63 protein-coding genes and 1 tRNA gene (2 of these 64 only partly in view) are annotated in these 55,132 nt (G+C 54.9%); 55 read left to right on the top strand and 9 right to left on the bottom strand.

Features of this window, described 5'->3' with window-relative positions; genetic code table 11:
• From HYT31_00605 to HYT31_00550, 12 genes are all read left to right on the top strand, one after another.
• Positions 1-540: the 3' portion of a hypothetical protein gene (locus HYT31_00605; protein MBI2050288.1), read on the top strand. Its footprint begins 132 nt before the window's first position; 540 of the gene's 672 nt are visible here — the last part of the coding sequence; the start codon falls outside the window, past its left edge; it ends in the stop codon at positions 538-540.
• A gap of 2 nt (positions 541-542) precedes the next feature.
• Positions 543-2,621 carry a S8 family serine peptidase gene (locus tag HYT31_00600; GenBank protein MBI2050287.1) on the top strand — a complete coding sequence of 693 codons (2,079 nt, stop codon included), beginning with the start codon at positions 543-545 and terminating at the stop codon, positions 2,619-2,621.
• A 113-nt stretch (positions 2,622-2,734) separates the two neighbouring features.
• On the top strand, positions 2,735-3,796 hold the full coding sequence (locus tag HYT31_00595) for an NAD-dependent epimerase/dehydratase family protein (GenBank protein MBI2050286.1): 1,062 nt from the start codon (positions 2,735-2,737) through the stop codon (positions 3,794-3,796).
• Between the two features lies 1 nt (position 3,797).
• Positions 3,798-4,709 (top strand): NAD-dependent epimerase/dehydratase family protein, encoded by a 912-nt coding sequence (locus tag HYT31_00590; protein MBI2050285.1) that lies wholly within the window; start codon positions 3,798-3,800, stop codon positions 4,707-4,709.
• On the top strand, positions 4,706-5,998 hold the full coding sequence (locus tag HYT31_00585) for a UDP-glucose/GDP-mannose dehydrogenase family protein (GenBank protein MBI2050284.1): 1,293 nt from the start codon (positions 4,706-4,708) through the stop codon (positions 5,996-5,998). The genes HYT31_00590 and HYT31_00585 overlap by 4 nt, the downstream gene beginning before the upstream one ends.
• A 46-nt stretch (positions 5,999-6,044) precedes the next feature.
• The gene (locus HYT31_00580) at positions 6,045-6,716 is read left to right on the top strand and encodes a glycosyltransferase family 2 protein (protein MBI2050283.1); all 672 of its coding nucleotides are present in this window, start codon (positions 6,045-6,047) and stop codon (positions 6,714-6,716) included.
• Between the two features lie 105 nt (positions 6,717-6,821).
• Positions 6,822-7,196, top strand: coding sequence for a DUF2304 family protein (locus tag HYT31_00575; GenBank protein MBI2050282.1), 375 nt, complete (start codon positions 6,822-6,824; stop codon positions 7,194-7,196).
• Complete coding sequence (locus HYT31_00570) at positions 7,186-8,220, top strand: glycosyltransferase family 2 protein (protein MBI2050281.1); 1,035 nt, start codon at positions 7,186-7,188, stop codon at positions 8,218-8,220. The genes HYT31_00575 and HYT31_00570 overlap by 11 nt, the downstream gene beginning before the upstream one ends.
• Positions 8,217-9,368: a glycosyltransferase family 4 protein gene (locus tag HYT31_00565; protein MBI2050280.1), complete on the top strand. Its 1,152-nt coding sequence runs from the start codon at positions 8,217-8,219 to the stop codon at positions 9,366-9,368. The genes HYT31_00570 and HYT31_00565 overlap by 4 nt, the downstream gene beginning before the upstream one ends.
• Positions 9,353-11,473 carry a hypothetical protein gene (locus HYT31_00560; GenBank protein ID MBI2050279.1) on the top strand — a complete coding sequence of 707 codons (2,121 nt, stop codon included), beginning with the start codon at positions 9,353-9,355 and terminating at the stop codon, positions 11,471-11,473. The genes HYT31_00565 and HYT31_00560 overlap by 16 nt, the downstream gene beginning before the upstream one ends.
• The gene (locus HYT31_00555; GenBank protein MBI2050278.1) at positions 11,443-11,625 is read left to right on the top strand and encodes a hypothetical protein; all 183 of its coding nucleotides are present in this window, start codon (positions 11,443-11,445) and stop codon (positions 11,623-11,625) included. The genes HYT31_00560 and HYT31_00555 overlap by 31 nt, the downstream gene beginning before the upstream one ends.
• A gap of 155 nt (positions 11,626-11,780) precedes the next feature.
• A complete protein-coding gene (locus HYT31_00550; protein MBI2050277.1) occupies positions 11,781-12,146 on the top strand; it encodes a hypothetical protein in 366 nt (121 codons plus the stop codon).
• A 56-nt stretch (positions 12,147-12,202) separates the two neighbouring features.
• Here the strand turns inward: HYT31_00550 and HYT31_00545 are convergent, their stop codons facing one another.
• Positions 12,203-13,075, bottom strand: a complete 873-nt coding sequence (locus HYT31_00545; GenBank protein MBI2050276.1) for a glycosyltransferase family 2 protein — start codon at positions 13,073-13,075, stop codon at positions 12,203-12,205.
• 98 nt (positions 13,076-13,173) lie between these two features.
• Here HYT31_00545 and HYT31_00540 point away from each other — a divergent pair, with 98 nt between their 5' ends.
• From HYT31_00540 to HYT31_00475, 14 genes are all read left to right on the top strand, one after another.
• The gene (locus HYT31_00540) at positions 13,174-13,548 is read left to right on the top strand and encodes a hypothetical protein (protein ID MBI2050275.1); all 375 of its coding nucleotides are present in this window, start codon (positions 13,174-13,176) and stop codon (positions 13,546-13,548) included.
• 113 nt (positions 13,549-13,661) lie between these two features.
• Positions 13,662-13,946, top strand: coding sequence for a hypothetical protein (locus HYT31_00535; GenBank protein ID MBI2050274.1), 285 nt, complete (start codon positions 13,662-13,664; stop codon positions 13,944-13,946).
• On the top strand, positions 13,943-14,158 hold the full coding sequence (locus HYT31_00530; protein ID MBI2050273.1) for a DUF2283 domain-containing protein: 216 nt from the start codon (positions 13,943-13,945) through the stop codon (positions 14,156-14,158). Before HYT31_00535 ends, HYT31_00530 begins: the two co-directional genes overlap by 4 nt.
• Positions 14,159-14,267: 109 nt before the next feature.
• On the top strand, positions 14,268-15,080 hold the full coding sequence (locus tag HYT31_00525; GenBank protein MBI2050272.1) for a hypothetical protein: 813 nt from the start codon (positions 14,268-14,270) through the stop codon (positions 15,078-15,080).
• Positions 15,077-15,274: a hypothetical protein gene (locus HYT31_00520; protein MBI2050271.1), complete on the top strand. Its 198-nt coding sequence runs from the start codon at positions 15,077-15,079 to the stop codon at positions 15,272-15,274. Before HYT31_00525 ends, HYT31_00520 begins: the two co-directional genes overlap by 4 nt.
• Positions 15,271-15,735, top strand: coding sequence for a dTDP-4-dehydrorhamnose 3,5-epimerase family protein (locus tag HYT31_00515; protein ID MBI2050270.1), 465 nt, complete (start codon positions 15,271-15,273; stop codon positions 15,733-15,735). The genes HYT31_00520 and HYT31_00515 overlap by 4 nt, the downstream gene beginning before the upstream one ends.
• Positions 15,732-16,595, top strand: coding sequence for a hypothetical protein (locus HYT31_00510; GenBank protein MBI2050269.1), 864 nt, complete (start codon positions 15,732-15,734; stop codon positions 16,593-16,595). Before HYT31_00515 ends, HYT31_00510 begins: the two co-directional genes overlap by 4 nt.
• Complete coding sequence (locus tag HYT31_00505) at positions 16,592-17,776, top strand: DNA adenine methylase (protein ID MBI2050268.1); 1,185 nt, start codon at positions 16,592-16,594, stop codon at positions 17,774-17,776. The genes HYT31_00510 and HYT31_00505 overlap by 4 nt, the downstream gene beginning before the upstream one ends.
• Positions 17,777-17,811: 35 nt before the next feature.
• Positions 17,812-17,970 (top strand): type II toxin-antitoxin system HicB family antitoxin, encoded by a 159-nt coding sequence (locus tag HYT31_00500; GenBank protein ID MBI2050267.1) that lies wholly within the window; start codon positions 17,812-17,814, stop codon positions 17,968-17,970.
• 44 nt (positions 17,971-18,014) lie between these two features.
• Positions 18,015-18,422 (top strand): HIT family protein, encoded by a 408-nt coding sequence (locus HYT31_00495; GenBank protein MBI2050266.1) that lies wholly within the window; start codon positions 18,015-18,017, stop codon positions 18,420-18,422.
• A 49-nt stretch (positions 18,423-18,471) separates the two neighbouring features.
• Positions 18,472-19,422, top strand: a complete 951-nt coding sequence (locus HYT31_00490) for a carbohydrate kinase family protein (GenBank protein MBI2050265.1) — start codon at positions 18,472-18,474, stop codon at positions 19,420-19,422.
• Entirely contained in the window at positions 19,419-20,426 is a 1,008-nt protein-coding gene (rfbB, locus tag HYT31_00485; GenBank protein ID MBI2050264.1) for a dTDP-glucose 4,6-dehydratase, read from the top strand. Before HYT31_00490 ends, rfbB begins: the two co-directional genes overlap by 4 nt.
• Positions 20,423-21,283: a dTDP-4-dehydrorhamnose reductase gene (gene rfbD, locus HYT31_00480; GenBank protein MBI2050263.1), complete on the top strand. Its 861-nt coding sequence runs from the start codon at positions 20,423-20,425 to the stop codon at positions 21,281-21,283. Before rfbB ends, rfbD begins: the two co-directional genes overlap by 4 nt.
• 51 nt (positions 21,284-21,334) lie before the next feature.
• Positions 21,335-22,078: an NTP transferase domain-containing protein gene (locus tag HYT31_00475; protein ID MBI2050262.1), complete on the top strand. Its 744-nt coding sequence runs from the start codon at positions 21,335-21,337 to the stop codon at positions 22,076-22,078.
• On the opposite strand, the gene HYT31_00470 is transcribed toward HYT31_00475, so the two are convergent.
• A complete protein-coding gene (locus HYT31_00470) occupies positions 22,022-23,467 on the bottom strand; it encodes a PEGA domain-containing protein (protein ID MBI2050261.1) in 1,446 nt (481 codons plus the stop codon). The genes HYT31_00475 and HYT31_00470 overlap by 57 nt on opposite strands.
• Between HYT31_00470 and murA the strand changes: the two genes are divergently transcribed.
• The 4 genes from murA to HYT31_00450 all read left to right on the top strand — a co-directional run bounded on the left by murA (position 23,468) and on the right by HYT31_00450 (position 28,131).
• Entirely contained in the window at positions 23,468-24,730 is a 1,263-nt protein-coding gene (murA, locus tag HYT31_00465; GenBank protein MBI2050260.1) for a UDP-N-acetylglucosamine 1-carboxyvinyltransferase, read from the top strand.
• A 75-nt stretch (positions 24,731-24,805) separates the two neighbouring features.
• Positions 24,806-26,041 (top strand): S41 family peptidase, encoded by a 1,236-nt coding sequence (locus tag HYT31_00460; GenBank protein ID MBI2050259.1) that lies wholly within the window; start codon positions 24,806-24,808, stop codon positions 26,039-26,041.
• Between the two features lie 16 nt (positions 26,042-26,057).
• Positions 26,058-26,507 carry a 50S ribosomal protein L9 gene (rplI, locus tag HYT31_00455; GenBank protein ID MBI2050258.1) on the top strand — a complete coding sequence of 150 codons (450 nt, stop codon included), beginning with the start codon at positions 26,058-26,060 and terminating at the stop codon, positions 26,505-26,507.
• A complete protein-coding gene (locus tag HYT31_00450) occupies positions 26,500-28,131 on the top strand; it encodes a CTP synthase (protein MBI2050257.1) in 1,632 nt (543 codons plus the stop codon). Before rplI ends, HYT31_00450 begins: the two co-directional genes overlap by 8 nt.
• Positions 28,132-28,178: 47 nt before the next feature.
• Here the strand turns inward: HYT31_00450 and rpmA are convergent, their stop codons facing one another.
• Together rpmA and HYT31_00440 are read right to left on the bottom strand one after the other, a co-directional pair.
• Positions 28,179-28,457 carry a 50S ribosomal protein L27 gene (rpmA, locus tag HYT31_00445; GenBank protein ID MBI2050256.1) on the bottom strand — a complete coding sequence of 93 codons (279 nt, stop codon included), beginning with the start codon at positions 28,455-28,457 and terminating at the stop codon, positions 28,179-28,181.
• A gap of 5 nt (positions 28,458-28,462) precedes the next feature.
• Entirely contained in the window at positions 28,463-28,708 is a 246-nt protein-coding gene (locus HYT31_00440) for a hypothetical protein (GenBank protein MBI2050255.1), read from the bottom strand.
• An 84-nt stretch (positions 28,709-28,792) separates the two neighbouring features.
• On the opposite strand from HYT31_00440, the gene HYT31_00435 reads away from it, so the two are divergent.
• From HYT31_00435 to HYT31_00410, 6 genes are all read left to right on the top strand, one after another.
• The gene (locus HYT31_00435) at positions 28,793-29,332 is read left to right on the top strand and encodes a hypothetical protein (GenBank protein ID MBI2050254.1); all 540 of its coding nucleotides are present in this window, start codon (positions 28,793-28,795) and stop codon (positions 29,330-29,332) included.
• A complete protein-coding gene (locus HYT31_00430; protein ID MBI2050253.1) occupies positions 29,322-31,823 on the top strand; it encodes a type IV secretory system conjugative DNA transfer family protein in 2,502 nt (833 codons plus the stop codon). The genes HYT31_00435 and HYT31_00430 overlap by 11 nt, the downstream gene beginning before the upstream one ends.
• Before the next feature lie 76 nt (positions 31,824-31,899).
• Positions 31,900-32,544 carry a hypothetical protein gene (locus HYT31_00425; GenBank protein MBI2050252.1) on the top strand — a complete coding sequence of 215 codons (645 nt, stop codon included), beginning with the start codon at positions 31,900-31,902 and terminating at the stop codon, positions 32,542-32,544.
• Positions 32,545-32,688: 144 nt separating this feature from the next.
• Complete coding sequence (locus HYT31_00420) at positions 32,689-33,273, top strand: hypothetical protein (GenBank protein ID MBI2050251.1); 585 nt, start codon at positions 32,689-32,691, stop codon at positions 33,271-33,273.
• A gap of 141 nt (positions 33,274-33,414) precedes the next feature.
• Positions 33,415-34,968, top strand: a complete 1,554-nt coding sequence (gene dnaX / locus HYT31_00415) for a DNA polymerase III subunit gamma/tau (protein MBI2050250.1) — start codon at positions 33,415-33,417, stop codon at positions 34,966-34,968.
• A 13-nt stretch (positions 34,969-34,981) separates the two neighbouring features.
• A tRNA-Gln gene (locus tag HYT31_00410) sits at positions 34,982-35,055 on the top strand.
• A gap of 55 nt (positions 35,056-35,110) precedes the next feature.
• On the opposite strand, the gene HYT31_00405 is transcribed toward HYT31_00410, so the two are convergent.
• Positions 35,111-36,064, bottom strand: coding sequence for a carbohydrate kinase family protein (locus tag HYT31_00405; GenBank protein ID MBI2050249.1), 954 nt, complete (start codon positions 36,062-36,064; stop codon positions 35,111-35,113).
• Between the two features lie 392 nt (positions 36,065-36,456).
• Between HYT31_00405 and HYT31_00400 the strand changes: the two genes are divergently transcribed.
• The 6 genes from HYT31_00400 (at position 36,457) to HYT31_00375 (ending at position 43,392) form a co-directional block, all read left to right on the top strand.
• On the top strand, positions 36,457-40,086 hold the full coding sequence (locus tag HYT31_00400; protein ID MBI2050248.1) for a glycoside hydrolase family 9 protein: 3,630 nt from the start codon (positions 36,457-36,459) through the stop codon (positions 40,084-40,086).
• A gap of 100 nt (positions 40,087-40,186) precedes the next feature.
• Positions 40,187-40,993 carry a prohibitin family protein gene (locus HYT31_00395; GenBank protein ID MBI2050247.1) on the top strand — a complete coding sequence of 269 codons (807 nt, stop codon included), beginning with the start codon at positions 40,187-40,189 and terminating at the stop codon, positions 40,991-40,993.
• 83 nt (positions 40,994-41,076) lie between these two features.
• Entirely contained in the window at positions 41,077-41,274 is a 198-nt protein-coding gene (locus tag HYT31_00390) for a hypothetical protein (protein ID MBI2050246.1), read from the top strand.
• Between the two features lie 56 nt (positions 41,275-41,330).
• Positions 41,331-41,759, top strand: coding sequence for a hypothetical protein (locus HYT31_00385; GenBank protein MBI2050245.1), 429 nt, complete (start codon positions 41,331-41,333; stop codon positions 41,757-41,759).
• Positions 41,760-41,899: 140 nt separating this feature from the next.
• Positions 41,900-43,054: a replication-associated recombination protein A gene (locus HYT31_00380; GenBank protein MBI2050244.1), complete on the top strand. Its 1,155-nt coding sequence runs from the start codon at positions 41,900-41,902 to the stop codon at positions 43,052-43,054.
• Positions 43,051-43,392, top strand: coding sequence for a hypothetical protein (locus tag HYT31_00375; protein ID MBI2050243.1), 342 nt, complete (start codon positions 43,051-43,053; stop codon positions 43,390-43,392). Before HYT31_00380 ends, HYT31_00375 begins: the two co-directional genes overlap by 4 nt.
• Before the next feature lie 252 nt (positions 43,393-43,644).
• On the opposite strand, the gene HYT31_00370 is transcribed toward HYT31_00375, so the two are convergent.
• Together HYT31_00370 and HYT31_00365 are read right to left on the bottom strand one after the other, a co-directional pair.
• Positions 43,645-44,097: a hypothetical protein gene (locus tag HYT31_00370; GenBank protein ID MBI2050242.1), complete on the bottom strand. Its 453-nt coding sequence runs from the start codon at positions 44,095-44,097 to the stop codon at positions 43,645-43,647.
• 151 nt (positions 44,098-44,248) lie between these two features.
• On the bottom strand, positions 44,249-44,953 hold the full coding sequence (locus tag HYT31_00365) for a tetratricopeptide repeat protein (GenBank protein ID MBI2050241.1): 705 nt from the start codon (positions 44,951-44,953) through the stop codon (positions 44,249-44,251).
• Between the two features lie 339 nt (positions 44,954-45,292).
• On the opposite strand from HYT31_00365, the gene HYT31_00360 reads away from it, so the two are divergent.
• The 7 genes from HYT31_00360 to HYT31_00330 all read left to right on the top strand — a co-directional run bounded on the left by HYT31_00360 (position 45,293) and on the right by HYT31_00330 (position 49,171).
• Complete coding sequence (locus HYT31_00360) at positions 45,293-45,487, top strand: hypothetical protein (protein MBI2050240.1); 195 nt, start codon at positions 45,293-45,295, stop codon at positions 45,485-45,487.
• On the top strand, positions 45,484-45,768 hold the full coding sequence (locus HYT31_00355; protein ID MBI2050239.1) for a hypothetical protein: 285 nt from the start codon (positions 45,484-45,486) through the stop codon (positions 45,766-45,768). Before HYT31_00360 ends, HYT31_00355 begins: the two co-directional genes overlap by 4 nt.
• Positions 45,737-46,387, top strand: coding sequence for a hypothetical protein (locus tag HYT31_00350; protein MBI2050238.1), 651 nt, complete (start codon positions 45,737-45,739; stop codon positions 46,385-46,387). The genes HYT31_00355 and HYT31_00350 overlap by 32 nt, the downstream gene beginning before the upstream one ends.
• Positions 46,388-46,619: 232 nt before the next feature.
• Positions 46,620-47,081, top strand: a complete 462-nt coding sequence (locus HYT31_00345) for a hypothetical protein (GenBank protein MBI2050237.1) — start codon at positions 46,620-46,622, stop codon at positions 47,079-47,081.
• 230 nt (positions 47,082-47,311) lie between these two features.
• Complete coding sequence (locus HYT31_00340; protein MBI2050236.1) at positions 47,312-48,355, top strand: hypothetical protein; 1,044 nt, start codon at positions 47,312-47,314, stop codon at positions 48,353-48,355.
• 234 nt (positions 48,356-48,589) lie between these two features.
• Positions 48,590-48,868, top strand: a complete 279-nt coding sequence (locus tag HYT31_00335; GenBank protein ID MBI2050235.1) for a BrnT family toxin — start codon at positions 48,590-48,592, stop codon at positions 48,866-48,868.
• Between the two features lie 3 nt (positions 48,869-48,871).
• Positions 48,872-49,171, top strand: a complete 300-nt coding sequence (locus HYT31_00330) for an antitoxin (GenBank protein ID MBI2050234.1) — start codon at positions 48,872-48,874, stop codon at positions 49,169-49,171.
• Positions 49,172-49,430: 259 nt separating this feature from the next.
• Here HYT31_00330 and HYT31_00325 read toward each other — a convergent pair whose 3' ends face one another.
• Positions 49,431-49,655 carry a hypothetical protein gene (locus HYT31_00325; protein ID MBI2050233.1) on the bottom strand — a complete coding sequence of 75 codons (225 nt, stop codon included), beginning with the start codon at positions 49,653-49,655 and terminating at the stop codon, positions 49,431-49,433.
• Between the two features lie 197 nt (positions 49,656-49,852).
• On the opposite strand from HYT31_00325, the gene HYT31_00320 reads away from it, so the two are divergent.
• Genes HYT31_00320 through HYT31_00310 form a run of 3 tightly spaced genes read left to right on the top strand, consistent with a single transcriptional unit; the run spans position 49,853 to position 51,650 of the window.
• A complete protein-coding gene (locus tag HYT31_00320; protein MBI2050232.1) occupies positions 49,853-50,509 on the top strand; it encodes a sigma-70 family RNA polymerase sigma factor in 657 nt (218 codons plus the stop codon).
• A gap of 4 nt (positions 50,510-50,513) precedes the next feature.
• A complete protein-coding gene (locus HYT31_00315; GenBank protein MBI2050231.1) occupies positions 50,514-51,359 on the top strand; it encodes a hypothetical protein in 846 nt (281 codons plus the stop codon).
• Positions 51,360-51,407: 48 nt separating this feature from the next.
• The gene (locus HYT31_00310; GenBank protein MBI2050230.1) at positions 51,408-51,650 is read left to right on the top strand and encodes a hypothetical protein; all 243 of its coding nucleotides are present in this window, start codon (positions 51,408-51,410) and stop codon (positions 51,648-51,650) included.
• A 62-nt stretch (positions 51,651-51,712) separates the two neighbouring features.
• Here the strand turns inward: HYT31_00310 and HYT31_00305 are convergent, their stop codons facing one another.
• Positions 51,713-52,369 carry an SdpI family protein gene (locus HYT31_00305; protein ID MBI2050229.1) on the bottom strand — a complete coding sequence of 219 codons (657 nt, stop codon included), beginning with the start codon at positions 52,367-52,369 and terminating at the stop codon, positions 51,713-51,715.
• A 41-nt stretch (positions 52,370-52,410) separates the two neighbouring features.
• Between HYT31_00305 and HYT31_00300 the strand changes: the two genes are divergently transcribed.
• The 3 genes in view from HYT31_00300 to HYT31_00290 are tightly spaced (at most 1 nt apart) and all read left to right on the top strand, a layout consistent with a single transcriptional unit that may run on beyond the window.
• Positions 52,411-53,820 (top strand): MBL fold metallo-hydrolase, encoded by a 1,410-nt coding sequence (locus HYT31_00300; protein ID MBI2050228.1) that lies wholly within the window; start codon positions 52,411-52,413, stop codon positions 53,818-53,820.
• A gap of 1 nt (position 53,821) precedes the next feature.
• Positions 53,822-54,499 carry a glycerophosphodiester phosphodiesterase gene (locus tag HYT31_00295; protein ID MBI2050227.1) on the top strand — a complete coding sequence of 226 codons (678 nt, stop codon included), beginning with the start codon at positions 53,822-53,824 and terminating at the stop codon, positions 54,497-54,499.
• On the top strand, positions 54,472-55,132 hold the 5' portion of the coding sequence (locus HYT31_00290) for an NAD(P)H-dependent glycerol-3-phosphate dehydrogenase (GenBank protein MBI2050226.1). The gene runs 335 nt beyond the window's last position; only the first 661 of its 996 coding nucleotides appear in the window; the start codon lies at positions 54,472-54,474; the stop codon falls past the right edge of the window. The genes HYT31_00295 and HYT31_00290 overlap by 28 nt, the downstream gene beginning before the upstream one ends.

The following is a 55,132-nucleotide window of genomic DNA, read 5'->3' as shown; positions in this document are numbered from 1 at the left end:
GACGAATACCGCGAAGAGCTTGAGGCTGAACTTGCAAGCGTGCGCCAAAAATCACTTGAAAATTCCCAAGACGTTGATGCTCGCATTTCCATGGGCATCCTGGAACAAAAGCTCGGGCGGCTTTCGGCTGCGGAACGGGCATTCAAATCAGCGCTCAAAATCAACAGCCGCGATTATATCGTCTACATGCACCTCGGTATATTATACGGCGACATGGAGCGTTTTGAGGATGCGAACAGCGCGCTCCGCGCCGCAACCCAGCTTGAGCCGCGCGACCCCAAGCCGTTCCAAGCGCTGATTACGCTCTACAAGCGCCATTTCCCAGGGAGATCGGACGAGCTTGAGAACATTTTTCGGGCCGCGAGCGACTACACCGCAAGCCCTGAAATCTGGGCAGAGTACGCGCAATTTTTGGAAGACCGCGGCGACATTCGGCAGGCATGGGTGTACTGGAGCGAGGTGAGTGTTGCGGAGCCGGACAATAAAGATGCGGCCGCGCACGTTGAGCGGCTCGGGCGCGCGCTGGGCGTTGGAGAGTAACTATGCGGAAGCGAGCGCCACAACTGCTCCTTGCTTCTATTGCGGGCCTGCTCGCGCCGGTTTTTGCGTTCGCGGCTGTGGCGCCCAATGACCCGTTCTATGCCGAGGAACAGGCAGCGGATTTTAACCAGATACAGCTTCCCGGAGCCTGGGATTTGACTACTGGGTCGCGCGGCGTCATTATTGCGGTGATTGACGCGGGCACGGACACAGATCACCCTGACCTCATCGGAAACATGTGGTTCAACCGAGGGGAAAAACCCCTCAACGGCATTGATGACGACCAGAACGGCTATGTTGATGATTTGAACGGCTGGGATTTTTTGGATGAGGTTTCTGATCCGCACCCGAAGTTTGGGAATGGCTATACGTTCGGCGGGGCAAACCATGGCACCACCGTGGCTGGGGTCGCGGCTGCTGCCACCAACAACGGGATCGGCTTGGCCGGGGTGTGCTGGACCTGCAAGATCATGGCTTTGCGCGCCCTGGACTCAAACGGCGAGGGCGACACCGCGCACATTGCGAAAGCCATTGATTATGCCGTGGCAAACGGGGCTGACATCATCAACATGAGCTTTGTGGGAGCGCTCACGGACGCGGCCCTCTCCGATGCTGTGGCTCGGGCGTACGAGGCGGGCGTGATCCTGGTTGCGGCAGTGGGCAATGACGCGGACAGTGGGTTTATTGCAGGGGACCTGGATTTCAGGCCTTTGTACCCGGTGTGTTTGGACGGAGGCGCAAACCGCGTCCTGGGCGTGGGGTCTCTCGGCAGCAACAACGCTAAGTCCGATTTTTCCAATTACGGGTTTTCGTGCATTGACATCAACACGCCGGGGGACGGCATTGCCGGGCCCCAGCTCTATGACCCGGCTTTAGGCAAAGATTTTGAGAACCGGTACCGCGGAGGCTGGCAGGGCACGTCAGTCGCCGCACCTATTGCGTCTGGAGTTGCGGGCTTAATGAAGTCAATAAACCCAACGCTCTCCAACAGCCAAGTTATTTCCATTGTCCGCGAGACCGCGATAAACATAGATCGTGCCAACGGCATCTATGGCGGCCAGCTCGGCGCCGGGCTTTTGAACGCGGCTGCAGCAGTCAAGAAAGCCGCTGAAACAGCGGGGGACGGCTCAAAGCGGACCGCATCACCGGCGCGTTCAGCAATTTCGCAAGCGCCGAAGCGCATTCTTGCCTCATCCGGCCAGAACCGCACCGTTGACGTGCGTATGTCCGGGCCGGGCGGAGAAGGGGCATTTTCGTGGCGCGCCTACCCCGCGTTTTTCCGAGGCGGCGCTGAAGTTGTTTCCGGGGACGTGGACGGAGACGGGGAGCTGGAAATCATCACCGGAGCAGGGGGTGGAGGCGGGCCGCAAGTGCGCATATTCAATACTCGCGGGGAAGTGGAGGGCCAGTTCTTTGCGTATGATTCGCATTTCCGCGGGGGCGTGCACGTGGCAGTGGCTGATTTTGACAAAGACGGAATTGACGAGATTGTGGCATCAGCCGGCTCCGGGCTCTCAAGCGAGGTTAAAATCGTTGACAAAGGCGGCGCAATCAAATGGTCATTCAAAGTTACAGCAGACGGCTTGGTCGGCGGGGTTACGGTGCAAGCGGCTGATATTGACAAAGACGGCGAAGTTGAGGTTATTACAGGTACCGGAGGCGGCTCGTTGCCGCTGGTCCAGATTTTTGATAAGATGGGAGTGCAGGAGGCATCATGGCTCGCGTATCCCAAGTTCTTCCGCGGAGGCCTCAATGTTGCGGTGGGGGATGTGGATGGGGACGGGGCGCTTGAAGTGGTCACCGCGGCCGGGTTCGGGGGAGGGCCCCAGGTGCGCGTGTTCTCATCAAACGGAGACGTGGAAACCCAGTTCTTCGCATTTGAGCCTTCGTTCCGGGGCGGCACCAACCTCGCGGTCGGAAATGTGGATGCGGATGCTACGGCAGAGATTATCGCGGGGTCAGGCCGGGGCAGGGCTACCGAGGTACGGGTGTTCAGCAAGTTCGGCGTTGACTTTGCGCAGGATTCCGTGTTCAAAGTTTTTGAAGATGGTTATAAGGGGGGGGTGAATGTTGGAACATAGATTAGGCAATGAATTGTCAGGGGTACGAAATTTCTCCGCTCCGAAGGGAAGCTTCGCTTCATCATTCTCGCTACGAAATTTGTACCCCTGAAAATTCATTACTGCGTTACTATATGTCAAACACTCAAGGAGTATTCAAAAAAAAGAATGTGATTGTTGCGGGAGGGGCGGGGTTCATCGGTTCGCACATCTGCGAGGCGCTCGCGTCCGATGCGGGCGTGAACGTGATTTGCATTGATAACCTGGTTTCGGGCACCGTGATGAACATTGAGCGGCAGCTAGCACTGCCGAATTTCAAATTTCTGCGGCACGACATCACCGAGTCCATTAACTTGGTACGGTTCCCGGAGTTGAAAGTGTTTGAGGTTGAGTTCGCGGGCATCCAGGAGATCTACAACTGCGCGACCCCGACCTCGTACAAAGACCCCAAGCGCTTTGCCATGGAAACTGCGCTCGTGCACTCTCTGGGCGCCAAACACGTGCTTGACCTTGCCAAGCAGTATGGCGCGCGGGTTGTACACCTTTCGTCATCCGCGATCTACGGCGACCCGCCCCCCGAGGACGGGCACTTCAAGGAAGACTACTGGGGGTTCATTGACCCGGTTGGCTCGCGCGCCGCGTACAACGAGGGCAAGCGCTTCAGCGAGGCCCTGTGCACGGTGTACCGCGATCAGGCAGGAGTTGACGTTTCCATAGCCCGCATATTCAGCACGTACGGGCCGCGCATGATCATGGCCGAGGGGCGGCACATTCCGGATTTTATTGCCGCTGCCATTGACGGGAACGACATCACCATCTACGGGGAAAAAGAAAAAGCGAGCACGTTCTGCTACGTGCGGGACACGGTTGAGGGCATCCTGAAGCTCATGGAGTTCCCCAAAGAGCAGGGGCCGGTGAACATCGGGAGCGATGAGGAGCACCATCTTGCGGACATCGCCGAGCAGGTCATCACCCTGGTCGGTTCCGCATCCAAGGTCATTTTTGATAAGCCGTTGCCGGACATGCATGACCAGGGTCTTCCGGACATCAAACGCGCCAAAGATTCGCTCGGATGGTTTCCGGTGGTCAAGATGGAACAAGGGCTCAAAGAAACCATTGAGTACATGCGCAGCGTCAAATCCAGTTACGAGCAGCAGGGCTTGTGGGAGGAGAGCACGCTTGACAGGAAAGAGTAGCATGAACGTCCTGGTCACCGGCGGAGCGGGGTTCATCGGTTCGCACATTGTTGATGGTTTGATCAGCGAGGGTCACGAAATCGTGATCCTTGATGATTTTAGCGCGGGGAATCGCGAATTCATTAACCCCGCGGCAACGGTCATAAAAGCTGATATTCGTGATGCTGATAGCGTCAGTCGCGCGTTTGCAGAACACAAGCCAGAAGCAGTGTTCCATTTGGCTGCTATGATTGAGCTTCGGGAGAGTTTCAAGGATCCTAAAGCTGCGTACGGCGTGAATGTCACGGGATCAATGAACGTCATCAACGCGTCAAAAGCCGCGGGTGTCACAAAGTTCATCTTCGCGTCGTCAGCGGCAGTGTACGGGGACAACCAGAATCTGCCCATCAAAGAGTCAGAAGCAGTTGCGCCGACATCACCTTATGGAGAGCAGAAAGCAGAGATAGAAAGAGCGTTGAAAGAGTCCGGCATTCCGTCAATCATATTGCGATATTCAAACGTGTACGGCCCGCGCCAGGGAACCATGGGAGAGGGCGGAGTGGTGGCAGTTTTCTGCAAGAAATTGGCGGTTGGATCGTCATTAACTATTTTTGGAGACGGGGAGCAGACCAGGGATTTTGTGTTTGTGGATGACGTAGTACGCGCAAACATCAAGGCATTGTCATCAAACCAGAAATTTGGCATGTATAATGTTTCAACGGGCATAGAAACCAGCATTAACACGATTGCTTCCATACTCTTGCAGGAAGCGCAAAAAGATACTACTATTGAGCGTACCAAACCAGTTGCAGGAGAGGTAGTGCGGAATAGTTTGGATAATGGTCTCGCGGCCCGAGAACTCGGCTGGCAGCCGAGCGTTGGCATTCAGGAAGGGCTTGGGGTGACCTGGGAGTGGTTTAGGACAAACGTATGAAACTATCCATCATTGGAGCCGGGTACGTGGGTCTCGTTTCCGGGGCCGCATTCGCGGAGTTTGGGCATGAGGTCATCATCATGGATATTGACCGTGAGAAGATTGAGAAGCTTGAGCGCGGCATTATTCCCATCCACGAGCCCGGACTGGAGCGGCTCCTGAACAAGAACGCGGACCGCATCTCGTACACTACCAACATGGAAGAGGCGGTGCGCGAATCGTGGGTGCACTTCATCTGCGTGTGGACCCCGCCCCTTCTGGACGGGGGCGCTGATTTGTCCGCGGTGCGCGCGGTTGCCCGCGAGCTCGGGAAGCAATTTGCAAAACTGAAGGTGAAAACGCCGATTGTCGTGACCAAGAGCACGGTGCCTGTGGGTACGGGCAAGCTCGTGGCTCGCACCATCCGCCAGGCGTTTAAGGGCGAGTTCAGCGTGGTTTCAAATCCGGAATTTTTGCGCGAGTCGCAGGCAGTCGCGGACATGATGCGGCCCGACCGCATTGTGGTGGGTTCCAATGACGAGGAAGCGGCACAGACGGTTGCGGACATGTACCAGGGAGTGAAAGCTCCGGTTGTCATGACGGACCTTGCGACCGCTGAAATGATCAAGTACGCGGCAAACGCGTTTTTGGCGACCAAGATTTCGTTCATCAACGAAGTGGCGAACATCTGCGAGCTGACCGGCGCTGACGTGGACAAAGTCGCGGAAGGGATTGGAACCGACCCCCGCATCGGCAAGGCGTTCCTGAAAGCGGGCATGGGCTACGGCGGCTCCTGCTTCCCCAAAGACGTGCGCGCCCTGCACCAGTTTTCTGATGCCGAAGGGTACGCGTTCAAACTTTTGAAATCCGTGATAGAGGTGAACGAGCAGCAGCGGAGAATAGTGGTTGACAAGGTGAATAAGCGCCTGAAAATTTTGAACGGCAAGAATATCCTGGTGCTGGGTTTGGCGTTTAAGGCGCACACGGATGACGTGCGCGAATCCGGCGCCATTGACATCATCGGCCGGCTGCAGCAGCAGGGCGCCAACATCAGCGCCTATGACCCGCTCGCCTTATTGAACGCGAAAAAAGTTTTGAATGACCTGGTCATTTTGGTGCGTGATGCCCACGAGGGCGCGTTGGGAGCTGATGCCATTGTAATTGCGACCGAGTGGCCGGAATTCAGGGAGCTGGACTGGGCTAAAATCCGGACCATCATGCGCAAGCCTTTGGTGATTGACGCCCGGAATTTGCTTGACCCCCGCGAGATGAAAAAGCTTGGTTTTGAGTACGAGGGGATAGGCCGCTAATATATCACCCCAGAAATGCCTTCGGCAGTTTCTGGGGACCCCAATTATGCGCACGCTCGTCGTTGTTCCAGCATACCATGAGTCCCGAAAAATTTTTGGCGTTGTCCGCTCCGTGCGGGAGCTCGGGTACGGGGTGCTTGTGGTTGATGACGCGTCTTTAGATGCCACGGCGGATGAGGCTCGTCGCGCCGGTGCTGCGGTACTTCGCCATTTCGTCAACCGGGGGTATGGCGCTGCTTTGGAAACCGGAAATCAGTACGCCTTGGGGCATGGGTACGATATTGTGGTGCACTTTGACGGGGACGGCCAGCATGATGCGGGCGAGATTGCCCGGGTTATCGGGCCGATTCAGGCGGGCGAGGCTGATGTGGTGGTTGGGTCGCGATTTTTGCGTGGCAATGCGTCAACGCCGTTCGTACGTAAAGTTCTCATCAAGATTGCCATTATTTTTACGTGGGCGTTTTCCGGCATCAGGCTCACGGACAGCCACAACGGGTTCCGCGCGTTTTCGGCGCGCGCTCTGGAGGCTATTGACTGCAGGCAGGACGGCATGTCCTATGCGTCCGAGGTGATTGACCAGATCGCGGAGCATGGATTATCCGTCTGCGAAGTTCCGGTGACTATCGCGTACACGGACTACTCAAAAGCGAAAGGAGAGAGTAATATAAAGAAAGTGCTGCTCGGGGTCAGATTCTTATGGGGGAAAGTGATAAAATAATGTTTCCGTAATAGGTGTTCGGGTGTGTAAAATTTTTCGCTCCGAAGGGGGCTTTGCCCATGCATTCTCGCGAAAAATTTTACACACCCTGTACACCTTATTCCTATGCTTATACAAGTTGTTACCATCATTGTCGTTCTGTTCCTGATTACGCGCGTTGGCGCCAAGCTCAAGCGGCGCGAAATCACGTTTCGGGAAGCTGTGTTTTGGGCGCTCCTGTGGTTTGGCGTGGGCATGGTGGCGCTGTACCCCCAGCTTGCGGACCGCGTTGCATCATACATTGGGTTGCAGACGGCAACCGGAATTGATTTGGTCGTTTACATTGCCGTTGCATTGGCGTTTTACCTCATCTTCCGGTTATTCGTGCACATTGAGCGCGTGGAGCGCGACATTACGAAAATCGTGCGCCATGTGGCCATGAAATCGGGGCCCCCGGCGATTCCAGAGGAATCGTCCGGGGTGATTGGTGATGAAGAATAAAGTCGCAGTAATTATCGTTACCTACAACGGAAGCAGGTGGATACAGAAATGCCTAGCTTCCGTTTTTCGGAATGCGTACACGGGGGGCTTTGGCGTCATTGTCGTTGACAACGCTTCATCCGACGGGACTGCGGACATCGTGGAAAAAGAATTTCCTGATGTTGATGTAATCCGTTCCGTAAAGAATCTCGGGTTTGTGGGAGGCAGCAATCTCGGCATCAAGGAGGCGCTTCGCCACAAGTACGAATATATTTTGATGCTGAACCAGGATATGGAAGTTGCGCCTGATTTTTTGTCTGAAATCGTAAAAGCCGCGTCACCGGATGATGTCGGAATCGTGCAGGGGATGCTGGTTTTGGGCGATGAGCGGTCATTGGCGAATAACGCGGGCAATGCCTTGCACTACCTTGGATTCGGATTTGTTTCGCATTATCGCGAGCCTCTGGAGCGATGGAAGGATCGCGAGCCGCTTTCCATTGGGTATGCGTCCGGCGCCGCGCTTCTCGTCAAACGCAGCGCCTTAGAGCGCATTGGCGTGCTGGATGAGAAGTTTTTTATGTACCACGAGGATCTGGATTTGTGCTGGCGCGCGAAACTGGCCGGCTACCGCGTGATGCTCGCGCCACGCGCGGTTGCATACCACTACTACCAGTTCAACCGCAACAAGGAAATGTTTTACTGGACCGAGCGCAACCGGTGGGCCGTGCTTTTGCAGAACTACAGCGTCAAGTCGCTGGTATTGCTTAGCCCCATGCTTTTGGCGATTGAGGCGATGATGCTCTTGTACAGCATTGCGGGCGGCTGGCTCGGGAAGAAATTGAGAAGCTATGGTTGGATTTTGGTGAATATTCCCTCAATCGCGCGCCAACGCAGGCGCGTGCAGTCAATGCGCACGGTCAATGACCGAAAGATTTTTAGGACCATGGATGCGGGATTTTCGTTTTCCGAAATCAGGAATCCGGCGCTCACCTATGTCATGAGCCCGTTTTCGTCACTGTATTTCCATATCGTGCGACTCATATGAAGATAGCCGTTGTCACGCCGGTATTTCCTCCGTACCGCGGAGGCATGGGGACCATCGCGTACCATCATGCGCGGCTTTTGGCGGGCCAAGGGCAGAGTGTGTCCGTGTTTACGCCGAATTACGGATATAGCCCCGCACCTGACCACCCCCCGACCCCCTCCTTAATAAAGGAGGGGGAGGTGATTCTGCTTGAGCCTAAGCTCAAATACGGGAACGCGGCTTGGGTGCCGCAGTTGGAACGTCAACTGCGCGGTTTTGATGCAGTCATTTTGCAGTACCCGTTTTTCGGGGGCATGCGGGCCGTGTATCGCGCAAAAAAGAAATATGGGTTCAAGCTTATCCTCAACTACAACATGGATGTGGTAGGTTCGGGGTTGAAAGGCTTAGTATTTTGGTATGCCACGGCATTTTTTCTGCCGCGGATCATCAACGCCGCAGATGCGGTGCTCGCATCAAGTGAAGATTATGCGCGGCATTCGGATTTGCGGCGCTTTTGGTCAGATGACAAAAAATTCCGCGTCATTCCCATTGGCGTTGATTTTGAGCGGTTTACGTTCAATCCCGCGCCGCGGGAGAATATAGTTTTGTTCGTGGGGGGTTTGGATAGGGCGCACTATTTTAAGGGCGTGGAATACCTGATTAAGGCATTTTCGTTGGTTGCGAGACCCCCCCTTGGTCCCCTCCTGAATACAAGGGGGGAAGTAAGGCTTGTCATAGCCGGAAAAGGGGAGTTGGCGGAACAGTACAAAAAATTAGCCCAAGAGTTGGGTGTCAGTGGCCGCGTCAACTTTGCAGGCGGCGTATCAGATGAGGAATTGATGAAGCTGTATCAAACCGCGGCAGTCACGGTTTTGCCGTCCATTGACCAGTCAGAATCATTCGGGATTGTTTTGGCTGAATCCATGGCAGCTGGCACGCCGGTGATTACGTCAAATTTACCCGGGGTCCGGTCCGTGTACGAGGATGGCGTGTCCGGCATCACAGTGCCTATTAAGGACGAACAAGCGCTCGCTGCCGCAATCAGCACTGTGCTTGCTGATCCGTCAAAGCGCGCAGTCATGGGGAAAGCTGCTCGCGCACTTGCGGAAAAGAGGTATAATTGGGATAGTATTGGAAAACAATTGCTCGCACTATGTGGCGGATCATAACACGCACACTGCTCCTCATAGCGTCAGTTGCGCTCTTGTACGGAAACTGGACCGGGGGCCAGTCGTTTTTGGTCGGCGTTTTTGGCTTGATCCTGTACTATGGCGTGAACGCCATGGCCTGGGGCGCGGTTCTGGAACGCGTGCTTCCGTTTAGCGCCGCATGGGCGCGAGTGTTTGGATTTCTCACTGGATTCTATCTCTCCGCGTTTGCCATTGGCATTCCGGTGGTGGTGTGGAAGTACGATAGGATTGCGGTTGCCGCGGCGTTGCTTGTTGTCGGGCTGGTTGGAGTGCTCTTGTCATTGCGAGCCGAGCGACAGCGAGGCGAAGCAATCCTATCAACGCGACGATGGCTTGGTGTCAAAAGGACATTCTTAGGCGCGACGTTAAGATTGCTTCGCTCACGAGTACGTTCGCTCGCAATGACACGGGACTGGCAGGTCATTGGTTTTATAGCCCTCTCGGCGCTGTTCGCGTTTTTCATCTTCCACAGCCGCACCGGGGTGTACATCCTCTCCCCGTGGGCCGCGCTCTCATCATTCACATTGATGCTGTTTTTCGGGCTCGTGTTTCTGCTTGGGTATATGGTGTTTACCCGCGGCTCCGTCAAGCTCGTGCTCGGCCTCATTATCCTATTCTCGTACCTCTCGCACGCGTATCTGCCGGTGGTGTATGAAACCGGATTCGGAGGGGACAAGTGGCGGCACCTGGGCGCGGAAGAGTGGCTCCAGGAGGGGAACATCTACACCCCGAGCATCTGGGGCGAAGAACGGTCAAATATTTACTTTGGGCCCATTGCAGTGCCCGAGGCCCTGGTTGCGGGCAACAAAACATCATACGCATCACAGTGGGCATCAACAATTTTTTTGAGCGAATCCCTTGGGGTGAGCTTGTTCTGGGTTGATCTGCTGCTTGTTTTTGCGCTCTGGTCGCTGTTTCTGCCGCTCATTTTATACTGGTTCGGGCGGCTGGTTTTTGATGAAGGACCACCCCCCGGCCCCCTCCTTGGTAAGGAGGGGGAACGAATAGGTTTGCTGTTCGCGTTTTTGCCAACGCTTTTCTACACCTTCCAGTCAGAAGGGGCCATCACGATTCCGGTTTCGTTCGGGCACTTGTTTTTCTTTTTCGTGTTGCTCGTGTGGGCGCACTACGCAACAGAGGGCAGGCGCTCCACGCTTGTTGCGGCAAGCTTCTTCTCGTTCGCATTTTACTGGGGGTACATCCTGAATTTTTTTGCGCTTGCCCTGTTCGGCATTCTCGCTGTCGGCTGGCGGAAGCTCTTTATGGAGCGCAACCACTGGTACAAGCTCAAGCTCAAGTTCGGATTCAGCGACCGCAGGATAGCGCTGCGCGACAAAACCATTTTCGGTTTGCTCGTCATCGCGTCCGTGTTCGCGATTCCGTTTTTGGAGCTCTTCCAGGGCCTTTCCAGTTATGCGCCAGGCTCTCTCTCAATTCCAGGCGTCATTGACGCTCTGGCTGACGCGTTCGGCAGGCTGTCCGGGTTCATCGGAATCGTGGTGCCCCCGGATTTCATTGACCAGGGGAACTTTTTATATAACCAGAGTAAAGAATCACTGTCGCGGCTGCCCTTGTTCTCGTACCGCATCGTGCCGTTCATTGTCTCCATGGGCGCGTGGCTTGTGATTTGTTGGGCGCTGTATCGCCTTTTGAGGCGGAAGCGCGAGCGGCGCGTTATTGTCCTGCTTGCGGTCCTGTTCGGAGTAACGCTCGGCGCGTACTTCATTTCCTGGTCATTCACCGAGGGCGTGCACATCCTCGCGCGCAGGCTGAACGAGACCATTGTGTTTTTTATGATTCTGTTTTTGGGGTGGGGGATATGGCTCTTCCTCCACGAGAAGCGCATCAAGATTCCCATGCGTAAAAAAATACTTGCCATCACATTTCTGCTCGCATTCGGGGCAACATCAACCTATGCCTCGGGCCCCAAGCTTGAAGTCGTAACTACAGATGAACTGGAAGCGAGCCGCCTGGTATGGCAAGAGCATCAAAAAGACGGGGAACCTTATTGCGTCATCGCCAACACCTGGCCCTTGCTTGGCTTGGAAGCGGCATGTCAAAATCCCCGTCCCAAGCCTGGATGAGCGCCGCATTCCGCATTACCGGAGCAGATGTATGCTACTACATGACCGAGAACAAGTGGATCAATGATGTTGTTTTAGATAAGACAGTTGAGCTCCTGGGCGAGCCGCGGCGCGTGGGGGATGTGCACATATGGAGAGTCAGCCGCAATTAGGGTATAATGAAACCAGGCAATAGGGCCTAACAAAATGAGAGGAGGGCAGGGATGTTCCTTGACGTTTGGATATTGGGGTGAACGGCAGTCTAGCCGGTTTCATGGACCGGTGGAGGGGGGACCGCATTACTGTACACCACCGCTTTCCGAGCTGTTTGGGGGGCACACGCCGGTGGCCGAAAGGCAATGCGGAGCTGATCCCGGAAACGCCGCACCAGCTCTGGCACCACATGGTGTTTGCCTGGCGGGGGGACTGGATTGCGGATGACCTGACCCGCAAGTACCCGCTGGAAGGTTCCCGGATCAGGCCGGTCCTGCTCTGGGGACGACGCAGGGACCCCGAGCCGATCCGGCACAAGCGGTTCCGGCTCAAGCAGCCGCCGAACCTGGACGCGTGGTTTGAGCTGTTCCCTCCGGGGACGGATCCCCAAACAGCCGTTGATGCCATCAACGCGTGGTTCCTAGATCCGCGCTGGTCGTTTCTGCTCGTGAGGCAAGAGGCGCTTGTCCTTGCCGCATGATGAGTGAGCTTTCTTCTCCGGAGAGAGAGGGAAGCTCATTTTTTTATAGGAGATTTTTAGGGTCCGCGTATGCCGTCAAATACGGCTCTTATCATCACCAGGGGCCTGCCTTTGAACACATAGCCTAAGAAGATGAGTTTCCAGCCCAGGATGAGCCAGAATAGGTTTCGCAGGCATAACGTCAAGGGATAGTTTTTGTATTGCGTCCATATTAGATTCCGGTAGGTATGGTACACCGCAAGGTCGGAAAGTTTTGAGGTTGATGCGGAGCCTTTGTGGTATACTATTGCGCCTTTTGCATACCCAGGCTCAAAGCCTTGTAGCCGCGCCCGGAAGCCGAGATCCAGGTCTTCGGCGTACGCAAAGTAGAGCGGGTCAAAATACCACTTCCTCACCCCCTCCTTAGTAAAGGAGGGGACATACATTGCGACTGTTTCCAAAAGTTTCCGAGAGTAGAGTGCGCATCCGGCAGACGGGCAGAAGAGCTTCTGATGTTCATCACGCCGGTTGAAGGGCAGGCCGCTCTTCATCATGACCACGCCGAGATTATCCACTGTATCGCGTTTGTCATACTGCATCATGCAAGCGGCTATCATATCGCCCTTGGCATGTGCCATTTCAGACAAAAAATCCGATTCAACTTCGGTGTCATTGTTCAATATCAACACCGCGTCTGTTCGGCTGTCTGCAAGTGCGTGCCGAATACCGACATTATTGCCTTCGGCAAACCCCGCATTGCTCTGGTTTTGAATCAGTGTAATGTCCGAAAATTCGTTTTTCAGCGTTCGCCCGTGTTCAACCGCGTCATTATTCACCACAATCACTGAGTATTTCGGGTAGTCAATTTTTTCCAACGACTTTAAGCAGGCCTGGGTATCATCAAGGTTTTTGTAGTGGAGCACAATAATTGAGATATATGGTTGTTTCATGTGATTCCATATTAGCATTTACAAGAGGTATTTGACAAAAATATAATACTATGATATGGTAATAAATCGCAATCATGCGATAAATCAGGAGGAAAGGCATGAAGTATGCGTTCGTTCGTTTTATGGAGAGTCATGGTGAAGGGAGTTGGAACGATCCCCTCTCCATGCTGGTAAGCGGCGAGGCAGCTGAAAGCCGCGAGGCTTTCATCAGCTGGTGGAGTGAATGTTCCGGTGTTTCGGTGACGGTAACCGGGTGGTTCGAGGTTCCGGCAATCTGGAATAACGCCGTTTCGGAAGGTCACGTGCACGAGACTCTCGAAGCAGTCCTGGCTCTGGATGTTCTCGGCGAGACTCCTGTGGTCTCCGACTTGCTTGCCACGATTTTCGCGGCGGGTTTCGAGTGCGGCGAGCAGCACTCCCGGGATACGCAGGCGCCATCCAAGAGGGGGATGGGGGAGTGGCTCCCCGGCTGACCCATCGCGTCAGCATTTGATCGGTAGCCACGCCGCCCGACTGTTCCGCGCCCGGGTTCTCTTCGGAGGATCCGGGCGCTTTTCTTTTTAGGCAATTTTGATATACTGGTTGCATGAGGGAGGTGGTCTATTCAAAACACTTGGAGTTACGATTAAAACTGCGGTCAATCCACCATGAACTGCCTCGCATCATATACCAAACATCCAGCGAGCGATACACTGACGCCATAACCCAACTGTCGGTCGCCATCAACAAAACTGCATACCGGGGCAAGGTGCGGGAAGTGGCTCTGGTGTACCGCGAGACAGCCAAAGAGGCGCGGCTCATCACCATACATCCGCTCAAGCCGGGCCAAAAGAACAGCCGGATAAAATCCGGGAGATGGAAAAAATTATGAACCAATCCATTGCAAAGAAAAACGTATACTACGACAAGGAGAGCGACGTGCTCTACTTTGGGGTTAAGCGCGGCGCGGAAGAGGAGTTCGCGGAAGTCGCGCCCGGGGTGAGCGTTGAACTGGACAAATTTGGCCGCGCCATTGGCGTGGAGGTGCTGAACGCGTCACAAGTGCTGAAACCCGTTGCCAAGTCTTTGCGTTTGGCGGCTTAGTTGGGTGTTTCAAAAAGACACTGGGAATAATTCTTTTCTCAACGCGGCCCATTGTCTTGGGCAGTTGATTTTTTTGTGTTTTCTCCAGTATCTGGTACTGTAGTGGTATATGAATCACGAACAACGTATTGTCATTGCATGGCGGGCAGTCCTGTGGGGAGGGGCATGCTTGCTTTTAGGGTGGCTCTTTTTCCAGAACCTGGTGCCGAGCGGCGAGTTCGTTCTTGAGTACAAGAAGGGGAGCGCCATTTCCCCGATTTCGGACATCCATCCGGAGAAGCGGGTGATTGATTTGGATGATAATAACCAGAGTTTTTTCATAGACCCCGTGTACTTTGACGCAAAGGTGCCGCGCGAGTTTAATCATGTCACGGTCACCATGGCGTTCCAGAATCAGTCCCAGCCCATTTTGGAATTGGGGGCGCGCAAGCTGCGCGGATCTTGGGGATTTGTGATGAAGCCCTTGCAGAACAAAATCATTGATGGCGTCAATTGGCCGTGCCAGCGGTATGATGGGGTGGTGTTTTGCCAAAAACAAGAACGTTACGCAAATCTTTCAGCGCTCCTTGCCCAGCCGCCGAGCGAGCCGGTTCTTGCGTACAACTATGCGCTTCCCGCGAATGTCAAGCATGATGTGATGAATGTGAACACAGATATCAATCAATATAATTATCTGGTGGCAACATACACGCCCCCCGAGTCATTTGGAGATGGCTGGTACCAGGCTAGCGTTACCTATGATTGGAGCGACTTTGAGCTGTACATCAATGAGATCAGTTTTCTCATTTCCGCGCCCGAGCTTAACAAAGGGCACGGGCAAATTGTGCTCGCAGACATTTCCATCCGGCTCTTGCGCGACCCATTGGATTGGGATGGATTTGTTGAGTATGTCGCCAACCAACTCAAGCGCCTTAAAAAATGAAACCACTCATCCTACAACTCAACACAGAACTGTTCCGCGCATCAGGCAGCCTCACGCTCATCCTATACCTCTTGGAAACGCTGAAGGACGGATATGTGTCGTTTTTCATCAATCCGGCCATAGCGCTCGCGGTGTTTATCGCAACCGGCGCAATCTGGCTTTTTACGCCTGATTCTGGTAGAGTAGGGGTATGATAGAGGGCGTTGTCATCAAACCATTGGAGCGCTTTTCTGATGAGCGCGGATGGCTCTGCGAGGCGTGGCGGAATGATGAATCAGATTTCCAGCCGAGCATGGCATATATCTCAAAGACCGAGCCCGGAGCCGTGCGGGGGCCGCACGAGCACAAGGAGCAGTCAGACTGCTTTATTTTTACGGGTCCCGGGAACTTCCGCATGTACCTCTGGGAGAACCGCGAGGGAAGACTTGGGTACCGGGAACTTTCAACCATGGAAGTGGGCGAGGACAACCCGTGCATGATTATGGTGCCTCCTGGGGTGGTGCACGGGTATAAGTGCATTTCAAAAGAGCCGGGCTACTACGTCAATCTGCCGAATCAACTCTACAAAGGCGAGGGCAAGCAGGATGCGGTTGACGAGATACGCTGGGAGCAGGAACCTGGCGCGCCGTTTAAAATTAATAACAAGATATTATGAGTAATTACGAAGATTTTAAAAATCGGTTCAAACTACTGGCAAGCAAAAATCGTCATTTGGTGGTCAATACACTATCCAATATTTTTACAATGCGGCTGATAGGCAATAAAACACATGGCGATTTGGCGGAAATCGGCATGGCTGAATTTATTAATCAATTCATGTACGATTTTAAGAGTATTCATGTCGGCAAAGATCTTTTTCGGGCAAAAGAGCACGAAGAAGACATAATGATAATAAACGAAGTCAGTAAAACAAAATTTCCAGTCAGCTTAAAAGCTTATGGCGACGGGCCGCTCCAGCTATCCACCGACAGCAATCAAAAAATGTTCCCATTTCTCCAAAAACACGGATCAGAGATTAAGGGCGTTGCGCACATAGCCAACATTTTTGAATCAGCTGAATTTTCTGAATTTGGGGCTATAAACATTATGCCATTGATTTACGATGAAAAAAATCAACGTTGTAATATAATGATTTTTGACCACAAAAAAGCGATGGCCAAGACCAAAAGAATTATATTTGTGGGAAAAGGGCAGAGATTCGATTTTTTGACTGGCAATATTGTTCCAGGCAAGGGTCGTTCGCACCCAATTTACATGTTTGTTGACTCAAAAAACCGTTACCTATGCGAAGTGAGATACGGCGGAGCGTCTGCCAATGCGTTACAGCGGGGACTTTGGACCCACACAAAAAATGCCGTAGATTACTTTGATTCTCTGACAAACGGATGGATAGATTATTCGCATAATCACACGCTTGTTACGTTATTCAGCCTTGCATTAAACAGTTCCGAACAGGGCCATAAGGCAGTAAATGAAATTTTGCAAAAAGACATTGATAGGCTTAAAAAATTATGAGCGGCCAGCAAATAGATATTTTCGGCAATAAAAAATTGAGTGTTCCCAAAACAGAAGGGATTAAGTATGCGGGGTCAAAATTAAAAATATTGCCGTATATTGTCCAACTTCTAAGCGAACTTGACGGAGTAAAAAATATACTTGATGGATTTAGCGGAACGACCAGAGTGTCACAAGCGCTTGCTCAACTTGGGTACAATACGACTGTCAGCGATATTTCAGCTTGGTCTGAAGTTTTTGGCACATGCTACTTAAAATCAGAAAAAGAAGATAAGTATTACCAAGAAATTTTAGATCATTTAAACAATCTAAAAGGATATGATGGTTGGTACACAAAACACTATGGCGCGGAATTAGATGAAGGCAAAAAACCGTTCCAAGCTAAAAATACCAGGAAACTAGATGCCATCAGAGATGAAATAGATAAACTCAATTTAGGGTGGGAAGACAAATGCGTTATTCTGACAAGCTTGATTTATGCCCTTGATTCCGTTGACAGCACGCTCGGCCACTATGTGTCATATTTGGCAAAATGGTCTCCAAGATCGCACAATGATTTATTCTTAAAATTGCCAAAAAGATTTAAAACTAACAAACAACATCGCATAATTCGCGGGGACATTTTTGACACCATATCAAAAAATGAATTTGATCTTGCGTATTTTGACCCGCCGTACGGATCAAATAATGAAAAAATGCCCCCCAGCAGGGTTAGATATGCTTCTTATTATCATATTTGGACTACCATTATCAAAAACGATAAACCGGAATTGTTCGGGAAGGTCAATCGCAGAGTAGACACAAGAGATTTACTCTCCGCTTCCGTATTTGAAGAATTTAGAAAAAACGAAGAAGGATTTTTTATCGCCATGGAAGCCTTAAAAAAACTTATCCAAGAAACTAAATCTCGCTACATTCTTCTTTCATATAGTTCTGGCGGAAGAGCAACGAAGCAAGAATTAAGTGATTTAATGCATGAATCAGGGAAGCTGCTGAATGTGGTTGAGATTAACTATAAAGTAAATGTTATGGGTGGCATGCGCTGGACAAATGAATGGATACATAGCGACAGCAAACATCATGAGTACCTGTTTTTAATGGAAAAAGAAAAAAGCCTCCACCCCTATTTTGCTCCGCTATACTCCGAAAAACATCAGATATACGCGAACGTTAGAATATGAATACTATAAAATCATTACGATACGAAGCCGTATGTATGTCTCAAACAGAAGGCGGGTATACCGTGGAAGTCCCGGACCTTCCTGGATGCATTTCAGAGGGAGATACCTTGGAGCAGGCAAAGGTGAATATTCGTGAAGCTATTGAAGTTTATATTGAGACATTGCACGAGCGCCATAAGCCAATTCCAGTTTGAAACGGGCAGGGCTGGACAGGGAAAAACTATAGACGAAAATCATTATGCAGGATTGCATTTTTTGCAAAATAGTTTCCGGAGACATTCCGTCTCATAAGGTATATGAGGATAGAGAGGTGCTTGCGTTTTTGGACATCAATCCAGTAAATCCCGGGCACACGCTCGTGATTCCCAAAGCGCACCATAGAGATGTGCTGGATATGCCCCCGGAGCTTGGCGCCAAACTCATGAATGCCATCCAGAAAATCGCTCCCGCGGTTCTTGCGGGCGTTGGGGCTGACAGCTTCAACCTCGGCGTAAACAACGGGTCCGGAGCCGGACAGATTGTGTTCCACGCGCACTTCCATATCATGCCGCGGTTCGCCGGAGATGGGCATCAACTGTGGCACGGCACGCAGACCAATCAAGGCGAGCTTGCAAAGGTTGCGGAAGATATTAAGAAGAATCTCTAATCAGTAAAGGCATTAGACCCTTCACTTCGTTCAGGGTGACGTGTGAAATATGAACATCGCGGTAACCGGATCGCTCGCGTACGACCGGATCATGGATTTTAACGACCGCTTCCGGAACCACATCATTCCGGATAAAATCCACATGCTGAATGTGTCGTTTGTGCTGGAGCGGCTGGAGGAAAAGTTCGGGGGCACGGCCGGCAATATCGCGTACAACCTCAAGCTCCTGGGTTTTGATCCAGTCATCATCGGAAGCGTTGGGAAGGACTTCGGCAGGTACGCGGAGTACCTCAAGAGCCTTTCTATTGGCACGAGCCACATCACAACCCACGAGGATGAGTACACGGCGGTTGCTACCATCATCACTGATTTGGACGACAACCAGATCAGCGCGTTTTATCCGGGCGCGCTTGGCCGCGGCGGCGAATCCGGCATTCCGAGGCAGTTCGGCAGGGGCGATTTCCTGGTGGTGGCTGCTTCGTCCAAGCAGGAAATCATCAAGCGCTGCAAAGAGGCGCGCGACCGCAAGATCCCGTATTTGTTTGACCCCGGGCAGCAGATGACCGCGCTTTCCACAGAAGAGCTCTTGTACGGCGCCGAAACCGCGGCAATCGCGATTTTCAACGACTACGAGTGGCAGATGTTCCGCGAGAAGGCGGGTGTGGAGCTGGAAGATCTCACCAGCAAGGGAACCGTGGTTATGGTGACGCAGGGGGCTCAAGGCTCGGTGATCTATTCAAAAGACTTGGATTATGATTTGGAAATTGGGGCGGCAAAGCCTCGCGAGGTGATTGATCCGACCGGAGCCGGGGATGCGTTTCGCGCCGGAATCGTGGCCGGGTATATGAACGAGTGGAGCTGGAAGGAAACCGGGCAGGTCGCGGCAACTATTGCCTCATATGCGGTTGAGAAGTATGGCACCCAGGAGCATTGTTTTACCATGCGGGAGTTCAAGGAGCGGTACAAAAAGAATTTTAATGCGGAAAGCCCGTTAGTATGAAATTATTAGTCACCGGAGGAGCTGGATTTATCGGCTCCAACTTTATCCGCTACATTCTCAAGAACTATCCAGAAGATAGCGTGTTAAATTTTGACAAGCTGACCTACGCGGGCAACCTTGAAAATCTGCAGGAGTTTAAGGATGACAAGCGGTACTCTTTCATAAAAGGCGATGTGTGCGACTATGATGCGGTCGCTGGCGCATCAGGAGGGGTTGATGCGGTGGTGCACTTTGCGGCGGAGTCGCACGTTGACCGCTCCATCCACTCAAGCCATGAGTTCATCCAAACCAACGTGTTTGGCACGCAGGTGGTGATAGATGCAGTGCGCGAGCTGGGCGTCAAAAAAATGATTCTCATCAGCACGGACGAAGTTTACGGCGACGTGGAGGCGCCGCGCAAGTCAAAAGACGGAGACGCATTCAAACCATCCTCGCCCTATTCCGCGTCCAAGGCTGCCGCGGAATCTTTGGCAATCGCGGCAATACGCACGCACGAGGCGCCCATCATAATTACGCGGTGCACCAACAACTACGGGCACTACCAGTTTCCGGAAAAATTGGTGCCGCTCTTCATCACCAATCTGATTGAAGGCAAAAAAGTCCCTTTGTACGATGGGGGTACGCAAATCAGGGACTGGCTGTTCGTCACCGACCATTGCAGCGCTATTGACCTCGTGTTGCGCAAGGGCGCGCTCGGCGAGGCATACGATATTGCCGCAGAAAACGAGCCTGAAGTCACGAACGCTGAAATCACTGAAATGGTTTTTGAGCTGTTGGGCCAGAATAAAGACATGATTGAGCCGGTAAGCGGCTTGCGGCCCGGGCATGACCAGCGCTATGCAGTTGACTCCTCAAAAGTCCGGGCCTTGGGCTGGAAGCCGTCCGTGTCGTTGGCGGAAGGCCTCAAGCAAACCGTCAAATGGTATCAAGACAATGAAGACTGGTGGAAGCGCGTGAAAAGCGGGGATTACCAGACATATTATCAAGAGCACTATCACCCATGAAAACACTTATCATCGGAGCAAAAGGAATGCTTGGCCAGGAATTGGCAAAAGCGTTTGCGGATTGGGAGCCTGTGCTGTGGGATTTGGATGAGATTGACATTACAGACCAGAGCCAGGTGAACGGCAAAGTTGAGGCGCTCGCCCCGGAACTCATTATCAATGCCGCGGCATACACGAACGTGGACGCATGCGAGGAGAACGAAGCGCTCGCCACAAAAGTCAATGGCGAGGCAGTGGGGCACCTTGCGGATGTTGCGTCGCGGCTCGGCGCGACACTGGTGCACTATTCAACGGATTACGTGTTTGACGGCACAGAGCAGGGAGGGTATACGGAAGATGACGAGCCGAATCCGATTAACGCATACGGACGGTCAAAACTTGCCGGAGAGCGGGAGTTATTGTCGCTTATCAGAGAACCCCCCCTTAATCCCCCCCTTGGTAAGGGGGGGAGAATATATATCATCCGCACCGCTTGGCTGTATGGGCATGGAGGCAAGAATTTTGTGGAAACCATGCTCGCGCTCGCGGACCAGGGCGGGCCAATCAAAGTCGTTGATGACCAGATCGGGTCTCCCACGCATGCCCCGGACTTGGCGGCCGCTACGCGCGCGCTCGTAGCGTCAAAGGCTGCGCCAGGCATCTACCATCGCACCAACAGCGGAACCACAAACTGGTATGGATTTGCAAAAGAGATATTTACGGTGTTTAATAGGGATGTTGATTTACAGCCGTGCAAAACCGCGGAGTATCCGCGCCCGGCAAAGCGGCCCAGCTATTCCGTGTTGCAGTCAACAAAACTTCCGCCCCTGCGAGCGTGGCAGGATGCGTTGCGAGAGTACGCGTCATTTCGTCATTAAATTAGATCCCTCGGCTCGCGAGTACGCTCGCTCGGGATGACAATTAGAACTATGAAAGGAATTATACTGGCAGGAGGCTCTGGGACGCGGCTTTCTCCGCTCACCAAAGTTACGTCAAAGCAGCTTTTGCCCATCTATAACAAGCCCATGATCTACTACCCGCTGGAGACGCTCATGCGGGGCGGGATTACGGAAATCCTCATTATCACGGCGCCGGACCGGGCCGGCGACTTTTTGCGCTTGCTCGGTAGCGGCCGCGAGTTGGGCGCAAAGTTCACCTACGAAATCCAGGACAATCCCGAAGGCCTGCCCCAGGCGTTCGCCATCGGAGAGAACTTCATCGGCGATGATTCGGTTGCCCTGATCCTCGGGGACAACATTTTTGAGGATGATTTCTCGGAACAGATCAAAGGGTTCAAAACAGGCGGGCACGTGTTCGCCAAAAAGGTGCCTGATCCGGAACGGTTCGGGGTGGTCAAGTTCAGCGAAGCGGGCGTTGCAGAACAAATCGTGGAAAAGCCCAAAGAGCATATCTCGGACTACGCCGTGACCGGGCTCTACCTCTACGACAACCGCGTGGTAGCTGCCGCAAAAAATCTCGCCAAATCCGCCCGCGGCGAGTACGAGATCGTTGACCTCCATAATTTTTATCTCCAAAAAGGCGAGCTTACGGTGAGCGCCGTAAGCGGCGCGTGGCTTGATGCCGGAACCTTTGATTCGCTCCTGGAAGCGAACCTCTTAATTGCCAAACGGGAAGGCTCGGTTGTCCTCTCGGGAGAGGGCGAGCGTTTGTAATGTGCCGTTTGCGCCAATAAAGGTGAGCGCGTTGCCTAGCTCATCATACCTAAGGCCGCTTATTTCGGGTGCGCCCCCCGCCTCTTCGGCGGACAAGGAAAGCAGGGTGGTTGAGCGCGGGTCGCTTGCTGCGGCCACCTCATTCACCCGGAGCTCGCCGGAAACCATGTAGAATACGTGCCGGCCGTCCGCAGAGACCGCGAGCGATCGGACCGGTTTTGAGTAGCGCGTTACCAGGGTGCTCTTTTCGTACGCGGCCGGGAGCACGGAGAGCGGTGTGGTGAGAGAGCGCGCGTACATGCCAAACCCGTCCGAGTACACCACCGCGCTGCCGTTCTCGGCAAACACGTACTCAACCACCCCGGAGATGGCCACTGGTTCCGCGATTGCCGTGCCCTGTTTGACGGTGGGGTCAATGATGATGAGTTCGCGCGTTTCCGGGCGCGCGAGAGCTATATACTGTGAGTTGGTTGGGATGATGCGGTAGCCCGGGCGCCGCGGCGCGCCCGGAACCAGGTGCACGGTTCCCTGGTCAGTTGGATTGATCCAGGAGAGCTGGGAGAGGCTGTTGCCGCTTCCGGGTTCGGAGATCATGATGATCCTGTTTTTTTCCGCGAGAAAACTCGCAATTGGGCCGTCCGCGACCCGGTATTCGGTTGCGAGCAGGTAGTTGAGGCGCACGATGGCCCCGGATTGGGTTCGGGCGTACAAGGATGCCCTGGTTTTGGGGTCCCACTGGATCTGCCCAACCGCTGTACTCGCAAGGCTTGCCACCGGAATGATGCGCTCCGGAGACCCGGTGTTTACGATGATAACTTCTTCCTTCCCCCGTCCGTTCTGCCGCGTGAAGAAGAACGCGTCTTCGTGCTCGGACCAGGAAAGTTCAGTGCTGCCGATGGGTCCCAGGTTCGCGATGAGCTCATCTTTTTGGTTGAGCGCGTTAAAGAGGCGCAGGGTGCGCCCGGTTGTTGCGTAGGCAAACTTATCCTGATTCCGGTTCCACCAGTACTGCGTTATTGCCTCTCCCGCGAGCGCCTCCGGAGCGCTTTGGGCGAACAAGGTGATGTCCTCCTCAAAGCTCGTAACGCGGGGCTTGATTTCTATCTCCTTTTCCCACGAGTGGTACCCCTCCTTTTCCACGAGTAGCTTTATTTTTCCAGGTAGTATAGTATTAATGATTGTTGGGGTGGGTTCTTTCCGCAGTTCGCCGTTCAGGCGCACGGTTGCATCCGAGGGGTCGGATTTAACCACGAGGCTGCCGGTTTCAACGACCCGGCGGTACTCAAAATCATACCGGAATCCCGCGGTATACAAGACGAGCGGCGGAGCCGCCAGGAAGAAGATGGCCGCAAATGTACTATAGAGGATTCTCCGGGTAGTTAACGTCATATGCCAACATTCATCATCAATGGGGGGAGAGAGCTCTCGGGCGCGTGGCGCGTGCAGGGAATGAAGAACGCGGCCACGCCCGCGCTCGCCGCAACCCTGCTCTCGGCCGAGCCTTCACGCATCCGCAATATACCGCGAATCTCGGACATTAGCCACATGCTCGCGATTTTGGAAGATCTGGGCGCGCGCGTCGCCTGGGAGGATGAGCACACGGCCACCATCTCAACACCTGATATCAAAAAACATGAGATGGACTATCTGCTCACCAAGCGCATGCGCTCGTCCGTGCTTTTTATGGGGCCTTTGCTCGGGGCGCTCGGTACCGTGCGCATGCCCGAGCCCGGGGGATGCAACATCGGCAACCGGCCCCTGGATGCCCATCTCAAAGGCTTTGAAGCGCTGGGAGCTTCTGTTGCGCGTGGGCAAGATGCATACTATACCATTACCGGCGATTTTTTGCAAGGCGGTGAAGTTGAGCTCATTGAGCGGTCTGTGACCGCAACCGAAAACATGCTCATGCTCGCGGCGAGCATTCCGGATGAAACAACCATCACGAACGCGGCGCGCGAGCCGCACGTGGCGTGCTTGTGCGCTATGCTCTCCCAGATGGGCGCCGAGATCACAGGCGCCGGGACCAACACCATCACCGTCAAAGGATCAAAAAACCTGAAAGGCGTTGATGTTGAACTGATCCCGGACCAGATTGAAATCGGCACCATTGCCGTGCTTGCAGCCTTGTGCGGCGGGGAAGTTGCCATCGCTCCCGTGGTCCCCCGGGATGTCTCAATCATCAAAGAGAAGCTGGTAGAGGCAGGCGTATCCATCACCGAGAGCGGGAGCGAGTGGCGGGTGAGAGGTTCGGCTGGCGGCCTCAAAGGATTTGAAATTATCACTGCCCCGCACCCCGGGTTTCCGACTGATCTGCAGGCCCCGTTCGGCGTGCTCGCAACCCAGGCGCATGGCGAGAGCCGCATCCAAGACCCCATGTACGAAAACCGCTTGGGGTATGTGGAAGAGCTCGGGCGCATGGGCGCTTCGGCGGAGATCAAAGACTCGCATACAGCGCTCATCACCGGCCCTACCCAGCTCTCCGGCGGCGCGTTTGACAGCCTTGATCTGCGCGCCGGCGCAACGCTCATTATCGCGGGTTTGGTTGCATCCGGGCGCACCATGGTCAAGGGCGCTGAAATCATTGATAGGGGGTATGAGAAAATAGACGAGCGCTTGCGGCTCTTGGGTGCGGATATTACGAGGGTTGAGTAGATGGTTCAGGGTGTGCTACAATAGCCGCAGGCGCAGCCACACATCAAGCGCATCAAACCGCGCATCAATTTACTTATGCTTTTTTTGAAAAAATACAAAATCATTTTCATCAGCGTGGCTATCATCGCCGCCGCGTTTGCGGGCGGCTTTTATGCGGGAAAGAGCAAGCGCGAAATCACGGTGGTGAACGAAAAAGGCGAACCGATTGCGTCCGGTGAAGTCACCATCCGGCCGAGCGAGGTCAAGGAGTACCTGGGAAAGGACGTTGACTTTGATTTGTTCACCCAGGTCTGGGGGTTAATTCGCGGGAAGTACGTGGACCAGCCCGTTTCCGAAACCAAGCTCTTCTATGGAGCGCTGCGCGGCATGGTGGCTGCTTTGGATGACCCGTACTCCGTGTTTTTAGAGCCCCAGGTATCTGAAGAGTTTACCGAATCATTAAACGGCCGGTTTGAGGGCATTGGCGCTGAAATCGCCATCAAGCATGACCTTTTGACTGTGGTGGCGCCCCTTTCCGGATCCCCGGCCCAAAGCGCGGGCCTGAAAGCCCAGGATGTTATCACTCAAATTGACGGAAAGGGAACCGCGGAGCTGACGCTTGATGAGGCAGTGAACCGCATCCGGGGCGAGAAGGGCACGACTGTGACGCTCACCATCGCGCGCGAGGGCGCGGACGATTTGTTTGATATCGCCATTGTCCGCGACACCATTAAAATAGAGAGCGTTTCCTGGCAGATGGAAGAGGGTTCAATCGCCCGCATCACGATGCGGAATTTTAACGCGGACACCACGCGCGCGTTCAAGGCGATCCAGCGCGAGGTGGTGAGCGAGCATCCGGAAGGCATCATTTTTGACCTGCGGAACAATCCGGGCGGGTTTCTGCAGACCTCCATTGACGTGGCAAGCGCCTGGATTGCCGAGGGGGAGACCGTGGTGATTGAGCGCTCGGTGGACGGGTCCACCACGTACGCGGCAACCGGCAGCGCGCTCTTTGCGGGCATTCCCACTGTGGTTTTAGTGAACGGCGGCAGCGCTTCTGCTTCCGAGATTGTCGCCGGAGCCTTGCAGGATTACGGGTTTGGCCGCGTCATCGGTGAGCAGACGTTCGGCAAGGGGTCGGTGCAGGTGCTGGAGGAGCTGCCGGACGGCTCCAGCGTCAAGTTTACGGTGGCTAAGTGGTTTACCCCCAAGAACCGGTCCATCAATGAGGAGGGCATTGCTCCGGACGAGGTGGTTGAGCTTTCCGAAGAAGATTTCGGCGAGGACAAGGATCCGCAGATGGACAGGGCTTTGGAATATTTGCGGAAATAGATGTGCGTCATCACGTATGAAAATCATACTTATCAAACCAGTTCATAATCTTGGGGCGGCAGGGGATATTGTTGAGGTTGCTCCCGGGTATGCTAGGAATTTCCTCATTGGGCAGGGGTTGGCGCGGGAGGCTACGGCTGATGCGATTGCCCACGCGCAGGCGGTCCGCCACAAGCGGGCAGCCAAGCGGGAACAGTCTGATGCGGCCAAGAACAAAATCCGTGGCGCGCTTGAGGGCCAAACCATCCTCATCCGGGCTCCGGCCAACGAGGAAGGCCATTTATTCGGGGGCATCGGGCCCAAGGAAATCGCTGAATCAATCGCCAAACGCAAGAAATTGGTCCTAGACCCAAAGGCTATCCGACTTGTCCACCACCTCAAGACTTTGGGCAAGCATGAGGTTGTGGTAGACTTAGGGGCGGGAGAGCCTATAACCATAATCGTGGATATTGCGCGTAATGACTAACACCAGGTATCTATTTGTAGTCGGGGGGGTGATGAGCTCCGTGGGCAAGGGCATTGCGAGCGCCAGTATCGGAAAAATTTTGCAGTCCCGCGGCTTTAGCGTTTCCATCATCAAGTGCGACATGTACGTGAACATTGACGCCGGCACCATGCGTCCCACGGAGCACGGCGAAGTGTTTGTGGGGGACGACGGCATTGAGGCGGACCAGGACCTGGGCACGTACGAGCGGTTCGTGGACCAGGTGTCCACCCGGCTGCACTACATCACGACCGGGCAGGTGTACCAGGAGGTGATCCGGCGCGAGCGCAATTTGGAGTACGGCGGCGAAGACGTGGAAGTGGTGCCCGACATTCCGGATGAGATTTTGCGGCGCATCAATCTGGTGGTGAAAAAAGACAAGAGCGACTTTGTGATAGTTGAAATCGGGGGAACCGTAGGAGAGTACCAGAACGTGCTTTTTTTGGAAGCGGCGCGCATGATGAAGCTCAAAGCCCGCGAGAACGTGCTGTTTGCCCTGGTGTCGTATCTGCCCATTCCGCCCATGGTCGGAGAGATGAAGTCCAAGCCCACGCAGTACGCGGCGCGCACCCTGAACGGGGCCGGCATCCAGGCGGATTTTATCATCTGCCGGAGCGAACAGCCCTTGGACAAAAAGCGGCGCGAGAAAATTGCCACGTTCTGCAACGTGAGCGCGGAGAACGCCATTAGCGCGCCGGACGTGCGGTCCGTGTACGACGTGCCGGTCAACTTCGCCAAAGAGCGCCTGGACGAAAAAATTTTGAAAGCGTTTGGATTGGCGCCGCGCCGCCGCAATATGAAGGAGTGGCGCGCCTTGGCGCGCCAGATCAGGCGCCTGAAGCGCGAGGCCAAAATCGCGGTGGTGGGCAAGTATTTCGGCACCGGGGATTTTGAGCTGGCTGATTCTTACATCTCAGTGATAGAAGCCGCAAAGCACGCGTGCTGGGCCGCGAACGTGCGCCCGAATTTTACCTGGGTTGATTCCGAGGACTATGAAAAAGACCCCAAGGCCGTAAAAGAGCTCGCGCAATTTGACGGGGTCATTGTCCCCGGAGGGTTTGGCACGCGCGGCATTGAGGGCATTATCTCCGCGATCAAGTACGTGCGCACGCACCACATTCCGTACCTGGGCTTATGCTATGGCATGCAGCTTGCCACCATTGAGTTTTCCCGCCACGTTGCGGGCATCAAGGGCGCAACCACGGCAGAGCAGGATCCGGGCGCCAAACATCAAGTCATCCACATCATGCCGGACCAGGAGAAAAAGCTCCTGGCGCGCGACTATGGGGCAACTATGCGCCTGGGCAGCTGGCCCGCCAAGCTCGTGCGCGGCTCAAAAGTCCAAAAGGCGTATGGAAAAAGCAGGATTGACGAACGCCACCGCCACCGCTATGAGTTCAACAACGCGTACCGCAAGCGGCTTGAGGCGGCGGGGCTCGTGATCTCCGGGACGAGCCCGGACAACCGGATCGTGGAAATTATTGAACTCAAAAACCATCCGTTTTTCGTGGGCACGCAGTTTCATCCGGAATTCAAGTCCAGGCCTTTCAAACCGCACCCGCTGTTCCGCGAGTTTGTGAAAGCGAGCTTGAGGAAGCGGAGATAGCAAATCAAAAAGCCCCGGCGAATGCCGGGGCTTTTTGGGCGTCAAAATTACTTTGCGGCCACGTTCACTTCAACGCGGGGCTTGAGGTTGCCGTCGTAGCCGCGTTTCATCTTTTTCTTGAACGCGACAAAACCCTCTTTGAGCGCGAAGATGGAATCATCATGGCTGCGCTTTACGTTCTCCCCCGCAAAGTAGCGGGTGCCGCGCTGGCGCACGATGATTGCCCCGGCTTTTGCGTGCTCGCCGCCGTAGAGCTTGACTCCGAGGCGCTGGCCCTTGGAGTCCCGTAAATTAGTGGATGAACCACCTGCTTTTTTATGTGCCATAACATTTAAATGCTAACGCGTTGCTCAATAGTGGTAACTCTGCCTTTAAGATGGTTGATTTCTTTATCCTGTTCGTCATCCCGGTGCGCGGTTGCTGACTGTTCTTCCCGTATTGCCTTTAATTCGTGCATAATACGGTCTTCTCTGTTGAGAACTTCACTTTTGAATTCCCTCATTTCGTCTCTGATGGGTTGAATTTCGTCTTTGACGACTCTGCGGATTGCTTCTAGCGTGACTTCTGTGTTCGGCATATGTTTTGTTTAAGAATACTTCAAGAGTATATCACCGCATATGCTTTTGGTCAAGTTCAGCGAAAAGTGGTATAATTATCCAATATGGTAGACTTGTTAAAACCAAAAGAAATACCAAAAATCACGCCTGAAAGAGCTGGGCTGACCCTTTCACCGCAGGAAGTTCAATCACCGCAGGGGCAAGAAGCCAGGGAATCAGAGCCCAAACGCGAACAAGAGTCCCGGGCTGAACCCCGCAAAGAGCAGCCGCACAAGCCGCGGCTCCCTTCGGTGAGCCAACACATACGCCCGCTTGAGGAGCGCGTGGAAACGCCGACTACCAAGTCCGAGCGTTTGATTGATGTTGAAAAGATCATGTCCGAAAACCTTGAGGGCATTTACTCGGCGCTCCCTCCGGAAGTGCAGGCAGCGGTGAAGTACGAGGGAGAGGTTGCGGCCCAAAAAATTGAGGAGCTCATTGAGAGCGGGAAATCCATCAGCAAGAAAGTGCTTGAGATCCTGCGCTCATGGCTCGCGAAGATCCCCGGAGTCAACCAGTTTTTCCTGGAGCAGGAATCCAAGCGCAAGACCGACAGAATCATGGCAATCGCGCGCAAGTCGCGGCCGGACACCTATGTTGCTTAACCTCTACTTTTGGCTCGGGCTCGTCATTATCGCGCTCACCCCGCTCGGGTTTGTAGGGCGCATCTTTACGCGCCGCCTCGCCAACCGGTTCAATCCCTTTGACATGGTTACGTTGCGCGTGCTCCTGCCCAAGGAGTCCTTGGAAGTGGAAGATTTAAGCCGGCAGCGCGAGATACGGCAGATGATTGCACCCATTGAATCGTTCATGGCAAATCTTGCCGGGTTGCGCGCGGAGCGCGGGTGGAACGCGTTCTGGTTCGGCAGAAAGGACCACTTCGCGTTTGAGATTGTGGCGGATGAGGGCGTGATCTCGTTCTACGTTACGGTGCCGCAGGAGCTTCGCCAGTTTGTGGAGCAGCAGATCCAGGCTCAAGCTCCGGACGCGTTCATAGAGGAGCGGGAGGACTACAACATCTTCAACCCCCAGTGCGCCATTGCCGCGTGCGCGCTCGGATTTAAAAAATCATACTACTTTCCCATCAAAAATTACCAGGAGATGGAGTTTGACCCCCTGAACGCGCTCACCAACTCCCTCTCAAAGTTTCGGGATGACGCGCACGGAGGCGCTGCCATACAGTTTGTCCTTCGCAGCGCGCACCCGCGGTGGCACGCGGCGGCGAGCCAGCTTTCGCGCGAGGTGCGGGTCGGCAAGAAGTTGAGCGATGCCGTGAAGCTCGCAGGGCACGGCCCCGCAAAAACAGCCATGCGGACCATCATCCACAGCCGCAAAAAAAGCCCCGAGGAACTGGAGCGCATGGGCCGCCACCAAGAGACTATTTCCCAGTTTGAGGAGGAAGCGCTCTCGCGCATCCAGGAGAAGAGCGCAAAGAGCGCCTTTGAGGCGAACATCCGCATTGTAGTTGCGACAGGGAACGAATCAATCGCGAACGCGGCCCTTTCCGCGATTGCGGATTCCTTCAGCCAGTACGCGGGCTATGAGTACGGCAATGGATTCATCCGCAAAAAGCCGCGCAACTTGAAGCGGTTTCTGAACGACTTCATCTACCGCAACTTCCGCGAGCGCTCCCAGATTATTTTGAACACTGCGGAAATGGCGTCCCTGTTCCACTTCCCCCTGCCCTCCGCGGAAACGCCCAACATCCTCTGGCTCTCCGCAAAGCAGGCCGCTGCTCCGGTGAACATGCCCACGGAAGGACTCATCCTCGGGCACAATACGTACCGCGGGGAGGACACGGTGGTGCGCATCAAGCTAGAGGACCGCAGGAGGCACCTCTACCTCATCGGAAAGAGCGGCACCGGGAAGAGTGTGCTCATTGCGAACATGGCGCGCCAGGACATTGTGGAGGGCCGCGGCGTGTGCGTGATTGACCCGCACGGGGACCTTGTTGATGCGGTCTTGTCATACGTTCCCGAAAGCCGCGCTCAAGACGTCATCTATTTTGACCCGAGCGACCTTGAGCGGCCCATGGGCTTGAACATGCTTGAGTACAAGGATGATTCGCAGAAGGATTTTGCGGTGCAGGACATGATCCGCATCTTTGAGAAGCTGTTCCCGCCGGAAGTCATCGGCCCCATGTTTGAGCACAACATGCGCAACGTGATGCTCACCTTGATGGCGGACAAGGAACACCCGGGCACGATCGTGGACATTCCGCGCATGTTTACGGACCCGGAATTCCAGAAATACAAGGTATCCAAGCTCCTGGACCCGAACGTGCGGTCCTTCTGGGAGCAGGAAATGGCAAAGACCAGTGACTTCCACAAGTCCGAGATGCTCGGGTACCTCGTCTCAAAGGTGGGCAGGTTCGTGGAAAATGAAATGCTCCGCAACATCATCGGCCAAGCCCGGAGCGCGTTTGATTTTCGGGACGTGATGGACAACAAAAAGATTTTGCTCATCAACCTGGCCAAAGGCAAGACCGGGGAGGTGAACAGCGCGCTTTTGGGCTTGATCATCGTTTCAAAACTGCAGATGGCTGCCATGACCCGCGCTGAACTGCCGGAAGCAGAGCGCCACGACTTCTATTTGTACATAGACGAGTTCCAGAACTTCGTGACTGATTCAATCGCAACGATTTTGTCCGAGGCGCGCAAGTACCGCCTGAACCTCATCATCTCGCACCAGTACATCGGCCAGCTTGTGGACGCCAAAGGCAACACCCAGATCAAGGACGCGGTGTTCGGGAACGTGGGCACGGTGATCTCGTTCAAGATCGGCGTAGAGGATGCGGAAACAGTTGCCAAAGAGTTTGCCCCGGTGTTCAACGAGTATGACTGCATCAATATTGACAAGTACCAGGCGTATGTCAAACTCTTGATAGACAACGCGTCTGCCAAGCCGTTCCAGATGTCCACGTACCCGCCTTCGGAAGGCAGTCCGGAGCGGGCCGCGGCCATCAGAGAAGCGTCCCGGAACGCGTACGGCTCAAGCCGCGCCGAGATTGAGGCTGACATTGCGGGCCGCCTGAAGCTCGGAAAGGCGCCATCAGCTGACGAACAGATGGAAGCGGAAATCAAGAAATCGCTTTAGCAAGCGCTTTACGCGGCTTGTTATTGTGGTATACTACGAATAGAGCAACTTGGATTAATTTTTTAATTCTATGTATATGCCAGAACGCGGAGGACCCACCCCAGAAGACCTTGAGGTTGGATCTGCCCCGCAGGAAGTTACTTTGTCCGACGGCCTAATACTCCGGGTGGGAGAGACCTATGAGTTGCCTTCAGTCAGTGGAGGAGAACCCAGTACCGTACGTATTAGAGAGTTTGACTCTCGGGGCGGGTCCGTCATGTTTGAGTTGCTGGATGCAGCTGGAAACGCGCACGGAAGCGAGGGAGGGAGCATTGAGCGGTTTTCAGGCGCGCGCTTGTTAGAGAACGGGACAGGCGCGGAAGCTGCTCCGGAAGCAGCCATTGAACGCTCCGGGTCCGGCATTGGCACGGAGCGGGACCTGAAATCTTCGGATGTGGCCAAATATCACGCGGGCACTTGGTATGAGGACAGCAATGTGACGGGGCTCATCAGGCGCATCAATGCCTCGGAAAGCACCATCACCGTGGTTGAGGTTCCGCGGACCGTGATGGTTTATAGCAACACCATGGGCCGGGCCGTGCAGTGGGAAGTAAAAGGGTTTGCAAAAGAAGCGGGATATGATGTGCACGTGACGCGCAAACCAACCCCCGAGGAAGCGCGGAAAAATCCCGAGGGAAGTATTATGGGAAAAGACATACGGTTTTCGGAGATTGCCGCCTAATGTGTTTTGTGCTATAATGACTAGCGAGGGAGAAATGAGCGCTTGCGCTCATTTCGGCCGAGCGACGTCATTTCACGGCAGTATACTTCCTCTGTAACAAAAATCAAAATGGCACAAACAAACCAAATTGCGCTGTTACAACAGATGATTCAGCGCGCCCAGAAGCAGATTGAGACCGCAACCAAGATGCTTGAAAAGGTGCAGAGCGGACAGAATGTGGATATCTCATCCCTCACTTCTGTGCGGCCGCGCAGAACTTCTGCCGAAGATGAGGGCGAAATCGTTGAGGGCGTGTTTGACGGCGTGCAGATGCAGGGCAACGACGGCAAGAGCTACTCCGTGCCGCCGAACTACGCGTCCAAATCAAAGCTCGTTGAGGGCGACATACTCAAGCTCACCATCCTCCCGGACGGGTCGTTTTTGTACAAGCAGATCGGCCCGGTTGAGCGCAAGCGGCAGAGGGGCGCCCTGATGCAGGACGAGGACACGGGCGAGTACGCGGTGATGGCAAGCGGCAATTCCTACAAGGTGCTCTCCGCGTCCATTACATACTTCAAGGGCGAGGTAGGCGATGAGGTGGTGATCCTCGTCCCCTCGGACAAGCTTTCCCACTGGGCAGCGGTTGAGAACATCATCAAACAACTTGAGCCGGCTGGTTCGTACCAGGAGGAGGCCCCGGAAGCAGTGCGCCAGGATGCCCTGGATAGGGCAACGGCTGATTTATTATAGCGCCAGTGCGTGATTATTAGGTGTTCGGGGTCGTAAATTTCTTCGCTCCGAAGGGTCGCTTCGCTCCATCATTCTCGCTATGAAATTTACGACCCCTGCACACCTCTTGATCGGCGGGGTGTTTTTGGGTACACTAATCCCATGACGCTCTACCGAACCTACCGCCCCAAGACCTTTGCCGAAGTCATTGGCAGGGATGACATCAAGCACATCCTCACCGAGCAGATCAAGGCCAACGCGCTTGCCCATGCGTACCTGTTTTCGGGCGTGCGCGGAACCGGCAAGACCACCCTGGCGCGGCTCGTGGCCAAGGCCGCGAACTGTTCTTCCCGCGACAAAACGTCAGGCGAGCCGTGCAATGCGTGCGCGTCCTGCCAAGCCATCAACCAGGGGAGGGCCCAGGATCTCATAGAGATTGACGCGGCCTCAAACCGCAGGATAGAGGAAATTAGGGAGCTGCGGGAAATGGTGAAGTACGCGCCCGCGAACTCGCCGTACAAGGTGTACATCATTGATGAGGTGCACATGCTCACGCGCGAGGCGTTTAACGCGCTCTTGAAAACCCTGGAAGAGCCGCCGAAGCATGTTATCTTTATCCTCGCGACTACGGAACTCGCAAAGATTCCGGACACCATTTTTTCGCGGTGCCAGCACTTCAGCTTCGGCTTAGTGCCGCTTGCGCAGATTGTAGAGCGGTTGCGGGCCTTGCTCGCGCTTGAAAAAGCGGTTATGGATGATGCGGTGATTGTGGACATCGCGCGCCGGAGCTCGGGCTCGCTGAGGGACGCGGAGAGCTTGCTCGGGCAGATCCTCTCAATCGGCAAAAAAGAAATCACCGCCCAAGACGCGAGCCTGTTTCTGCCCAAGGTGCCGTTCGGTGAGACTCTCAACTTCCTCGCGGCGCTCGTCAACCGAGATGCCCACACGGCGCTGGAATTGCTTGCGGCGCTGGAAGCGCAGGGAATCAACCTCACTTTTTTTATCGCAAACTGTCTTGAGTATGCGAGGCAGCTGGTGCTGTACGCGGCAACAGGGGACGAAAAGCGGCTTGAGCTTCACTACTCCAAAGATGAAATCACAGAGTTCGTTGCCCTGGCCGGACAAACTGACAGCCAGCGCTTGCGCGAAATCACGTCCGAGTTGCTCCGCGCGTCCCATGATTCAGAGCTTGCGCCGGACATGCCGTCCTTGGCCCTGGAGCTTGCCGCGGTGCTCTTGTGCGGGGAAGAAGAGCCAAAAAAAGAATTGGCTGAAACAAAAACAACTGAATCCAGCGCCATTGTTTCAACGGCTGTTATTTCATCGCCGCCTCCAGCGCCATCAATCCCCGCTGTCCCATCACACACCGAACCGACCCATTCTTTGGAAGAAATCCTGGACGGCTGGGGCGAGGTGTTGGCCAAGGCACGCAACAAAAACCAGGCCCTGAACTTTGTGCTCGGGGTTGCCGAGCCGGTGCAGGTGAACGGAAACACCCTGGAGCTTGCGTTCAAGTACCGCCTGCAGCAGGAGAAGGTTCTGGAGCTCAAAAACCGCGAGACAGTTGAAACAATCATCAAAGAGGTGTATGGTACCTCATACCGCATCCAGCCAACCGTGCAGGAACGCTTGAAAGCCACGAAAGAGCCCCGGGAGCAGGATGATCTGGTGAAGGCCGTACTGGAAGTGTTCCAGGGCGCGGAGATATTGAATTAAGATTTCTTACTGTTCGGGGATCGTCTAATGGTAGGACGCCAGGTTCTGGCCCTGGTAATCGGGGTTCAAATCCCTGTCCCCGAGCCATAATCAAAAAGCACCTTTCCTTGTTGCGGGGAGGTGTTTTTGGGTATGCGGGGAATTACGTTTCCAGCGGGCTCTTCTGCTGGTAGCTCGCGTGGTAGCGCCGGTTAAAGGCGTCCAGGGTGAACATGTGCTCCTGCGGGCCGAAGGTTTCAACGGCAAAAGATGCGGCAACCGAAGCAACCTGCCCGGCGTCCTGCCAGTTCCACGCGCGCGCGACGCCCAAGGCCAAGCCCGCCAGGTACGCGTCCCCGGCGCCGAACGGGCTTATCACTTTGTCGCGCCGCGCGATGGGGATGAAGTACTCCTGGTCCTTGGTGTAGATCATGGATCCGGCTTCGCCGCGCGTGATGGCCACGGTAATGCCGTGCTGGAGCATGGCCGGAAGGTCTTTGCGCGCCCGCTCCTGGAACTCTTTCCACTCGTAGTCGTTGAACATGCTTACCAGGCTTGAACGGTACCCGTCCCGGAGCTCGGTTTTAGTGAGGCCGCCGATTGCGGATCCGGGCGCGAAGATATACGGGATGCCGAGGCGCACCGCCTCGGTGCAGCGCTTGACGATGACCTGTGGCGGCGCGGCCGCGATGATGATGAGGAGGGCATCCCGGCTCTGGGACCCGTTCGGCACATCCAGCTCAATGCAGTGCCGCGCCGCGCCCGGCAAAAAGGCGATGATCTGGTTGTCGTCGCGGTCCACGATGATGGTTGCGCTCGCCGTGGCCTCATCCTTGAATTCCTGGATTTGGCGGGTGCTGATCTGCAGTGACTCAAACCGATGCCGGTAGCGCTCAAAGTCCCGGCCCACGGCGGCGATGACGTGCGGCTCTTCTCCGAACAGTTTGAGCGTATAGGCGATGTTGCCCGCGGACCCGCCGAGCATGGTGAGGCTCTGGTCCAGGTAGAAGAATGCGTTCAGAACGTGAACATCATCCAGGTGCAGGCGTGTGCTGAAGCGTCCGGGAAAGTTGAGAATATGGTTGTACGCCACTGATCCGGTGACAATGATGCTCATACCAGGAGCGAATGATATTAGCTTGTTGCGGTGGCTTTTTTGTATTCTACCAGAACGCTGATTTTTTAGATATGGGCTCCTAGCCTTGACAGAGGGCAAAAAATGGTGTATACTGCCTCTAGTAGTACCATTAAACAGATATCAAACACCTTTTTGCGAGTTGTTGTGGGGTATGGCAGGCATACAGTGTGTGCCTGGTTATCCACAGCCAATCAAAGTGTTGCCAAGCCGCAACTCATAGTATGAGGGAAGCACGGCGTTACGACATGAATACATTGCATAGGAACAGGAACGCACTGAACGGATCCGGATCGTCATAACCGTAAACCGAGAGCAAGAAAGGTTTGGTGACACGCCACATTTGGGCGTGTTTTTTAGTATACGCACGCTGAATGATTTATGCATCTATGCGCACCACCCATCCACATCCAATCATCCTGCTGACCATACTTACGGCCCTCTCGCCGCTTGTTATGCTCGGGGGCAGTGTTTCGCGCGCCCAGGACGCGCCGCTTGAGGCGCTCCTCTTGTGGGACGGCGAGACTGCGGGAACCGAATACCACTACGGAACTGCGGACACTGTAGCGCCGCATGCCGGTATGGCCAGTTTTGCTGGAGCTCCGGACAAGTGGCACGAGGCCGGACTCGGGCTCAAAGGCCTTCCGTCCTGGCGCTTGGACATTTCCGAATACGATGAGCTGCGCTTTTTCGCCAGAGCAAGCGTTGAGGGAGTGGTTGCCACGGCGCATATCTACGGCTGGCCCTACTTTACCAAATCCGTAAAACTGGACCCCTACATCCAGGGCGGGAAACTCACCACCGAGTACCGCGACGTGCGCATACCCATTGATGCGCTCCGCACCGAAAAGCCGGTGCTTGAGCGCGTGGAAATCATCTACTTCGGCGCTACTGACCCGCCCGCGGGGTTTCGGATATACATTGATGACGTGCGGGCGGTGCGCGATGCGCGGGACAGCCGCGGACAAGGCGGGCAGGATGGAGCCGACGGGCCCGACCCCGCGGAACAAACAGAAACCGGAGATGCCTCCTTGATTACGCTGCCGAGCCAGATGGAGAGCCTGGCTCGCGCAACACTGCCGAATGAGATACGCGGTCTTTCAGTGAAAGACGCAACATCCTTTTCAGTGACGCTCGGATGGGAGCGCATCTCCGGCGCTGAAGAGATCCGCATTGCCGCAGGCCCCGAGCCCCCCCTGATCCAGGGAGGCGAACTGCCGCTCGGGGCGGCGGTTGCAACACTCTCCGGAGACGCGAATGAGTACACGATCGGCCCGCTCGCGGCAGGGGTTGATGTGTTCGTTCGCATTGAAGCAACGTCAAACGGTGCGCGCGTCTCTGGCGTTATCCACGCCCGCACCGTGGGCGGCCCGCGCGCATCGCTTGCCACGCCCCTGCGCGCGGTGCACGCGTACGGCCCGAACATCCTTATGCTCGTGCTCGCGAATGAGGGTACCGAGTATAAAGGGAAAAAGCTCAAACGCAACACCGGTGCCGCGTGGCAGAAGGGGCCTTGGGGCGTAGCGCGGGCGGACGGAAGCGCGATTGAGGTTGTGGAGGTATTCCGCGATTCAGTTCCTGTAAGCCAGCCCGACTACGAGGTTGGGTTTGGCAAAACGTACAACGATACTGTTGTTGATGTTGATCACCGAATCTTTTTGGCGCTTGCCGAACCCATAGGCAGTCCCGAGATTTTGAGCGTAAGCGGACCCCGCGAATTGGGATTTATGCTGCCTTTCTCGGACCAGTACCTGGAAACCCCGGTCATCCAGCTGAACCAGGTTGCCTACAACCCGGCCGCCGAGGCGCGGTGGGCGTATGTTTCGGGCTGGATGGGGGATGGCGGCGCGCTTCCGCTCTCCGGGTTTCCACAGGCCGCGGATGTGCTTGTTGAAAGCGCTGATCCGCTCGCGGCGCGTGCGCCCGCGGCGCGCGGTATTTCCCTCGCGCTCCGGTCAGCGCATGACAGCGATGCCGGAGGCGAGGTGCGGGAGATTAATCTCTCAAGCGTTCCCGCGTCGGACGAGGCAATCTACCGCGTGCGCATTCCGGGCGTCGGTGTTTCGTGGCCAACCCGCATATCCGAGAAAGCCTCCAATGAATCGTACCGCACCATCATCCGCGGCTTGTTCTACAACCGCTGGGGCGGGGATTTGGCGCCCGCATACACGGACAACACCTATGTCCGCTCGCCGGACCATTTGATTGTGTACACGTCAGACAAAAAGGAGGCAACCGCGTTCCACTCCGCGCGCACCCCCAAAACCGAGCAGCGCACCCTTGCTGGGGGGTACCACGATGCCGGAGACTTTGACCAGCGCCCCATGCACGTCGCCGTGCCGGAACTCCTGATGCGCGCGTTTGAAATCAACCGCGATGCATTTTCGGACGGTACACTCTCCATTCCCGAGTCGGGAAACAACATTCCGGATCTTCTGGATGAAGCGCTCTGGGGGATTGCCGGATGGGAGCAGCTGCAGGAGCCTTCCGGCGGCGTTCGCATGGGGGTTGAATCGTACCGCCACCCGGTGGGCATCTACTATGCGCACCAGGACGAGCTTCCGTACTGGACCTATGGCACGGATGCAAACCACACGGCGCGCGTTGCCGGCTTGTTCGCGCAGGCATCTCGCCTGGTTGCGCCGTATGACCAGGGCCGCGCAAACCGGCTTTTGGTGCGCGCCACATCCGCGTACGAGTATGCGGCGGAAAACGGCGCGAGCAACACCAATCTCTTGTACGCGTCCGGCGAGCTCTTCCGGCTCACCGGTGATTCGCGGTACGAGAACCGGTTTGCTTCATCCTGGGAGAGCATCGGCCCGTACGGCGCGTTCTCGCGGTTTAGCGAGGACCAGTTTTATTTGGGAGACTATTTCAACAACGACCGCACACAGCCTAATTACATTTTAGGCTACCTCTTAAGCGATACCCCGCTTGCCAGGCTGCTTGACGCGTCCGACAATCAGCTCTCATCACAGGCCGAAAAAGCGTACCAGAGCGTTGCCAATACAAAGCATGCGCACCGGTCCGCCCGCAAGGATAATCCGGACTGGGGTATGGGCGTTGTCTTGGGTCAATTTTTGGACCCCATCTACGCGCGCATCCAGATGGGCGGGCTTTCCGCGGATGAAGCGCAAAAGTATTTTGACGCCGCAAGCCTTACTATGGACTATGCGCTCGGCGGCAACCCGGACGGCAGGGTGTATTTCACGGGCATGGGGTCCCGGCCCGTGCAGGAGCCGCTGCATCTGGACAGCTTAAGCTTTATTAAAGATGGGAAAGGCCCGATTCCCGGAATTCCAGTGTTCGGCCCCACGCGCTCGCTGCCTTCGTACGAATACTATAAGCCGGGAGCTGCCGCGTTCTATCCCGCGTTCGCGGATCGGCCGCTCATGCGCAGGTACGCGGATATCCGCACGTTCGTGGTGACCAATGAATTTTCAGTGTGGGAGGTGCAGGCCCCCCATGCCCAGCTCGCGGCCCTGCTTGCGAGTCCGTCCGGTTCCGGGAACGAAGCAACCACGCTCGCAACCGCAACGCGCGTAAGGCCGGGGAGCGCGCCAGCCCCGGTTGGGGAGGCGGACCGCATTGCTGATTTCATCGCCTATGGCACGCCTGCCACACAAACGCTCGGCGTGGGCGAGCGCGCAGGCGTGATCCAATCATTCACCGAAGCGTACGGCCATGCGCCGCAATCGGACGAGGACTGGGTTGACGTGATCAAAATCGCGAACGGCCGCTGGCCCTCACGGCGCAATCCGGAACGCGAGGGCCTCGCCGAGAGCAGGTTTGAGCAAATTTATTTGCGCCCCTCAAGCCGCGATCAGGAACCGGATGATGCGGCCATTGTCATTATGTCCTATGGCGTGCGCCCGCCGGAGCGGAACATTGCGCAGGAGCAGAGTGGATTGCCTCTATTTACGGAGATTTTTAACCGAATGCCGGATTCGGCATTTGACTGGGACACAATTCGCGCCATACTGCACAGCGGAGCTAGCCGGTAATGTTTAGTGAACGCCGCCAAGGAGCTGGTCCGTCGGGCCAGCTCCTTGTTTTTTTGTCCTATAAGGAGTAGGTTCAAGACAGAATAGTAACATAAATCATATGGACCAGGTTCAAGAGACCTTTCGGAGCTTCCAGGGGAGGAAATTCGGCAGGCGCGGCCTGTACGCCGTGATCATCATCATCCTGCTTTTCTCAAGCTTCGGAACCGTGGGCGCAGGGGAGCGCGGCGTCTTATTGCAGTTCGGGGCTGTGCAGGACAGAGTATTCGGGGAAGGGCTGTATTTCAAAATTCCGTTCATCCAGCACGTGGTGAAAGTGGACGTCAAGATCCAAAAAGATGAGGTGCCCGCATCAGCCGCATCAAAAGATCTGCAGGTGGTCACCTCAAAAATCGCGCTCAACTTCCACCTCGCGCCCGAGAGCGTGAACCGCATCTGGCAGGACGTGGGGCACGACTACAATATCCGCATCATCGCCCCGGCAATCCAAGAAGCCGTGAAGGCGACCACGGCCAAGTTTACGGCAGAAGAGCTTATCACCAAGCGCGAGCAGGTCAAAGAAGAGGTCAAGTCAAACCTCGCGGAGCGCCTGCTTGAGCGGTCCATCATTGTGGATGAGTTCAACATCATTGATTTTGATTTTTCCAAGGCGTTCAACGAAGCCATTGAGCAGAAGGTGACGGCAGAACAGCTGAAGCTCAAGGCCGAGCGGGACTTGGAGCGCATTGTTATTGAAAAGCAGCAGCAGATCACCCAGGCCGAGGCAAAGGCCCAGGCCATCCAGATAGAGGCCCAGGCTTTGCGCACCAATCCGGGGGTCATACAGCTGCGGTGGATAGAGAAGTGGGACGGCAAAGCCCCGCAGTACTGGGGTAATGTAAATCCGTTTTTCGGGCTGAACCAGTAGCAAACGGGTTTTGTCAACCAGGCTTTTATTCAGTTTGCGCATATGCTATACTTGGGGGTGTTGATAAATCAAAAATAAAACCTATGCGTGAAATGAAACAAAAGAATTTCAATTTGGTCGCGGGCATCATCCTATTTTTGGGAGGAACCCTGCACTTTGTGCGGAGCGTAAACGCTTGGGAGCTCGGCCTGAACAACTGGGACGTGCCCTTGTTTTTCAGCTGGATTGCCGTCATCGTCGGCTGGTACGTGGGGCTGAACGGCTTGCGGCTCTCCAAGTAGCATCAATAATATAAAAGAAAGCGCATTACCACGTTCCTTCACCATAGGAGGGCGACGTGTACCTTTACATATTTTCGTACCAGTCCGCAGAAGCTCCTGAAAGCAGGGAGCGCGGACAAGTCCTGCTCATGATCTCGGGCAGGGCGATCGCGTTTTCCGTGTTGAGTTGCACAGTTCATCCGATGTGCGAACAGACTGTCTATGACGCGCTCTACTACCTCCTGCAGGCGCACGGCTTGCGCGAGCGGGACCTGATTGCATACCACATCAAGACGCACCGCAGCCACCCGGGTATTGGCCGGGACCGGCCCGAGGTGGTGCGTTTGTACCTGCGTTATCTGGGCAACACCTGTTGCCCGTACAGCGAGCATCCTGTGCCGCATCCGTCCGGCCCACTGCTTGAGGCGATGATGCAGCGCGTGCGCCTAACTGACCTTGCCACGGTCCTGTCCAATCATCTCATCACGGCCGGAGCGCTGACATAGGCAGCCAGGGAGTTCGGGGTTTTGTGGGCAGTGAATCTCTAGGCAGCGCCTCCACGGGTGCTGCCTGCTTTTTTTGCCTTATTTTATGATAGGAGTAAAATGACTAGACCCCTCGACTTCGCTCGGGGTGACGCTCTACTATGGAACCCCTTGCCTCAAAAATCCGCCCCAAGTCTTTGGATGAATTCATGGGCCAAGAGCATCTTGTGGGCCCGGACAAGCCTTTGCGCGTTGCCATCCAGGAAAAGCACCTCTTTTCATTCATCCTCTGGGGCCCGCCGGGTGTAGGCAAAACCACGCTCGCCAAAATCTATGCCCGCGCCCTGGATGCGGAGCTGTTTGAGCTGTCTGCCGTGTCCGCGGGCAAAGCAGACATCAAGCACATCATCAGCCATGAAACTGAAAAATCAAAAGTATTGTTTCTTGACGAAATTCACCGCTTCAACAAGGCCCAACAGGATTTTCTCCTGCCCTACGTTGAAACCGGGGAGCTTACGCTCATTGGCGCGACCACGGAAAACCCGAGCTTTGAGGTCATCAGCCCGCTCCTCTCACGCTGCCGCGTGTTCGTCCTCAACGAGCTCACAAAAGATGATATGCTCTCCATCATCAACCGCATCCTAAATTCCCCTCCTTACCAAGGAGGGGCTAGGGGAGGTTCTGTGGACCAGGATGCCAAGGACTGGCTCATTGCCATGGCAAACGGAGACGCCCGCGCCGCCATCTCCATGCTGGAGGCAACCGCAACCCTGTACAAGGATATCACCGTCGCAAACCTCAAACAGGCGCTCCAATCAAAACATTTGCGTTACGACAAAAAAGGGGAGGAGCATTACAACGTCATCAGCGCGTTCATCAAAAGCATGCGCGCGAGCCAGCCGGACGCCGCCATCTACTATTTGGCGCGCATGGTGGACGCGGGGGAGGACCCGCTCTTTATTGCCCGCCGGATGGTGATATTCGCGAGCGAGGACATTGGCCTGGCCGCGCCCACGGCTCTCGTCGTCGCCAACGCCGTGTTCCGCAGCTGCGAAACCATCGGCTACCCGGAGTGCGCCATTAACCTCGCCCATGGAGTGGCGTATTTGTGCCAATGCAAAAAGGACCGCTCCAGCTATGATGCCCTGCGCGCCGCTCAAGCGGATGTGAAACAGCACGGCAACCTCCCGGTTCCCCTCAATATCCGCAATGCGCCGACAGGGTTGATGAAGGAGCTGGGTTATGGCAATGGGTATGAGAAGTATACTGATGAGAGCTTTCTGCCGGAGGAGTTGAAAAATAAGAAGTATCTATGATAAAAAAGATTTTGGTTATTGCAATAGTTGGATTGATAATGTATGGGGCATTTTGGGTGATAGACCCGATGCAGACTAAGACGCGCGTTGGAACGATTCAGTATATAGATCAAGATGGTGGTTGGTGGGGGATTGAAACCAGCCGCACCTTTCTTGGTATTCCGGTAAAAAAAGAACGTCTTTCTTTTTCAGATACGTCGGCTATTTATGAATTGCCGAATGAATTCAAGAAAGTTGGATTGCCGGTAAAAATCAGGTATGAAATTGTTGATGTGATCGGTATGTCGGATTGGGATATATATATTGTGCCTTCTACGATTGAAAAGATTTCAGGATGAGAGTCTTCTGCCGCCTGTCGTCCGAAGCTCTTGTACTCAAGAGCGTAGGATGAGATGATGAGCGTGGTTTATGCTTTGTCTCTATTGAATTTTTAACGCACCACTACTGAAATGACATCTCAATTCGTGGGCTTGACTTTTCCGGGAGGCGTGGTATACTGCCACCAACGGTTGGATGCCTTAGTGACCAACGTTCATAATCGGCGTTCTTAGCTAAGGATTATCCCGGCTGGACCGGGATCTCCAACCTTTTTATCTCTCGTACAGCGTCTGTAAGGCGTCTTGGGCCGTGACTATGATGTCAGGGCGCTTTTTATTTTGGAACACCGCAAGCGCGGCTTTGTGCGCCATACTCTTCTTCCCGATAGTGTCAAACCGTATGGCCGGAGATTTTTTATGGGCTTTCCGGTAGAGCTGCAGCAGGAAGTTTTTGATAGTTGGTTCTTTGCCCGGGTATTCCCTGTCGATGGTGACGCTTGTGGAATCGCTTGCGCGCATGTCGCGCAGAAGCATAAATATGAGCGTTGCAAATATGGTGTACACGTATGTGGTCTTGGGATGCCTGTTTGTTTTCATCGTTCGTATGAGTTTTTGTTTTTCGCTCGCGCTTATCTGCAAGCTTCTTGAACTGCCGTTTGCGTAGGCGATAACCGTGGTTTTGCTGGTGTGCTCAATTTTTCCGGATTGGTCTATTTCTATGTGCATACGCACTTTATTATATCATGGACCAGATTAACCCGCCTCTCCCCGCCTCCTCGGCGAGCAGGCGGCGGACCGGCGGCGGGGTGTTTTTGTATAAAAACCCCCGCACCTAGCGATAGCGTGCGGGGGATCGGGGGTGGCGCGCTGAGTGATTCTACGCGCCAGTAGGTGCTTCTGTGGGAACTTCCCACAGATCGCCGACGGCATTCCATCCGGCGGCTTCCATCACGGACCGGTGGATCCTGGTCAGATCCTCGCGCTTGAAGGTGCCGTACTTGCCTGCTGCTTTGAAGATCTGTACGCAGCGCACGAGCGACGTGAGGGCGTCGCCGGGCATGTCCAGCGCGAGCTGGCACTCGGCGGCGTAGCGGAGGTAATCCCCCGCGTCCAGCCAGTTGGGGTTGTCGGGCCCGAGTTTGCGCTCCTTGCAGAAGCGCTCACTGCGGCGGTGCGCTTCCTGGTAGCACTGCAGCGCGAGGTAGCGATCCTCGAGGTGCCAGTAGGCGTGTCCGAGGAAGCACATCGACTCGCAGCTGGGGCAGAGCGCCTCGATGAGCTGGCAGAGAAACAGTTCTTCCTGGTGGCGCTTCTCCGCGACCATGAGCGTGGTGATGGCCGTCAGGTTGTACGGCTCAATGTTCGGGAAGTTGGCCGTAACCGCGCCCACGAAGCGAGACCAGTGAAACGTGAATTCTTCTGCGGGGAGTGCTGGGCGGGGGATCCTGCGCGGCACTCCCGTGCGGAACACTTGGTCGGTGTTGAGCAAGACGATGTTTGTGATGCACTCATCTACTGCTTCCGAGTGTCCGGGCTTGAAGAATCCCTCGTCGTACAACTTCTGGAGCGATTTGGTGCTCACTGTCTTTCTCCTTGTGTAGGTGCATTATGGTTGGTTTTTGTGAATATAATGATAGCATATTTTAATAAAAAAGTCAATAGTTGTCAAATCAGCCTCGCCTCTCGCGAGGATCAAGGTAAGCCCGCCTCTCTCCGGCGGGTAAACTCGGCATCCACCTCATCGGCGGGCACGCTGGCCTTGGTGCTTGCCTCGCCGAGTGGCGTGTATAGGATAGAAAGTATTTAGGTGGTATGATGAAAGAGGAAGGGATACATAAATGATTTGACCTTCCAAGATTGGAGTGGTACGGTGTTGGCGTGAATGTTGAGAATGTGGTATAATAAAAGAAATTAGAGATCTATGGACAAGGCAAGATTTTTGAAAGTTTACGCAAACCTTCCCATTAATATTCGGGATGATATTGTCTTGACGGTTGAGCGAGAGAATGACAGGCGCATTCCCATAACATGGAATGTTGCTTATGTTGAGATCAGTAATGATACCGAGCTTGGTAAAAAAATTTTTAACAAACTCGTCGAACTTCAAATTATATGAGTACGACACAAACACAAAATGCACAACAGAGCGGACAGACGGAACAGGAAGAGCGTGATGAGGATGTTCGAGAATTGGTTAAGGCGCGTCTCGGTGCGATGCCTGTTGGTTTTAGTATGTCGATTGGCGGCGAGGGGTCTTTTAGCAGAGATGATTTAATCCAGCATGTGAGCGATGGAGACGAGATAGGCAAAAAAATGATTGAAATTGATATGAATTTTTTGCAGTCATTAAAAACTGGCGAACTGTATGAGTATAGCGTGCTTAGTGACGAGGCCTAATCATGATATTCCAACTCGGTATTTATCTGCATGGGCTGGCAAGGTAATAAAAATTATCAATGCAAAAGGATTTAGGCTATTTGATCTCCATGGCGAGAAAGCAAATAAAAAAGAATTTGAAAGCAGAGTCAAGAAGCTCAAGCCCTCATTTGTTTTTATAAATGGTCATGGTGGTCCAGGTCATGTCACCGGACAAGATGATAAGATTCTAGTTCGGGCGGGTGTTAATGAGGATATTTTTGAATCTAGGGTTGTATACGCTTTATCGTGTCAATCAGCAGTTGAGTTAGGACCTAAAAGCGTAAAGTCCGGCACTTTTTCGTATATAGGGTACGATGCGGATTTTATTTTTTGGTACGATGAGCATCAGATTTCACGCCCCCATCAAGATACAGTGGCCGAACTTTTCCTTGAGCCCTCAAACCAAGTGGCTATCTCCTTACTCAAGGGAAATTCAAGCGCTCAAGCCAGTAGAAATTCAAAGAAGTTTTTTGCACGAAATATACACAAGCTTTTGAGTAGCGAATCATCGCCTGAAGAAACTCACTACATTAGATACTTATTATGGGATCTGAAGCACCAAGTGTGCCTAGGCGATGGGAATGTGCAAATTTGTTAGAGATAGGACTTACGCGTTTGACGTCATTCTGGAGCGAAAGTACTCTTGAGCGATAGAATCTATGCGTTTTTCACGGAGATTCTATCGGCTTTGAGTACAAAGCCTCCAGAATGACGACTATTTCTGTCAAACGCGTAAGTCCTAAGAGAGTAATCTCGGTACAAATGTTGATATGCTATACTGACATCATAAGGAAAGCCTAAAGGTACCTTTTTGCCCTATCATCCAATCAATGCAACAAGAAACTCCCGCAATTACACCTGAACCCTCGGTTGAGCCAGCCGCGTCCGTGCCGCCGGTGGAACCCGTGGTTCAGTCCGAATCCGTTTCTCCGGCGGACGTACCCACACCATCACCCCTACCCGAGCTAGCCGCGCCTGAACCATCAACCCCGCCTTTGGTCCCAGTTACTTCATCATCCCCAGCTCCTGCCGCCTCTCTGGCAGGCACGGAAAGCGGAGTGCGGGGGCTGTTGTCGCGGGCACGGGAGAGAATCCAGTTCCGCAAGCGGGCAAAGCTGGAGAAAATCGCGGCCCGCGCCCGCGCAGAGGGGAGCATCACCAATGATGGCGTGCAAAAATTGCTCCGCGTCTCGGATGCCACGGCCACCCGCTACCTCTCGGAGCTGGTCCGCGCCGGGCGGCTCAAGCGGGTGGGCGCTGCCAGCCATGCCCGGTACGAGCCGGTTTCCTAGGCTGTGGCTCATCTCCGGGCATCGTGAGCCGCAAGGCCCCCGGGGCTTTGGAGGGGTTGAGCCGCCTGTCCCTGCCTCGCCGGCAGGCGGGCGCCGATGAGGTGGGTATTTTGGGGTGCGTTGGGGCGGTTTTTGGATTGACAAAATGCGGTTTCGGGCGTAGGTTAGGGGTACGTTTCGCCGAGCGTCAATCGGCGTAAAATGCAGTTCATTTTTTTGTGGAGGCCATCATGGCTACGCACGCACCTACGAACGAAGATGCGGCACCAGCCCGAGAAGAGGGACACCATCCGCTCCTTTCAGTCACCAGCAGCATGACTTTGTGGCGCGAGTGGAAGCAGGAGTTTGGCGCGGCCACAGAGGCAGGCAGGAAGCGTGATCTGATTCTTGGCGGCTACACCATGCAGGTTGCGGGCGCGGAAGAAGAGGTGGAGCGCGACTGCCTGTATATGGAAGTGGCTGACGGCCACAACGACACGGGGAGCTTCAACAGGGCAGGTGAGCGCGGTTTGGGCTGGCATTCGGACTCCCGGCCGTTCTTTCTTGGCGAACGCCGGAGCTGGCCGGAAATCCGCCAGCGGATCGCTCGGGACGCGTTTGAGGTGTTCGCGCGCGAGCGGCTCCGGAGCCACGAAACGCACCCCACCATACCTTCATGGGCCTGGGTGGAGCACATCTTCGTGCCCGAGGTGTTTCGGAAGGTGCTCTGGTTTTTCCGCCGCGAGGGGGGCGGGATTCGGAACTACCCGCACCGTCACCCGGAGCGCGGGTTCTACCCCAGAATCGTCCGCGCGTTTCTCATGGACCTGTGCGAGGTCGGCTGGAAGTTTGAACAGTACCGGGGTCATGGACTTGCCCCGCATCTGCCGGGCATGCGCCATATCTTGGAGCGCGACTCCCGCATGCAGATGCTCTTGTTCGCGCGCCGGGATCGGTTCATTGAGATCCTGGACAGCCTCGACGAGATCATACTTCTCCTTGGTCAGAGCTGGGAGTTTGACACGGCCTGTTTCCTGAAGCTGGAACAGCTGGCGCTGGGCACGGAGCTGTCGGATATTCCCCGGCTGACCGAGAATGGGTTGCGCAAAGAGCGTGGTGTGCCCCGGTCCATGGAAGAGGCCGCGCTGGCCGGTTCCAAGGCCGCAATCGTGTACCTGTATCGCCAGCGGACCGAAGCGCAGATGGCGCTCCTCCGCGAACAGGACAAGGCGCTCCAGGCCAAGCTTGATGCAGAGGAGCGTCTTGAGGTGCTCTCCCAGGAGGAGGGTCGGTAGCTCCATAGTTCGCGCACTGTCTGTTTTTAGTGCGCCGCACACCCGCCCTGTCTTGCCACGCGCGAGATGGGGCGGTTTTCTTTTATCGCCCACCAGGTCGCCTCACCACCAGACTAAAAGTCGGCTCATGTACACCATTTGAGCCGATGGGGGTACACGGAGGCGCGCAGTGGTGCGTTTTTGTTGTGGAAAAGGAGTATTGACAAAATATAGACATTGTCATATTATGTGTACATGAAGGATTACCAGTGGAACAAAGACAAAAATTCGCAATTAAGAATTCGGCATGGAGTCTGTTTTGATGACATGGTTCCGCTACTAAATAAAAACGAACGGGTGCTGGACATTATTCGGCACCTGAATCAGAAAAAGTATCCCAACCAGAAAATGTTCGTCGTGGAAGTTGGCGGATACGCGTACCTTGTTCCGTATGTGGAAGATGATGAGAAAATTTTTTTAAAAACCATCATACCAAGCCGAAAGGCGACAAAAAAGTATATCACTAAGAGATAATCTATGCCACAGGATCTAGAGGAAAAATATTACGAATCATTAGATAGGGAAGAGAAGGAACTTCTGGACGCCTATAACAGAGGCGAGTTTAAGAGCGTGCCCAATCTTGAAGAAGAAAAGCAGAAGCTCGTGGCCGCCGCGCGCGCAACGCTGATCAAGAAGCGCAACATCAACATCCGCATCTCGGAGCGGGATTTACACGCGCTGAAAGTGCGGGCGCAGGAGAAGGGTTTGCCCTACCAGACACTGGTGTCGTCCGTTCTGCACCAGTACTCAACCGGCAAGATGAAAGAGTTGGCATAACGCCGAAGAGAGCGGCGCCCCAGCTGCCGCCGCGACGAGTTGGTTCTCTGGGTTGTGGCTCATCTCCGTGCATCGTGAGCCGCAGGTGCGGCTCAAATGGTGTAAATGAGCCGCAAGGCTCCCAGGGCTTTGGAGGGGGTTGAGCCGTATTTTGCCGTATTTTTAAGTGGTCTTTTTTGCAAAATAAATACCCCCCGCAGCTAGTTGAGCCTGCGGGGGGTCGTGGAACGCGCGCGTTGTTGTTACGCGCTTGCGGGCGCTACTCTGACGTCTGTTCCGACGTATTCCTCATGTGCGGTTGCGGCGGCAGTGAAAACGGCCCTGGGGACAGGAGCGTGGCGTTCCAGGCAACCGCCCAAACCATGCACAGCACGAGTCCCACGACCGCGCGATCAATGCTCGGATTCGCGATCAACACATAGACCGTGAACACGATTGCGGGTCCCCCCAGGAACAAACCAGTAAAGAGCGCTTCTTTCGTCATCTCGTCTGCCGCCTCCTGCGGCTCGGAGGGTGGAAATTCCGAAATAGTTGGGCCACTCCGTTATACCAGAAAAATCACAAAAGCGCAATGCAACCTTTCCGCCACCCCCGCGTTATAGTATACTAGACGCGGATTTTTGATTGACTGACCCTCTCACCACCCCCTAGCCCCCTCCTTATGAAAGGAGGGGGAACTGTATGGACAAGCAACAAGAAAAGCAACTCATCACACAAGCGCAAAAAGACCCCCAAGCGTTCGGGGCGGTTTTTGACGAGTACTATGAGCCCATTTTCGGATACATCTTAAAGCGCACGGGCAACGTGCATGCGGCCCAGGACATCGCGTCTGAAACGTTTTTCAAAGCCTTGGACAGGCTGTGGCAATTCAAGTGGCGCGGCATCTCAATTTCATCCTGGCTCTACCGGATCGCGACCAACGAAATCAACCAGTATTTCCGCGCCGCCAAAAAGCGCCACTACTCGCTGGAGGCCCTGCTTGAAAAATCCGGCATTGAGCTTGCCGATGAGCGCGATCTGGCGCGGGAATTGATGGAGCAGGAAGAGGAGCTGGAGCGCGCGCAATCGTGGAAGCTCGCGCACGCGGCCCTGCGCAAACTTCCGGAAAAATACCAGGAAGTATTATCACTCCGGTATTTTGAAGATAAAAAGATATCAGAGATTGCGTCAATTTTGGGAAAGCGGGAGGGAACCGTCAAGTCATTATTGTCCCGCGGTACCGCCCTGCTTCACAAGAAGATGCCCGCCTCATCGGCGGGCGCTGTCGCGCAACCAAAAGAGGACGGCCGCGTTGTAGATGCAGAAGGCGCGATTAGTCCCGCGCCCAAAGAGAGCTAAACGTATGCACACGGAGAACCATCCATTTGAAAACCTTGCGAAACCGCAAGTCGCGCGCATGGAAAGCCATAAGCGCCGCCTCAAGGTGGCGTTGCTTACCGCGCATGAACACCGCTCCAGCGTGCGTTCGTTTGGCCACATTATTAATGATACGGTACACACTATGTCATTAGGCAAAAAGAGCACCCTCGCAGCCACGCTCGGCGTGTTCGGCCTGGTCGTGGCTGCCGGCGTTTTGGGCCCCAGCGCTTCCGAAGTTGCGCAGGCCCAGGCCCAGGATTCCGTAAAGCGCATGTTTGCGCGCTTCATCAACCTCACGGACGAGGAAAAAGCTGATTTAGAGGTTAAGTTCGCTGACCGCGTGCACTTTAGGGAGCCCGGCGAGGCGGGCTTGTTCCGCGGCATGATGGAGATTTCGGATGAAGAGCGCGAGGCCATGCACGCGCAGATGAAAGCATCCCTTGCGGATTCGCTGGCCGAGGCGCAGGCAGCTTCGGACCTTGAAGTGGTGAGTGCGGACGAGATGCCCATCCCCGGATTTATGGGCAAGGCCGGGCGCGCGTTCGGGTTTAAGATGATGCGTCATTCCGCCGAGGACCTTGAGAACCTTCCCGAGGAAATTCAAGCCAAGATAGAGGAGCACGAGGCTGATATGGAAGAGATGCAGCCCGCCAAATTCCTGCGCTACACCAACGCGGAAGGCCAGCAGGTAACGCTCGGCGTGAACGTGGCGGATGAGCCGGTGATGAAGTTCGTGGAAGGCGAAGGCCCGTTCCCTGGAGGCCCGGGCGGCGCGGCAGGCATGCACCGCGGCGGACAGTGGAAATTGTTTGAGAAGAAGGTTGAATAGGTACCAACCCCCCAGAGAGCGGCCTTTCCCCCAGGGCCGCTTTTTGGTATGATGGAGAATATGGAAGGCGAGCCCCACGAATTGACTGCCCAGTACTTGCACAACCTGGGTACCATAGAAACTATCAGGCTTTTACAGATCCTTGGCGCGGACCAGAAAGACGCAGAGCGTTTGGTTGCGCTTGGTGAAACCAGCAGGCAAACCCAGTTGAGCGAATCAGAACGCAAAGAGCGCGCCGACATTGTTAATCGTTTGCGCGAAAAAGGAATTCCCTTGCCGGAGTTTGAATAAGCATACAGCATACTCCCCCACAGCCAGGCGGACGCGGCGGCGTTCTTGGCGCGCGACCGCGCCTACTGCAGTTTCCGCCACACCCACCAGGAGTAGCCAACCGTGTTCACCAGGAGCAGTACCAGCACCGCGATAAAGAGCGGCAGCGCAAAAGTGTTAGGCAGAAACGGGATGATGATAAAGGCCGCGCCCGCGAGCGCAAAGAGCACGGCGCCCACGCGGTGGGTTTCGGCCCACACGGTTTCCGAGGAAAGGGTCCAGGGCGTGCGGATGCCAAAAAACCAGTTGCGCTTGATGCGGGGCATGAGTGTTCCCAACGCCACAAACATAATTCCGACTAATATGGGCGTAACCGTGCCCACTGGAATGTTGTACCCGATGCCGTTTGCCGAGGCAGTCGCATACAGCACCGTAAGCACCACAACCACCAGCAAGCGCATGGCATTGTACGCGCCCGAGAACTCTTTGTACCGGTCGCGCTTCGGGTCAATGAGCGGCAGGAACGTGATGAGCAGATAGATGGCCCACGCGAGCGCCGGGAAAAAGAACGCGGCAAACGCGCGGCCCGAAAATCCGTCCGCCTCTCCCTGGAAGTTCCAGTGCGTTGCCACTTCCGGCGGGAAGTTCGTATAGAAGTAGAATGCCGCAACAGACGCCCCAAGGAGCACGAGGAGGGTCAGCGCCTCCAATTTTGGATTGATTTTGTAGGGTAGCTTCATATGCTTTCAGTATAGCACTAAACTTGGTACACTACACGCATATGCGAATTACGTTCCACGGGGCAGCGCAAAACGTCACCGGATCCAAACACCTCATAGAAACTGAAGGCGGTTTTCGGCTCTTACTTGACTGCGGGTTCCACCAGGGCCACCGTTCCGAGGCCGAGAGGCTGAACCGCACTTTTCCCATGGTTGCTTCGTCAATAGGCGCGGCCATCCTCTCGCACGCGCACCTGGACCACTGCGGCCTGCTCCCGCTCCTCGTGAAGCAGGGTTTTGACGGTCCGATTTACGCAACACCCGCGACCATAGACGTGGCCGAAGCCATGCTGCTTGATGCGGCGCACATCCAGGAGTCGGACACCGAGTACTTGAATCGCCACTTGCAGAAAAATCAGAACCCCATTGAGCCGCTGTACACGCAGGACGATGTCGCGGCAACCATGCGGCAATTCAAACCCGCAGAGTACGTCCATCTCGGCGGGGGCTGGACATCATTATCCGATTCAGTCAGGTTCAAAATGTATGATGCGGGCCACATCCTGGGGTCTGCGGTTGCGGTGATAGAAATCAAAGAGTCTGGCCGTACCAAGACGCTCGCCTTTACCGGGGATTTGGGCCGGAAGAACGCGCCCATCTTGCGCGATCCCGACCCCATCCGGGAGAACGTGGACATCCTTTTATCGGAAGCGACGTACGGGGACCGCGTGCACGAGCCGCAGGCTAAAACCGAGAAAATCGTAGCCGAACTCATAGAGCGCGCCATCAAGCGCCAATCAAAAATCATTGTGCCCGCGTTCGCTTTAGGCCGCACCCAGGAACTCATCTACCTCCTGCACCAGATGTTCCACATCAAGGGGTTTCCCCGGATTCCGGTGTATTTGGACAGCCCCTTGGCGGCCCGCGTCACTGAGATATTTAAGAAGCACCGCAATGTGTTTGATAACCAAACCTGGAAAGATTTTGATCCGGAAAAAGATGTGCCCCTGATGTTTGAGGGCTTATCCTATGCCGTAACCACGGAAGAGTCAAAGCGCCTCAACGAAATGGGCGGCCCCCTGATGGTCATATCGGCAAGCGGCATGATGGAGGCGGGACGCGTGCTCCATCACCTCAAGAACAGCATCACTCATCCCAACAACGCCATCCTCATCACCGGATACCAAGCCGAGAACACGCTGGGCAGGCGCATCCAGGACGGGGTTTCGCCGGTGCGCATTTTTAACCGGACGTATGACGTAAAAGCGCGCGTGGAAACCGCGCACGCCCTGTCCGCGCACGCGGACCAAGCCGAGCTCCTGGAGTACATCGCGTCCGTGCGCGGCCTCTCAAAACTGTTTCTGGTGCACGGGGAAGCGCGGGCCATGGCTACGTTTACTGATCTGGTCAACCGCACACTGCCGCCTGTTTCGGTTGCCTCACCCAGGCGGGGAAACAGTGTTGAACTATAGTATGATTATCAGCCACCGGGGATACGCAAAAGAGCATCCGGAAAACACGTTCGCGGCATTTGACGCGGCTTTTAGCGCGGGAGCGGATGCCATAGAAACCGATGTCCGCATTGCGGGCGATGGGCAGGCCGTTGTTTCGCACGACCCGGCCAAAAGTTCACAGGGCCTCATCACCCTGGATGATCTGTTTGCGTACATCGCGCACAAAGAACCTGCGCCGTTTTTTTTGGAGCTCAAAGACTCATCAGCAGAGCTTTTGGCGCATGTTGCCCGCCGCATCAGCAGCCTGGATGTCTGGGAGCGCGTGCACCTCATCGGGTTCGCGTACAACCTTAAAACCGCTATCAGGGCGCAAGCGGATTTTCCAAAACTCAAAGTGGACCAAATTCTCTCGCTCCCGGCGTGGTCCTATGTCAGAAAGCCCCGCCCAAGCCATGCCGTGTACATCGGGTGGCTGGACGGCATACCCGGCAGCGAGCCGCTCTTCCGCCGGATGGTTCCCTTGCGCCGCCTCGCGGCGCTCAAGGAGCGGTTCCAAAACCAGGGGTTTAAGGTGTATGGCGGGGTCTTGAACCGCGAGGACGGCATCCGGTACTTCCAAAACGCGGGCATCAGTGATATATTTACGGATGAAGTAGTAACCGCAGTACAATGCCTCAAGCTTCCGCAACAATTTTAGGCGCAGGCGCCATGGGCACGGCCCTCGCGACCGTGCTTGCCGAAAACAGGTACAAAGTTACGCTTTGGGACATAGAGCGGGACGTTTGCGATGGCATCAACCGGTTCCACAAGAACCCGCGCTCCCTTTCCGAGCTTGGGCTTGAGAACGCCATCAAAGCCGAAGCCAACATCGCGAGAGCCGTGGCGAGCCGGGACATGGTTGTGGTGGCCGTGGCATCAAGCGCGGTGCGGGAAGTTGCCGGGCGCATCAAGGACGCGATTGCGCGCAACTGCGTGATTGTCTGTGTTGCCAAGGGTCTTGAACCCAAGAGTTTCAAAACCATGCCCGAGATCATTTTGGAAGAGCTGGGAAGCGCGTTTCGGCACCAGACCATGCTTTTGTCCGGCCCCACGTTTGCGCGGGAAATCGCCCTCAAAAAGCCCACGGCCGCAACGCTCGCCTCGGAGCGCTCCAATGAGTATTCGCGGCGCGCGTTGGACGCGTTTTCCAATGATTGGTTTAAGGTTGTGGAAACGCGGGACATGGCCGGGGTCGCGCTTTCCGGGGTTGCCAAAAACGCGCTCGCCGTGGCATCCGGCATCATGGCGGGCATGGGGTACGGGTACAACACGTACGCGTGGATCCTTACCG

The organism is Parcubacteria group bacterium (assembly GCA_016181765.1).
In the GTDB taxonomy this organism is placed as follows: Bacteria; Patescibacteriota; Patescibacteriia; order UBA2169; family UBA2169; genus CG10-46-32.
This window is presented reverse-complemented; position numbering and strand designations above follow the sequence as displayed.

Excerpts from the sequence above, each read along its gene's own strand:
- HYT31_00330 (MBI2050234.1), top strand. The coding sequence starts at position 48,872 with ATGCCACAGGATCTAGAGGAAAAATATTACGAATCATTAGATAGGGAA.
- rfbD (MBI2050263.1), top strand. The coding sequence starts at position 20,423 with ATGAAAACACTTATCATCGGAGCAAAAGGAATGCTTGGCCAGGAATTG.
- HYT31_00510 (MBI2050269.1), top strand. The coding sequence starts at position 15,732 with ATGAGTAATTACGAAGATTTTAAAAATCGGTTCAAACTACTGGCAAGC.
- HYT31_00505 (MBI2050268.1), top strand. The coding sequence starts at position 16,592 with ATGAGCGGCCAGCAAATAGATATTTTCGGCAATAAAAAATTGAGTGTT.
- HYT31_00430 (MBI2050253.1), top strand. The coding sequence starts at position 29,322 with ATGTTGCTTAACCTCTACTTTTGGCTCGGGCTCGTCATTATCGCGCTC.
- rplI (MBI2050258.1), top strand. The coding sequence starts at position 26,058 with ATGAAAATCATACTTATCAAACCAGTTCATAATCTTGGGGCGGCAGGG.
- HYT31_00590 (MBI2050285.1), top strand. The coding sequence starts at position 3,798 with ATGAACGTCCTGGTCACCGGCGGAGCGGGGTTCATCGGTTCGCACATT.
- HYT31_00370 (MBI2050242.1), bottom strand. The coding sequence starts at position 44,097 with ATGCACATAGAAATAGACCAATCCGGAAAAATTGAGCACACCAGCAAA.
- HYT31_00525 (MBI2050272.1), top strand. The coding sequence starts at position 14,268 with ATGAATCACGAACAACGTATTGTCATTGCATGGCGGGCAGTCCTGTGG.
- HYT31_00470 (MBI2050261.1), bottom strand. The coding sequence starts at position 23,467 with ATGACGTTAACTACCCGGAGAATCCTCTATAGTACATTTGCGGCCATC.
- HYT31_00545 (MBI2050276.1), bottom strand. The coding sequence starts at position 13,075 with ATGAAACAACCATATATCTCAATTATTGTGCTCCACTACAAAAACCTT.
- HYT31_00295 (MBI2050227.1), top strand. The coding sequence starts at position 53,822 with ATGATTATCAGCCACCGGGGATACGCAAAAGAGCATCCGGAAAACACG.
- dnaX (MBI2050250.1), top strand. The coding sequence starts at position 33,415 with ATGACGCTCTACCGAACCTACCGCCCCAAGACCTTTGCCGAAGTCATT.
- HYT31_00315 (MBI2050231.1), top strand. The coding sequence starts at position 50,514 with ATGCACACGGAGAACCATCCATTTGAAAACCTTGCGAAACCGCAAGTC.
- HYT31_00345 (MBI2050237.1), top strand. The coding sequence starts at position 46,620 with ATGCAACAAGAAACTCCCGCAATTACACCTGAACCCTCGGTTGAGCCA.
- HYT31_00300 (MBI2050228.1), top strand. The coding sequence starts at position 52,411 with ATGCGAATTACGTTCCACGGGGCAGCGCAAAACGTCACCGGATCCAAA.
- HYT31_00575 (MBI2050282.1), top strand. The coding sequence starts at position 6,822 with ATGCTTATACAAGTTGTTACCATCATTGTCGTTCTGTTCCTGATTACG.
- HYT31_00520 (MBI2050271.1), top strand. The coding sequence starts at position 15,077 with ATGAAACCACTCATCCTACAACTCAACACAGAACTGTTCCGCGCATCA.
- HYT31_00600 (MBI2050287.1), top strand. The coding sequence starts at position 543 with ATGCGGAAGCGAGCGCCACAACTGCTCCTTGCTTCTATTGCGGGCCTG.
- HYT31_00495 (MBI2050266.1), top strand. The coding sequence starts at position 18,015 with ATGCAGGATTGCATTTTTTGCAAAATAGTTTCCGGAGACATTCCGTCT.
- HYT31_00395 (MBI2050247.1), top strand. The coding sequence starts at position 40,187 with ATGGACCAGGTTCAAGAGACCTTTCGGAGCTTCCAGGGGAGGAAATTC.
- HYT31_00440 (MBI2050255.1), bottom strand. The coding sequence starts at position 28,708 with ATGCCGAACACAGAAGTCACGCTAGAAGCAATCCGCAGAGTCGTCAAA.
- HYT31_00585 (MBI2050284.1), top strand. The coding sequence starts at position 4,706 with ATGAAACTATCCATCATTGGAGCCGGGTACGTGGGTCTCGTTTCCGGG.
- HYT31_00360 (MBI2050240.1), top strand. The coding sequence starts at position 45,293 with ATGGACAAGGCAAGATTTTTGAAAGTTTACGCAAACCTTCCCATTAAT.
- HYT31_00475 (MBI2050262.1), top strand. The coding sequence starts at position 21,335 with ATGAAAGGAATTATACTGGCAGGAGGCTCTGGGACGCGGCTTTCTCCG.
- HYT31_00350 (MBI2050238.1), top strand. The coding sequence starts at position 45,737 with ATGAGTATAGCGTGCTTAGTGACGAGGCCTAATCATGATATTCCAACT.
- HYT31_00435 (MBI2050254.1), top strand. The coding sequence starts at position 28,793 with ATGGTAGACTTGTTAAAACCAAAAGAAATACCAAAAATCACGCCTGAA.
- HYT31_00305 (MBI2050229.1), bottom strand. The coding sequence starts at position 52,369 with ATGAAGCTACCCTACAAAATCAATCCAAAATTGGAGGCGCTGACCCTC.
- HYT31_00500 (MBI2050267.1), top strand. The coding sequence starts at position 17,812 with ATGTCTCAAACAGAAGGCGGGTATACCGTGGAAGTCCCGGACCTTCCT.
- HYT31_00565 (MBI2050280.1), top strand. The coding sequence starts at position 8,217 with ATGAAGATAGCCGTTGTCACGCCGGTATTTCCTCCGTACCGCGGAGGC.
- HYT31_00540 (MBI2050275.1), top strand. The coding sequence starts at position 13,174 with ATGAAGTATGCGTTCGTTCGTTTTATGGAGAGTCATGGTGAAGGGAGT.
- rfbB (MBI2050264.1), top strand. The coding sequence starts at position 19,419 with ATGAAATTATTAGTCACCGGAGGAGCTGGATTTATCGGCTCCAACTTT.
- HYT31_00400 (MBI2050248.1), top strand. The coding sequence starts at position 36,457 with ATGATTTATGCATCTATGCGCACCACCCATCCACATCCAATCATCCTG.
- HYT31_00450 (MBI2050257.1), top strand. The coding sequence starts at position 26,500 with ATGACTAACACCAGGTATCTATTTGTAGTCGGGGGGGTGATGAGCTCC.
- HYT31_00325 (MBI2050233.1), bottom strand. The coding sequence starts at position 49,655 with ATGACGAAAGAAGCGCTCTTTACTGGTTTGTTCCTGGGGGGACCCGCA.
- HYT31_00335 (MBI2050235.1), top strand. The coding sequence starts at position 48,590 with ATGAAGGATTACCAGTGGAACAAAGACAAAAATTCGCAATTAAGAATT.
- HYT31_00355 (MBI2050239.1), top strand. The coding sequence starts at position 45,484 with ATGAGTACGACACAAACACAAAATGCACAACAGAGCGGACAGACGGAA.
- HYT31_00425 (MBI2050252.1), top strand. The coding sequence starts at position 31,900 with ATGCCAGAACGCGGAGGACCCACCCCAGAAGACCTTGAGGTTGGATCT.
- murA (MBI2050260.1), top strand. The coding sequence starts at position 23,468 with ATGCCAACATTCATCATCAATGGGGGGAGAGAGCTCTCGGGCGCGTGG.
- rpmA (MBI2050256.1), bottom strand. The coding sequence starts at position 28,457 with ATGGCACATAAAAAAGCAGGTGGTTCATCCACTAATTTACGGGACTCC.
- HYT31_00555 (MBI2050278.1), top strand. The coding sequence starts at position 11,443 with ATGTCAAAATCCCCGTCCCAAGCCTGGATGAGCGCCGCATTCCGCATT.
- HYT31_00580 (MBI2050283.1), top strand. The coding sequence starts at position 6,045 with ATGCGCACGCTCGTCGTTGTTCCAGCATACCATGAGTCCCGAAAAATT.
- HYT31_00595 (MBI2050286.1), top strand. The coding sequence starts at position 2,735 with ATGTCAAACACTCAAGGAGTATTCAAAAAAAAGAATGTGATTGTTGCG.
- HYT31_00515 (MBI2050270.1), top strand. The coding sequence starts at position 15,271 with ATGATAGAGGGCGTTGTCATCAAACCATTGGAGCGCTTTTCTGATGAG.
- HYT31_00490 (MBI2050265.1), top strand. The coding sequence starts at position 18,472 with ATGAACATCGCGGTAACCGGATCGCTCGCGTACGACCGGATCATGGAT.
- HYT31_00570 (MBI2050281.1), top strand. The coding sequence starts at position 7,186 with ATGAAGAATAAAGTCGCAGTAATTATCGTTACCTACAACGGAAGCAGG.
- HYT31_00380 (MBI2050244.1), top strand. The coding sequence starts at position 41,900 with ATGGAACCCCTTGCCTCAAAAATCCGCCCCAAGTCTTTGGATGAATTC.
- HYT31_00390 (MBI2050246.1), top strand. The coding sequence starts at position 41,077 with ATGCGTGAAATGAAACAAAAGAATTTCAATTTGGTCGCGGGCATCATC.
- HYT31_00310 (MBI2050230.1), top strand. The coding sequence starts at position 51,408 with ATGATGGAGAATATGGAAGGCGAGCCCCACGAATTGACTGCCCAGTAC.
- HYT31_00375 (MBI2050243.1), top strand. The coding sequence starts at position 43,051 with ATGATAAAAAAGATTTTGGTTATTGCAATAGTTGGATTGATAATGTAT.
- HYT31_00340 (MBI2050236.1), top strand. The coding sequence starts at position 47,312 with ATGGCTACGCACGCACCTACGAACGAAGATGCGGCACCAGCCCGAGAA.
- HYT31_00320 (MBI2050232.1), top strand. The coding sequence starts at position 49,853 with ATGGACAAGCAACAAGAAAAGCAACTCATCACACAAGCGCAAAAAGAC.
- HYT31_00460 (MBI2050259.1), top strand. The coding sequence starts at position 24,806 with ATGCTTTTTTTGAAAAAATACAAAATCATTTTCATCAGCGTGGCTATC.
- HYT31_00560 (MBI2050279.1), top strand. The coding sequence starts at position 9,353 with ATGTGGCGGATCATAACACGCACACTGCTCCTCATAGCGTCAGTTGCG.
- HYT31_00530 (MBI2050273.1), top strand. The coding sequence starts at position 13,943 with ATGAACCAATCCATTGCAAAGAAAAACGTATACTACGACAAGGAGAGC.
- HYT31_00420 (MBI2050251.1), top strand. The coding sequence starts at position 32,689 with ATGATTCAGCGCGCCCAGAAGCAGATTGAGACCGCAACCAAGATGCTT.
- HYT31_00405 (MBI2050249.1), bottom strand. The coding sequence starts at position 36,064 with ATGAGCATCATTGTCACCGGATCAGTGGCGTACAACCATATTCTCAAC.
- HYT31_00535 (MBI2050274.1), top strand. The coding sequence starts at position 13,662 with ATGAGGGAGGTGGTCTATTCAAAACACTTGGAGTTACGATTAAAACTG.